The 56896-nt window shown below is 70.2% G+C and carries 51 protein-coding genes, 1 tRNA gene, 1 rRNA gene and 1 pseudogene (1 of these 54 cut by a window edge); 22 read left to right on the top strand and 32 right to left on the bottom strand.

Annotated features, from left to right (window positions below; all coding sequences use genetic code 11):
- The 4 genes from ACFV7R_RS22225 to miaA all read right to left on the bottom strand — a co-directional run.
- Positions 1-204, bottom strand: the 5' end (the start) of a protein-coding gene (locus ACFV7R_RS22225; protein ID WP_385265967.1) for a RelA/SpoT family protein. It extends 1995 nt beyond the left edge of the window; the window shows 204 of its 2199 coding nt (coding positions 1-204); the start codon lies at positions 202-204; its stop codon lies beyond the left edge, outside the window.
- 244 nt (positions 205-448) lie between these two features.
- The gene (gene dapF, locus ACFV7R_RS22220; RefSeq protein ID WP_385265964.1) at positions 449-1318 is read right to left on the bottom strand and encodes a diaminopimelate epimerase; all 870 of its coding nucleotides are present in this window, start codon (positions 1316-1318) and stop codon (positions 449-451) included.
- A 306-nt stretch (positions 1319-1624) separates the two neighbouring features.
- On the bottom strand, positions 1625-2131 hold the full coding sequence (locus ACFV7R_RS22215) for a hypothetical protein (RefSeq protein ID WP_129801169.1): 507 nt from the start codon (positions 2129-2131) through the stop codon (positions 1625-1627).
- A gap of 108 nt (positions 2132-2239) precedes the next feature.
- Complete coding sequence (gene miaA / locus ACFV7R_RS22210) at positions 2240-3178, bottom strand: tRNA (adenosine(37)-N6)-dimethylallyltransferase MiaA (protein WP_385265962.1); 939 nt, start codon at positions 3176-3178, stop codon at positions 2240-2242.
- Positions 3179-3360: 182 nt separating this feature from the next.
- On the opposite strand from miaA, the gene ACFV7R_RS22205 reads away from it, so the two are divergent.
- Both ACFV7R_RS22205 and ACFV7R_RS22200 read left to right on the top strand, forming a co-directional pair.
- Positions 3361-3639: a hypothetical protein gene (locus ACFV7R_RS22205; RefSeq protein ID WP_385265959.1), complete on the top strand. Its 279-nt coding sequence runs from the start codon at positions 3361-3363 to the stop codon at positions 3637-3639.
- A gap of 24 nt (positions 3640-3663) precedes the next feature.
- Positions 3664-3933, top strand: coding sequence for an antitoxin (locus ACFV7R_RS22200; protein WP_129801091.1), 270 nt, complete (start codon positions 3664-3666; stop codon positions 3931-3933).
- A 128-nt stretch (positions 3934-4061) separates the two neighbouring features.
- Here the strand turns inward: ACFV7R_RS22200 and ACFV7R_RS22195 are convergent, their stop codons facing one another.
- On the bottom strand, positions 4062-4790 hold the full coding sequence (locus tag ACFV7R_RS22195; protein WP_385265957.1) for a class III extradiol dioxygenase subunit B-like domain-containing protein: 729 nt from the start codon (positions 4788-4790) through the stop codon (positions 4062-4064).
- Between the two features lie 66 nt (positions 4791-4856).
- A complete protein-coding gene (gene miaB / locus ACFV7R_RS22190) occupies positions 4857-6386 on the bottom strand; it encodes a tRNA (N6-isopentenyl adenosine(37)-C2)-methylthiotransferase MiaB (RefSeq protein WP_385265955.1) in 1530 nt (509 codons plus the stop codon).
- 344 nt (positions 6387-6730) lie between these two features.
- On the opposite strand from miaB, the pseudogene ACFV7R_RS22185 reads away from it, so the two are divergent.
- The 3 genes and pseudogenes from ACFV7R_RS22185 to ACFV7R_RS22175 form a co-directional block, all read left to right on the top strand.
- Positions 6731-7096 (top strand): annotated as a pseudogene (locus tag ACFV7R_RS22185) (alpha/beta fold hydrolase); the annotation flags it as partial.
- 70 nt (positions 7097-7166) lie between these two features.
- Positions 7167-7334 (top strand): hypothetical protein, encoded by a 168-nt coding sequence (locus ACFV7R_RS22180; RefSeq protein ID WP_385266329.1) that lies wholly within the window; start codon positions 7167-7169, stop codon positions 7332-7334.
- Positions 7335-7407: 73 nt separating this feature from the next.
- Entirely contained in the window at positions 7408-8037 is a 630-nt protein-coding gene (locus ACFV7R_RS22175) for a protein-L-isoaspartate O-methyltransferase (protein WP_385265953.1), read from the top strand.
- Positions 8038-8074: 37 nt separating this feature from the next.
- On the opposite strand, the gene ACFV7R_RS22170 is transcribed toward ACFV7R_RS22175, so the two are convergent.
- Both ACFV7R_RS22170 and ACFV7R_RS22165 read right to left on the bottom strand, forming a co-directional pair.
- The gene (locus ACFV7R_RS22170; protein ID WP_129801096.1) at positions 8075-8728 is read right to left on the bottom strand and encodes a response regulator transcription factor; all 654 of its coding nucleotides are present in this window, start codon (positions 8726-8728) and stop codon (positions 8075-8077) included.
- Complete coding sequence (locus tag ACFV7R_RS22165) at positions 8728-9675, bottom strand: sensor histidine kinase (protein WP_385265950.1); 948 nt, start codon at positions 9673-9675, stop codon at positions 8728-8730. The genes ACFV7R_RS22170 and ACFV7R_RS22165 overlap by 1 nt, the downstream gene beginning before the upstream one ends.
- 237 nt (positions 9676-9912) lie before the next feature.
- On the opposite strand from ACFV7R_RS22165, the gene ACFV7R_RS22160 reads away from it, so the two are divergent.
- Positions 9913-10398 (top strand): cation:proton antiporter regulatory subunit, encoded by a 486-nt coding sequence (locus ACFV7R_RS22160; protein ID WP_385265947.1) that lies wholly within the window; start codon positions 9913-9915, stop codon positions 10396-10398.
- A 4-nt stretch (positions 10399-10402) separates the two neighbouring features.
- Positions 10403-11632 carry a cation:proton antiporter gene (locus ACFV7R_RS22155; protein ID WP_385265945.1) on the top strand — a complete coding sequence of 410 codons (1230 nt, stop codon included), beginning with the start codon at positions 10403-10405 and terminating at the stop codon, positions 11630-11632.
- A gap of 41 nt (positions 11633-11673) precedes the next feature.
- Here ACFV7R_RS22155 and ACFV7R_RS22150 read toward each other — a convergent pair whose 3' ends face one another.
- Positions 11674-12078, bottom strand: coding sequence for a MazG nucleotide pyrophosphohydrolase domain-containing protein (locus tag ACFV7R_RS22150; protein ID WP_385265943.1), 405 nt, complete (start codon positions 12076-12078; stop codon positions 11674-11676).
- A gap of 85 nt (positions 12079-12163) precedes the next feature.
- Here ACFV7R_RS22150 and ACFV7R_RS22145 point away from each other — a divergent pair, with 85 nt between their 5' ends.
- Complete coding sequence (locus tag ACFV7R_RS22145; RefSeq protein ID WP_385265940.1) at positions 12164-13162, top strand: TAXI family TRAP transporter solute-binding subunit; 999 nt, start codon at positions 12164-12166, stop codon at positions 13160-13162.
- On the opposite strand, the gene ACFV7R_RS22140 is transcribed toward ACFV7R_RS22145, so the two are convergent.
- Both ACFV7R_RS22140 and ACFV7R_RS22135 read right to left on the bottom strand, forming a co-directional pair.
- Positions 13152-14558 carry a sensor histidine kinase gene (locus ACFV7R_RS22140; RefSeq protein ID WP_385265937.1) on the bottom strand — a complete coding sequence of 469 codons (1407 nt, stop codon included), beginning with the start codon at positions 14556-14558 and terminating at the stop codon, positions 13152-13154. The two genes, ACFV7R_RS22145 and ACFV7R_RS22140, sit on opposite strands and share 11 nt — an antisense overlap.
- A gap of 9 nt (positions 14559-14567) precedes the next feature.
- Complete coding sequence (locus ACFV7R_RS22135; RefSeq protein WP_385265934.1) at positions 14568-15254, bottom strand: response regulator transcription factor; 687 nt, start codon at positions 15252-15254, stop codon at positions 14568-14570.
- A 290-nt stretch (positions 15255-15544) separates the two neighbouring features.
- On the opposite strand from ACFV7R_RS22135, the gene ACFV7R_RS22130 reads away from it, so the two are divergent.
- The 4 genes from ACFV7R_RS22130 to ACFV7R_RS22115 all read left to right on the top strand — a co-directional run bounded on the left by ACFV7R_RS22130 (position 15545) and on the right by ACFV7R_RS22115 (position 18903).
- Positions 15545-16321: an amino acid ABC transporter ATP-binding protein gene (locus ACFV7R_RS22130; RefSeq protein WP_129801104.1), complete on the top strand. Its 777-nt coding sequence runs from the start codon at positions 15545-15547 to the stop codon at positions 16319-16321.
- Between the two features lie 82 nt (positions 16322-16403).
- The gene (locus tag ACFV7R_RS22125; RefSeq protein WP_385265932.1) at positions 16404-17252 is read left to right on the top strand and encodes a glutamate ABC transporter substrate-binding protein; all 849 of its coding nucleotides are present in this window, start codon (positions 16404-16406) and stop codon (positions 17250-17252) included.
- A 77-nt stretch (positions 17253-17329) separates the two neighbouring features.
- Complete coding sequence (locus ACFV7R_RS22120) at positions 17330-17995, top strand: amino acid ABC transporter permease (RefSeq protein WP_385265930.1); 666 nt, start codon at positions 17330-17332, stop codon at positions 17993-17995.
- Complete coding sequence (locus ACFV7R_RS22115) at positions 17992-18903, top strand: amino acid ABC transporter permease (protein ID WP_385265928.1); 912 nt, start codon at positions 17992-17994, stop codon at positions 18901-18903. Before ACFV7R_RS22120 ends, ACFV7R_RS22115 begins: the two co-directional genes overlap by 4 nt.
- 102 nt (positions 18904-19005) lie before the next feature.
- Here the strand turns inward: ACFV7R_RS22115 and ACFV7R_RS22110 are convergent, their stop codons facing one another.
- Positions 19006-19518 carry a hypothetical protein gene (locus tag ACFV7R_RS22110; protein WP_385265925.1) on the bottom strand — a complete coding sequence of 171 codons (513 nt, stop codon included), beginning with the start codon at positions 19516-19518 and terminating at the stop codon, positions 19006-19008.
- A complete protein-coding gene (locus ACFV7R_RS22105; protein ID WP_385265924.1) occupies positions 19515-19877 on the bottom strand; it encodes a hypothetical protein in 363 nt (120 codons plus the stop codon). The genes ACFV7R_RS22110 and ACFV7R_RS22105 overlap by 4 nt, the downstream gene beginning before the upstream one ends.
- A gap of 448 nt (positions 19878-20325) precedes the next feature.
- Here ACFV7R_RS22105 and ACFV7R_RS22100 point away from each other — a divergent pair, with 448 nt between their 5' ends.
- From ACFV7R_RS22100 to ACFV7R_RS22080, 5 genes are all read left to right on the top strand, one after another.
- Complete coding sequence (locus ACFV7R_RS22100) at positions 20326-20958, top strand: DNA-binding response regulator (protein ID WP_385265922.1); 633 nt, start codon at positions 20326-20328, stop codon at positions 20956-20958.
- A gap of 210 nt (positions 20959-21168) precedes the next feature.
- The gene (locus ACFV7R_RS22095; RefSeq protein WP_385265920.1) at positions 21169-22821 is read left to right on the top strand and encodes an FAD-dependent monooxygenase; all 1653 of its coding nucleotides are present in this window, start codon (positions 21169-21171) and stop codon (positions 22819-22821) included.
- 134 nt (positions 22822-22955) lie between these two features.
- Complete coding sequence (locus tag ACFV7R_RS22090; protein ID WP_309506048.1) at positions 22956-23003, top strand: hypothetical protein; 48 nt, start codon at positions 22956-22958, stop codon at positions 23001-23003.
- Positions 23004-23081: 78 nt separating this feature from the next.
- Positions 23082-23627, top strand: coding sequence for a cysteine dioxygenase (locus ACFV7R_RS22085; RefSeq protein ID WP_385265918.1), 546 nt, complete (start codon positions 23082-23084; stop codon positions 23625-23627).
- Positions 23628-23680: 53 nt separating this feature from the next.
- Positions 23681-24082 (top strand): rhodanese-like domain-containing protein, encoded by a 402-nt coding sequence (locus ACFV7R_RS22080; RefSeq protein ID WP_385265916.1) that lies wholly within the window; start codon positions 23681-23683, stop codon positions 24080-24082.
- Positions 24083-24285: 203 nt separating this feature from the next.
- On the opposite strand, the gene recX is transcribed toward ACFV7R_RS22080, so the two are convergent.
- The 4 genes from recX to ACFV7R_RS22060 all read right to left on the bottom strand — a co-directional run bounded on the left by recX (position 24286) and on the right by ACFV7R_RS22060 (position 28055).
- Positions 24286-25080 (bottom strand): recombination regulator RecX, encoded by a 795-nt coding sequence (recX, locus tag ACFV7R_RS22075; protein WP_385265914.1) that lies wholly within the window; start codon positions 25078-25080, stop codon positions 24286-24288.
- 4 nt (positions 25081-25084) lie between these two features.
- Positions 25085-26212 (bottom strand): recombinase RecA, encoded by a 1128-nt coding sequence (recA, locus tag ACFV7R_RS22070; RefSeq protein WP_385265911.1) that lies wholly within the window; start codon positions 26210-26212, stop codon positions 25085-25087.
- 337 nt (positions 26213-26549) lie between these two features.
- Positions 26550-27800 carry an AI-2E family transporter gene (locus tag ACFV7R_RS22065; RefSeq protein WP_385265909.1) on the bottom strand — a complete coding sequence of 417 codons (1251 nt, stop codon included), beginning with the start codon at positions 27798-27800 and terminating at the stop codon, positions 26550-26552.
- A gap of 60 nt (positions 27801-27860) precedes the next feature.
- The gene (locus ACFV7R_RS22060) at positions 27861-28055 is read right to left on the bottom strand and encodes a DUF3046 domain-containing protein (RefSeq protein ID WP_224734156.1); all 195 of its coding nucleotides are present in this window, start codon (positions 28053-28055) and stop codon (positions 27861-27863) included.
- 80 nt (positions 28056-28135) lie between these two features.
- Here ACFV7R_RS22060 and ACFV7R_RS22055 point away from each other — a divergent pair, with 80 nt between their 5' ends.
- Complete coding sequence (locus ACFV7R_RS22055; protein ID WP_385265906.1) at positions 28136-29080, top strand: hypothetical protein; 945 nt, start codon at positions 28136-28138, stop codon at positions 29078-29080.
- Positions 29081-29112: 32 nt separating this feature from the next.
- Here the strand turns inward: ACFV7R_RS22055 and ACFV7R_RS22050 are convergent, their stop codons facing one another.
- Genes ACFV7R_RS22050 through ACFV7R_RS22040 form a run of 3 tightly spaced genes read right to left on the bottom strand, consistent with a single transcriptional unit; the run spans position 29113 to position 31021 of the window.
- Positions 29113-29421 carry an AzlD domain-containing protein gene (locus ACFV7R_RS22050; protein ID WP_385265903.1) on the bottom strand — a complete coding sequence of 103 codons (309 nt, stop codon included), beginning with the start codon at positions 29419-29421 and terminating at the stop codon, positions 29113-29115.
- Positions 29418-30158: an AzlC family ABC transporter permease gene (locus ACFV7R_RS22045; protein WP_385265900.1), complete on the bottom strand. Its 741-nt coding sequence runs from the start codon at positions 30156-30158 to the stop codon at positions 29418-29420. The genes ACFV7R_RS22050 and ACFV7R_RS22045 overlap by 4 nt, the downstream gene beginning before the upstream one ends.
- On the bottom strand, positions 30047-31021 hold the full coding sequence (locus tag ACFV7R_RS22040) for an AraC family transcriptional regulator (RefSeq protein ID WP_385265897.1): 975 nt from the start codon (positions 31019-31021) through the stop codon (positions 30047-30049). Before ACFV7R_RS22040 ends, ACFV7R_RS22045 begins: the two co-directional genes overlap by 112 nt.
- Before the next feature lie 85 nt (positions 31022-31106).
- On the opposite strand from ACFV7R_RS22040, the gene ACFV7R_RS22035 reads away from it, so the two are divergent.
- Genes ACFV7R_RS22035 through ACFV7R_RS22025 form a run of 3 tightly spaced genes read left to right on the top strand, consistent with a single transcriptional unit; the run spans position 31107 to position 37712 of the window.
- Positions 31107-36017: an ATP-dependent helicase gene (locus ACFV7R_RS22035; RefSeq protein ID WP_385265895.1), complete on the top strand. Its 4911-nt coding sequence runs from the start codon at positions 31107-31109 to the stop codon at positions 36015-36017.
- Positions 36018-36074: 57 nt separating this feature from the next.
- Positions 36075-36911: an Fpg/Nei family DNA glycosylase gene (locus ACFV7R_RS22030; RefSeq protein ID WP_385265892.1), complete on the top strand. Its 837-nt coding sequence runs from the start codon at positions 36075-36077 to the stop codon at positions 36909-36911.
- A 36-nt stretch (positions 36912-36947) separates the two neighbouring features.
- A complete protein-coding gene (locus ACFV7R_RS22025; RefSeq protein WP_385265890.1) occupies positions 36948-37712 on the top strand; it encodes an SDR family NAD(P)-dependent oxidoreductase in 765 nt (254 codons plus the stop codon).
- Between the two features lie 415 nt (positions 37713-38127).
- On the opposite strand, the gene ACFV7R_RS22020 is transcribed toward ACFV7R_RS22025, so the two are convergent.
- The 9 genes from ACFV7R_RS22020 to ACFV7R_RS21980 all read right to left on the bottom strand — a co-directional run bounded on the left by ACFV7R_RS22020 (position 38128) and on the right by ACFV7R_RS21980 (position 52616).
- Positions 38128-38598, bottom strand: a complete 471-nt coding sequence (locus ACFV7R_RS22020; protein WP_385265887.1) for a Dps family protein — start codon at positions 38596-38598, stop codon at positions 38128-38130.
- A 223-nt stretch (positions 38599-38821) separates the two neighbouring features.
- Positions 38822-39202, bottom strand: a complete 381-nt coding sequence (locus ACFV7R_RS22015) for a helix-turn-helix domain-containing protein (RefSeq protein WP_129801119.1) — start codon at positions 39200-39202, stop codon at positions 38822-38824.
- 109 nt (positions 39203-39311) lie between these two features.
- The gene (locus tag ACFV7R_RS22010) at positions 39312-39857 is read right to left on the bottom strand and encodes a CinA family protein (protein WP_385265884.1); all 546 of its coding nucleotides are present in this window, start codon (positions 39855-39857) and stop codon (positions 39312-39314) included.
- Positions 39854-40639: a CDP-diacylglycerol--glycerol-3-phosphate 3-phosphatidyltransferase gene (pgsA, locus tag ACFV7R_RS22005; RefSeq protein ID WP_129801121.1), complete on the bottom strand. Its 786-nt coding sequence runs from the start codon at positions 40637-40639 to the stop codon at positions 39854-39856. Before pgsA ends, ACFV7R_RS22010 begins: the two co-directional genes overlap by 4 nt.
- A complete protein-coding gene (gene rimO / locus ACFV7R_RS22000) occupies positions 40636-42132 on the bottom strand; it encodes a 30S ribosomal protein S12 methylthiotransferase RimO (protein WP_385265881.1) in 1497 nt (498 codons plus the stop codon). The genes pgsA and rimO overlap by 4 nt, the downstream gene beginning before the upstream one ends.
- 107 nt (positions 42133-42239) lie before the next feature.
- Positions 42240-43082 (bottom strand): helix-turn-helix domain-containing protein, encoded by an 843-nt coding sequence (locus ACFV7R_RS21995; RefSeq protein ID WP_385265879.1) that lies wholly within the window; start codon positions 43080-43082, stop codon positions 42240-42242.
- 273 nt (positions 43083-43355) lie between these two features.
- A complete protein-coding gene (locus ACFV7R_RS21990) occupies positions 43356-46079 on the bottom strand; it encodes a DNA translocase FtsK (RefSeq protein WP_385265876.1) in 2724 nt (907 codons plus the stop codon).
- Between the two features lie 175 nt (positions 46080-46254).
- A complete protein-coding gene (locus ACFV7R_RS21985) occupies positions 46255-46935 on the bottom strand; it encodes a two-component system response regulator (RefSeq protein ID WP_129801125.1) in 681 nt (226 codons plus the stop codon).
- 239 nt (positions 46936-47174) lie between these two features.
- On the bottom strand, positions 47175-52616 hold the full coding sequence (locus tag ACFV7R_RS21980; protein WP_385265873.1) for a HAMP domain-containing protein: 5442 nt from the start codon (positions 52614-52616) through the stop codon (positions 47175-47177).
- A 405-nt stretch (positions 52617-53021) separates the two neighbouring features.
- Here ACFV7R_RS21980 and ACFV7R_RS21975 point away from each other — a divergent pair, with 405 nt between their 5' ends.
- Positions 53022-55784: a SpoIIE family protein phosphatase gene (locus ACFV7R_RS21975; RefSeq protein ID WP_385265870.1), complete on the top strand. Its 2763-nt coding sequence runs from the start codon at positions 53022-53024 to the stop codon at positions 55782-55784.
- Positions 55785-55855: 71 nt separating this feature from the next.
- On the opposite strand, the gene ACFV7R_RS21970 is transcribed toward ACFV7R_RS21975, so the two are convergent.
- The 3 genes from ACFV7R_RS21970 to rrf all read right to left on the bottom strand — a co-directional run.
- Positions 55856-55931, bottom strand: a tRNA-Thr gene (locus ACFV7R_RS21970).
- A gap of 95 nt (positions 55932-56026) precedes the next feature.
- Positions 56027-56689: a DegT/DnrJ/EryC1/StrS family aminotransferase gene (locus ACFV7R_RS21965; protein ID WP_385266310.1), complete on the bottom strand. Its 663-nt coding sequence runs from the start codon at positions 56687-56689 to the stop codon at positions 56027-56029.
- 114 nt (positions 56690-56803) lie between these two features.
- Positions 56804-56896: ribosomal RNA gene (gene rrf, locus ACFV7R_RS21960) — 5S ribosomal RNA — on the bottom strand; the annotation flags it as partial.

Below are 56896 nucleotides of genomic sequence, written 5' to 3'. Positions count from 1 at the left end.
GTGGGCGCGGTGCGCGTCGACCACGTGGCCGATGGCGTCGGGCAGTCGGTCGCGGGTGGCGGAGCCGAGCAGTGCGGCGCGCCCCAGTCGGCGCAGGTCGATCCGGGGGAGCGACCTGCGGCGCGGCGCCGCGGGCGCCACCGGGCCTGTGCCGGGGCCCGTCACCGCGCCTGGGCTCGCAGGGTTCGTGGCCTCCGCACTCATGGGCACCTCCGGCTGCGTGGACCGGCGAACGGGGTGCCCCATGGCGGACACGGCTCAGGGGTCGGCGTCTTCTCCCCCGTCCGGGCCGGTGCTTGATGCTACCGAGCCCATCACGCGCGATGGACCGCCTCTCGCCCAGCGTGAAACGGATCACCCATTCGAGCGAGGGTTTGGAGGTTTACGGCTGCCGACAACGCGAGTTGGAGCGGGCCTGGCGTCGAACACGCGCTCCAGGGCCGCCCTTTCAGCGGACGGCGCCCGCCAGCCACTCCCCGTCGATCTCGCCCTCGGCGACGATCACCGCGGGGCCGGTCATCTCGATCTCGCCGTCGGGCCGTTCGGTGATCACGAGGCGTCCGCCGAGGACGTCGACGGTGTACGTCGCCGGAGTCCCGGTGACAGCCGGGTCGGCGCCGTCCCGCCGGGCGGTCGCCACCGCGACGGCGCATGCGCCCGTGCCGCAGGAGCGGGTCTCGCCGGCGCCGCGCTCGTGCACGCGCATCGCGACGTGCCGGGGGCCGCGGTCGACGACGAACTCGACGTTCACCCCGTCCGGGTAGGCGGAGGCCGGGCTGAACGGCGGCGGCGCGAACAGGTCGCCGGCCTGGGCGAGCTCCTCGACGAAGGCGACCGCATGCGGGTTGCCCATGTTCACGTTCCGCGCGGGCCAGCTGCGCTCGCCCACGCTCACCGTGACGTCCCCGTCGGGGAGCAGCGCCTTGCCCATGCCGACAGTGATGTCACCGTCCTTGGCGAGGTGCACGGTCTTCACGCCCCCTCGCGTGGCGACGGTGATGTCCCCTTCGGCCACATGCCCGGCATGCTGGAGGTAGCGCGCGAACACACGCACGCCGTTGCCGCACATCTCCGCGATGGATCCGTCGCCGTTGCGGTAGTCCATGAACCACTCGGCCTCGGCCGCCATCTCCCTGGCCTCGGGGTGTGCGGCGGACCGCACGACGTGCAGCAGCCCGTCACCGCCGATGCCCGCACGACGGTCGCACAGGGCGGCGACGGCGGCGGGGGGCAGGTCAAGGGTGTTCTCGGGGTCCGGGACGATCACGAAGTCGTTCTCGGTGCCGTGCCCCTTGAGGAAGGCGATCCGCGTGCTCATTCCTCGATCGTACGGGGTGGGTACGACAGCCGGGGGGCACGGGCGGGCCAAGCGGTCACGGCACGTGGCCCAGGTCACGGGCGGCCCAGACCACGGCGCGCGGCCCACGTCACATCGCGCGGGCCGGGTCTCGCGCGGCCATGTGATCACGGAGCGACCCACGCGGTCACGCGGCAACCGACTGGTCAGCAGCAGCGACCCACGCGGTCACGCGGCGGCCCAGGTGGTCACGGAGCAACTACACGGTCACCGGCGACCCGACTCGTCAGCGGCAGCAACCCACCCGGTCACGCGGCGGCCAGCCGGTCAGCGGAGTCGGGCCACTCGCCAGACGGCCAGCACCACCACGGCGGCGACCACGATCATGTAGGCCAGCACCACTCGCCAGTCCGGGCGCCGGCCCGATCCTCGCTGCGGCAGCCCCGGCCAGGTGTAGCCCACCTTGCGCGCGGCCATCATGCCCCACCCGGCCGCGCAGGAGCAGATCAGCAGCCCCAGCATGGCGATCACGGCCCCGCTGTCGCCGAAGTCGAAGGCCAGCGGGAACGCGAACATCAGGGAGCCGAGCGCGGCCAGGCCCACGATGGGCGCGAGCTGCCACAGGCGCAGCCGGCGCTGGGGGCGCAGTTCGACCTCGACCTCGGGTCCGCCGACGAACATCTCGTCGGGCTCGGGGCCGTCGTCGGTCATGCCGTCCGGTGTCTCGTCGAGCCCGTCGGGGCTCAGACGGCCGTCGGCGTCCCGCTCCGGTTCGCCACGCTCGGTGGTGGCGCGCTCGGGGCCTTGTGCGGTGTCGCGAGGGCCGGCCTCCATCGCCACGCGCCCTCCCAACTTGGACTCCACTTGGTCGATCGAAGCTCGATGATGGCACGGCGTCAGAGGCCCGGATGACGGCCGGAGCGTCCCGATGCCATCACGTGATCAGGCTGTAACCGGTCGTTCGACCAACGCCAGAGCGAGGTGCGGAAGTTCCGTGAGATCCGCCGCAGCCCCACTCAGCCAGTGCACCCGGGGATCCCGTCTGAACCACGAATCCTGACGGCGCGCGAAGCGCTTGGTGGCACGGACGGTCTCGGCCCGCGCCTCGTCCAGCGTGCACTCGCCGGCGAGCGCCGCGAGAACCTGCTGGTAGCCGAGTGCACGCGACGCCGTACGCCCCTCGCGCAACCCCTGCGCCTCAAGTGCGCGCACTTCCTCGACCAGCCCCGCCTCCCACATCCGGTCGACCCGGCGGGCGATGCGCTCGTCCAGCTCGGGACGCGCCACGTCGACGCCGATCTGGACGGTGTCGTACACGGAGTCATGGCCGGGGAGGTTGGCGGTGAAGGGCCTGCCGGTGATCTCGATCACCTCCAGCGCCCGGACGATACGACGGCCGTTGCTCGGCAGGATCGCGCGCGCGGCCTCGGGATCCGCGGCGGCGAGGCGGGCGTGCAGCGCGCCGGAGCCGCGCAGTGCGAGTTCCTCCTCCAGCAGAGCCCTGACCTCGGGGTCGGTGCCGGGGAACTCCAGGTTGTCGACGGCCCCGCGGACGTACAGGCCGGACCCGCCGACCAGGATCGGCCAGCGGCCCTGGTCGAGCAGCGCGTCGATCCGCTCCCGGGCGAGCCGCTGGTACTCCGCAACAGAGGCCGTGACGGTCACGTCCCAGATGTCCAGGAGGTGGTGCGGGATACCGGCCCGCTCCTCGGGCGTCAGCTTGGCGGTGCCGATGTCCATCCCTCGGTAGAGCTGCATGGAGTCGGCGTTGACAACCTCCCCACCGAGTTCCCGGGCCAGGTGGATGCCCAGATCGGACTTTCCGGCCGCGGTCGGTCCGACGACGGCGATGACGCAGGGGGTGGGGGGTGCGCTACTCACTGCACCAGTCTCGCAAACCTCCGGCCCCGCCCTCGAACGAGTTACGTGACGGCGGGAGTCCGGGGTCGTTGCCCGTTGCGAGGTTCTCGCCGCCAGTGCACAGAGGCGGTGACCGGGGCGATGCAACCGGACGCACCGGGCTACGCGGGATTTCGCCCGCACGAGTAACGTATGGAGTTGATATGGGCGTTTTTGCGCGACTTCTCCGAAGGTCGAAGGCCAAGGAGGAGGCGGCGACCGCCGAGGCCCACGCCGACACGCCGTCGGCGGGGTTCGAGGCGGATGAGGCTGGGGAAGCGAAAGGGACGACGGAGGCGGAGGCCGAAGCCGGGGCCGGTACGAAGACGGCCACGGCGACGGACGAGGGCGACGGCACCGGCCCGGAAGCGGTCGGGATCCCCCAGCAGCAGTCGGCCGGGAAGGCGGCCGACAGCGAGGCCGACGAGGGCGCCCACACGTAGAGTTCCCGCGAGGGAAGGTGAACCATGGGACTCTTGGACAATCTGAAGGCCAAGCTCACCCCGGCCAAGGGCAAGGTCTCTGATCTCGCACAGCAGCACGGGGACAAGATCCAGCACGGCATCGACAAGGCCGCGAAGGTCGTCGACGAGCGGACCAAGGGCAAGTACAGCGACAGGATCCACACGGGCACCGACAAGGCCAAGGGCGCCATGGACCGACTCGCGCACAAGGACCGTACCGACACGGGAGAAGGCCCCGCCACACCGCCGGGCCCACCGCCGCCGGTCTCCTGAAAGGCACACGGCACACGACGGGCGGCCGCGGAGCAGAACGCTCCCGGCCGTTCGCCGTTTCCGCACGCCTCCGCCGCGTTTCCGCACGCCCCCCGTTGTTTCCGGACGCCGTTGTTTCCGGACGCCCCCTACGACCAGGCCGCCACCACGTACCCCACCCCGTACGGCGCGTCCTCGTACAGCAGCGCGCCCGCGAGCCCGGTGCCCTCGGCCGCGCCCGCGAGCACCTGCCAGGGCGCCCGGCCCGACGCCTTCAACTGCCGCGCCAGTCCCACGTCCAGCGCCTCGAGGGCCGCGACGTCCGCCGCCCCCAGCGCACGCGCGACCGACGTGTCGAAGGGCTCCGCCCGCTCGTCGAGATAGCCCGGCGCCTTCAGCGAACGGCACGCGCTGGCGTCGCCCATCACCAGCAGGGCCACCCGCTCGGCCTGCGCGGCTGTGTCCCTTCCGATATCGATACACCGCTCGGGCCCGAGCGGTTCCCCCACGCCGAGTCCCTCGATCGGGGCGTCCGACCATCCGGTCCGCTCCAGCAGCCATGCCGCGACCGCGAGCGACGGCGGAAGCTCACGCTGCACCTCCGCGTCGGCGGCCTTCTCCCGGCCCAGCCGTACGTCGAGTCCCACGCCGAAGCCACGGAACGAGCCGCGGGTGCCCTCCGGATACGTCAGGTACGACTCGGCGCCGCCCGCCGGCTCGGGCCCCACGACCACCAGCCGGTCGGGCCGGGCGGCGGCGAGCAGCCCCACGGCGTCCGTGCACGCGGCACGAGCGGCCTCCAGCTCGGGTGCGGCACCTGATGCGATGCCGGGCACGAGGAGCGGCGGGCAGGGGCATACTGCGGCGGCGACAAGCATGATCGGCAGAGTAGCTCCGAAGAGGGTGCCACGCGCGCGTGGGACCTGCTCCGCCGAGGTGCGAGGTCAGTCGCAGCCGCAGCCACTGCCCGAGGCGACCGGCAGCGGGGCGGGCACGCCGACCTTCGGCAGCCCGAGCAGCACACCGGCCGGCTTGGCCGCCTGGGCCGCGTTCCGCTTCTCCCAGGCGTCACCCGCGCGCGTGCGACGCACGTCGAGGACGGGGCCCTCGGCGAGGAGGTGGTGCGGGGCGGCGTAGGTGACCTCGACGGTGACCACGTCGCCGGGGCGTACCTCCTGCTCCGGCTTGGTGAAGTGGACCAGGCGGTTGTCGGGGGCGCGGCCGGAGAGGCGGTGGGTGGCGCCGTCCTTGCGGCCCTCTCCCTCAGCGACCATCAGCTCCAGGGTGCGGCCGACCTGCTTCTTGTTCTCGTCCCAGGAGATCTCCTCCTGGAGGGCGACGAGACGCTCGTAGCGCGCCTGGACGACCTCCTTGGGGATCTGGTTGTCCATCTCGGCGGCCGGAGTGCCGGGGCGCTTGGAGTACTGGAAGGTGAACGCCTGGGCGAAGCGGGCCTCGCGCACCACGTGCAGGGTCTGCTCGAAGTCCTCCTCCGTCTCGCCCGGGAAGCCCACGATGATGTCGGTGGTGATCGCGGCGTGCGGGATGGCGGCGCGGACCTTCTCGATGATCCCCAGGTAGCGCTCCTGGCGGTAGGAGCGGCGCATCGCCTTCAGGACGGTGTCCGAACCCGACTGGAGCGGCATGTGCAGCTGCGGCATCACGTTCGGCGTCTCGGCCATGGCGGCGATGACGTCGTCGGTGAAGTCGCGCGGGTGCGGAGAGGTGAAGCGGACGCGCTCCAGGCCCTCGATCTTCCCGCAGGCCCGCAGCAGCTTGCTGAAGGCTTCCCGGTCGCCGATGTCGGAGCCGTACGCGTTGACGTTCTGGCCGAGCAGCGTGATCTCGGAGACACCCTCGGCGACCAGCGCCTCGACCTCGGCCAGGATGTCGCCGGGGCGGCGGTCCTTCTCCTTGCCGCGCAGCGCGGGGACGATGCAGAAGGTGCAGGTGTTGTTGCACCCGACGGAGATCGACACCCAGGCCGCGTAGGCGCTCTCGCGCCGCGTCGGCAGCGTTGACGGGAAGGCTTCGAGCGACTCGGCGATCTCGACCTGCGCTTCTTCCTGGACGCGCGCGCGTTCCAGCAGGACCGGCAGCTTGCCGATGTTGTGCGTGCCGAAGACGACGTCCACCCAGGGCGCCCTCTTCACGATGGTGTCGCGGTCCTTCTGCGCGAGACAGCCGCCGACCGCGATCTGCATGCCGGGCCGCTTGGCCTTCTTCGGCGCGAGGTGGCCGAGGTTGCCGTACAGCCGGTTGTCGGCGTTCTCGCGTACGGCGCAGGTGTTGAAGACGACGACGTCCGCGTCGCCGTCCGCCCCCTCCGGCGCGCGCACATAGCCGGCGTCCTCCAGCAGACCGGCCAGTCGCTCGGAATCATGGACGTTCATCTGGCACCCGTAGGTGCGGATTTCGTAGCTCTTGGGTGCTTGAACGTCCACTGCGAGGCTCCGGTCGCTGCTGCTGGTCATGCCTCAAGAGTAGGCGGTCCCGGGAGAGCCCCTTCCGCCGCCGTGAACCGACCGTGCGGCGCCGGCTGTGAGACGCCGAACGCGGCGGTCCGCTTCCGTGCACCGACGGCACAACGCCGTGCGCGTACGGGCAATCCGCGCGCACCGTGCCGTCACAGCGTGCGACCTGATCCCGCTCCACAGCCGTCCGGACGCGCGCGGTGACCGGTCTGATCGAGGCCGCCGCGCGCACTGTCACCTCAGCCTGAGCCCGTGCTGCCCATCCCGGGTGAGAACCCCTCCCTGTCGACAGTCGATGGCCTCGAGCAGATCGCGCGCATCAACGCGGGCGACCGCACCCCGTCGTGTTCGTCCATGGTCTGTGGCTGCTGCCCAGCAGTGGGGACCGCTGGGCGGCGGTCTTCGAAGAGGCCGGATACGCGCCCCTGACCCCCGGCCGGCCCGACGACCCCGACACCGTGGCCGAGGCCAACGCGCACCCCGAGGTCTTCGCGGGCAAGAGCGTCGGTCAGGTCGCCGACCACTTCGCGGACCTCATCGGAAAGTTGGAGCGCCCGCCCGTCGTCATCGGCCATTCCTTCGGCGGCCTCATCACCCGGATGATCGCCGGCCTCGGGCTGTCGGCGGCGTCCGTCGCCATCGACCCTGCGCCTTCCGCGGTGTGCTGCCGTTGCCGATCTCGTCGCTGCGCGCCAGCGAGCGCCGTCCTGGTGAAGGTCGACACCCTCGCACCCGAACGCGGGCCCTCTCCTGATCATTTCCGGCGAGAAGGACCACACCGTGCCGTGGGCCGTCGCGAACGCCTCGTACAAGAAGGACGCCCGCAACGAGCACGCGGTGACCGAGATCACCGAAATGCCGGGGCGCGGCCATGCCCTCACCATCGACAACGGCCGGCGTGAGGTCGCCGAGACCGCCCTCGCCTTCGTCAAACGCTTCGTCGGCTGACCGGTCGGGGCGCCTAGCCTGGTGGTGTGGTGACCCGCCCGTGAACTCCGTCCCCAGGGAGCCCGAGGACCTCGTGCGAGCTCTCAGAGCCGCCGGGATCAGGGACGAGCGGCTGCTTGAGGCCGTACGAACGACGCCCCGGGCGGGATTCGTCCCGCCCGGTCAGGTGGCCGCCGCCTACCAGGACGTACCCGTTGCCATCGGGCAGGGACAGGTCACCACGCAGCCGTCGCTGTCCGCCATGATGATCGAGAGCCTTGCTCTGGGCGGGGGCGAACACGTCCTCGAGGTCGGTACCGGTCTGGGCTTCCAGACCGCGCTGCTCGCCCGGCTGGCCGCTGACGTGGTCAGCATCGAGATGCGGCCCGACATCGCCACGCAGGGCCGTGTGAATCTCGCCCGCCAGGGCGTACGGAACGTGGAACTGCGGGTCGGTGACGGTAGCGGCGGCGTGCCGGACCGCGCTCCCTACGACGCAGTCCTCGTGTCGGCCGCGTTCCCGGAGGTGCCCGCGCCGCTGGTCGCGCAGGTGCGGCCGGGCGGCCGCCTGGTCCAGCCGATCGGGCCGGGCGGACACGAGCAGGTGGTGTGCTTCGAGCGCACCGCAGCGGGGCTGGAGCAGTTGCGGGTGCTGAGCGCGGCCTGCTTCGTCCGGCTGCTGGGGCGATACGGCTTCCCGCCGGACGATCCGGCACTGCCGTGAGTGCCGATAAGGACGGTGTCCCGGGCGATTCAAGCGGTCACGGCTCGACGAGCCCGGAGCGGATCGCGTAGCGGGTGAGTTCCAGACGGTCGCGCATGCCGAGTTTGTGCAGGAGATTGGCGCGGTGGCGTTCGACCGTCTTCACGCTGATGAAGAGCAGCTCGCCGATCTCCTTGGACGAGTGGCCCTCGGCGACGAGCTTGAGGATCTCCTCCTCGCGCTCGGTGATGGCGCGCGCCGGCAGACCGTCTCCGCGGTGCAGGCGGTCCAGGTAGGAGCGGACGAGGGCGCGCTCGGCGCCGGGGTAGATGAAGGGTTCGTCGCGCATCGCCGCCCGGCAGGCGTCGACGAGGTCGCGGTCGGCGACGGACTTCAGGACGTAGCCGCAGGCCCCGGCCCGCAGGGCCTCGAAGAAGTACTGCTCGTTGTCGTACATCGTGAGGATCAGGATCCGCAGGGCGGGCAGTCGCTGTGAGAGTTCCCGGGCCGCCTGCAGACCGGTCATGCGGGGCATCGCGACGTCCAGGACGGCCAGGTCCACCTCGCCCGCGCGCGCGAGCGCAACTGCCTCGGCGCCGTCGCCCGCCTCGGCGACGACCGTCAGATCCGGTTCGCCGTCCAGGATGAGGCGCACCCCACGGCGTACGAGCGTGTGGTCGTCGGCGAGCAGGACCCGGATCGGGGACGACATCAGCGACTCCCTGCCGTGAGCGGTATCCGCAGACGTACGTCGGTGCCCTGCTCGGGCGCCGGTTCGAGGGTGAGCACCGCGCCGACCAGCAGCGCACGCTCACGCATCCCGCCGATTCCGGCTCCTTCCGGCCTCGCACCGAGACCGTTGCCGTTGTCGCGCACGAGGAGCTCGACACCGTCCGCGACCGGCTCGAGCCGGAGTTCGGCGCGGTCGGCACCCGAGTGCCGGGCGGTGTTGGTGAGGCCTTCCTGGGCAACCCGGTAGACCACCAGTTCGGTCTCCTGGGGGAGCGGAGGGAGATCGCCGTGGACGTCGTGGCGCACGGTCAGTCCGTGCGCGGTGAACTCGGTCGCGAGCGCGCGCAGGGCGCTGGCCAGGCCGAGTTCCTCGAGGACACCGGGGCGCAGGCGGCGGGCGATACGCCGGATCTCGTCGAGACCGGCGCGGGTGGCCTCCTGCGCGTGGCCCACTTCGTCCCGCAGCTCGTCGGGGGCCCGGTCCGCGAGCCGCTTGAGCTGGAGGAGCACGGCGGTCAGGGTCTGGCCGACCTCGTCGTGGAGTTCACGGGCGATGCGATGGCGTTCGCTCTCCTGGGCGGACAGCGCGCGGGCGGCGCTGGTGGCGCGTTCGGTCTCGAGCCGGTCGAGCATCGTGTTGTACGTCGTGATGAGCGTCGCCGCCTCCGCGGGGCCGGCGACCTCGGGCCGGGTGCCCGGCCGTAGCAGGTCCGCCGTGGCCATGGCGCGGCCCAGGGCGGCCAGCGGGGCCAGCCCGACCCGCAGCACGACCGCGTTGACCGCCAGCAGCGCGGCGAGCCCGCCGACGACGACCAGCGCCTCGCCCGGCAGCACCGGGGTCGACACGGTGACCGGGCCGAGCAGCAGGGCGGCGGCCACGATCAGGCCGGCGGCGTTCAGGGAGAAGATCCGCCAGAACAGCGACACGCCTCTGGTGACTCCTCTCCCGGTCATGACGTTCGGCAGCGCAACGCCGGCCGACCGCTCCCCCGCCTCAGTCGACGGCACAGCCCTGACCAGCCTCTCCGCTCCTCGCCGACCCCGTCCATCCGTGCTGACACCCATGTCACCACCGTACGGGCGGATGACAGCATGGCGGCTCGGCGCAGTGTTCCGGGGCCGGGAAGCCCCAGAGCGCAGGAACGATCAACAAGGGGAAGAAACGTGTCTGCTCCACGCCTGAGGGCGACGCCGCTGCCGGGGATCGGGGTCCAGTACGACCTTCAGACCCGGGAACACCGCCATCTGTCCGTGGTGGCCCACCGCGACGGCACCCGGACGGTGAACGTCTACCGAACCGACGACCCGGACTCCTGCGCCCAGTCGTTGCGGCTCACCGGCGCCGAGGCCGGCGCGCTGATCGACGCACTGCAGCCGTCCCACCACAGCAGCAGCCTGCTCTCCCCGACGGACCTGGGGCTGGTGGCCGAGCGCATCGAGGTGGGCGCGACCTCCCACTGGAACGGGCGGGTCCTGGGCGACACCCGGATGCGGACCGAGACCGGCGCGTCCGTCGTGGCCGTGCTGCGGCGGGCCGAGGCGATCCCGTCCCCGACGCCGGCCTTCCGGCTCGCGGGCGGAGACACCCTGATCGTCATCGGCACCCGCGAGGGCGTCGACGCCGCCGCCGCGATACTCGGGCGGGAGTGAACCGGTGCACTCCGCGATCCTGCTGATCGAGTTCGGTTCCCTCCTGCTCGGCCTCGGTCTGCTCGGCCGGCTGGCCGCCCGGCTGGGCTTCTCCGCCATCCCGCTCTACCTTCTGGCCGGCCTGGCCTTCGGCGAGGGTGGTCTGCTGCCACTCGGCGCGAGCGAGGGGTTCATCGCCACCGGTGCCGAGATCGGCGTCATCCTGCTGCTGTTGATGCTCGGCCTCGAATACACGGCCAGCGATCTCGTCACCAACCTCAAGGCCCACTACCCGGCGGGGCTGGTCGACTTCGCGCTCAACGCCCTGCCGGGTGCCGTGGTCGCGCTGCTGCTGGGCTGGGGTCCGGTGGCCGCCGTTGTGCTGGCGGGCGTCACCTGGATCTCGTCGTCCGGGGTCATCGCCAAGGTGCTCGGCGAGCTGGGCCGGATCGGCAACCGCGAGACACCGGTGATCCTCAGCGTCCTTGTCCTGGAGGACCTGGCGATGGCCGTGTACCTGCCCATCGTCACCGCGGTGGTGGCCGGGGCAGGACTGGCGGCCGGCAGCGTGACGCTGGCGATCGCGCTGGGTGTGGCGGGACTCGTCCTGTTCGCGGCCGTGCGCTACGGCCGGGTGATCTCGCGGTTCGTCTCCAGCGACGATCCGGAGAAGCTGCTGCTCGTCGTGCTGGGTCTGACGATCCTCGTCGCGGGTCTCGCCCAGCAGCTGCAGGTGTCCGCGGCGGTGGGCGCGTTCCTGGTGGGCATCGCGCTGTCCGGGGAGGTCGCGGAGGGCGCCCACACGCTGCTGAGTCCGTTGAGGGACCTGTTCGCCGCGGTCTTCTTCGTCTTCTTCGGGCTGCACACCGACCCGGCGAGCATCCCGCCCGTCCTGCTGCCCGCCCTGGGGCTGGCCGCCGTCACGGCCCTCACGAAGATCGCCACCGGCTACTGGGCCGCCCGGCGGGCCGGGATCTCCGTCAAGGGCCGCTGGCGCACGGGCGGCGCGCTGGTGGCCCGCGGCGAATTCTCGATCGTCATCGCCGGGCTGGCGGTCACCGCCGGCATCGAACCGTCGCTGGGTCCCCTGGCCACGGCGTACGTCCTCATCCTGGTGATCCTCGGTCCGATCACCGCGCGGTACACCGAGCCGCTCGCCATGCGATGGAGCCGCCGCTTCCGGGGCGGCAAGGACATGCCGAGGCCGGTACGGCCGCCGGAGGATGCCAGGGCGGAGGCACCGGTGGGGGACTGAGGGTGGGGACTGAGCCGGTGGGAACTGAGCCGCCCCGCCGCTCACGCGTCGCCGGGCTCCCACCCCTGGCGGCGCAGAGCCCCCGTCACGTCCGGTGCCTCGTAGTGCTCCCCCTTGAGGACCTTGCCGTCGGCGCGGCGGGCGACCTGGCCGTCGGGGCCCAGCTTGGTCATGTTGGAACGGTGGATCTCGGCTATGACCTGGTCCAGGTCGATACCGTGCACGAGCGCCGTGCCGTACGCCACGTAGACGACGTCCGCCAGTTCGTGCGCGAGCCGGTCGAGCGGTCCGGTCACCGACACCTCGGCGACCTCCGCGGCCTCCTCCGCCAGCAGTTCACCGCGGTGCGCTGCCTGCGCCTGCGGGATCTGCGTCGGGGCGGTGCGGACGTCGAGGCCGAAGGCGAGGTGGAATTCACGGACCAGGTCGGCGGGCGAGGAGCTCATACGCCGACTCTAACGGCCGTCTGTGACAACCCCGTGTGATTCCGGCCCTGGTCAGCACGGCGTACGGGCTGGCAGGATCGCGCGCATGTCCAAGGTGTTGTCCCGTATCGGCAGACGCCGCGCCCTGCAGGGCGCGGCCGCCGGCTTCGTCGCCTTCGGGCTGCTGCTGTGGTGGCTGCTGCCGCTGGGCGAGGAGCCGCCGAGCGGGACGATCACCTTCAGCACCGGCACACCGCGCGGGGTCTACCAGCGGTACGGCACCCTGCTGCGCACCGAGCTCGCCAAGGACATGCCGAACCTCGAGGTGCGGCTGATGACCAGCGACGGTTCGCAGGAGAACGTCGCGCGCGTGGCGACCGGCGAGGTCGACTTCACGATCGCCGCGGCGGACGCGGTGGAGACGTACGAGCTCAACAACGGGCCCGGCGCCGACCGGCTGCGCGGGGTCGCCCGCCTGTACGACGACTATGTGCATCTCGTCGTCCCGCGCGGCTCGGACATCCAGTCCGTCGCCGACCTGCGCGGCCGGCGGGTTGCCATAGGGCCTCCCCGCTCAGGTGTGCGACTGATCGCGACCCGGGTGCTCAAGACGGCGGGCATCGACGCGCAGCAGGACATCACGCCGCTGTCCGACGGCATCGACACCGGGCCGAACCGGCTGAAGCGGGACGAGATCGACGCGTTCTTCTGGTCCGGTGGACTGCCGACGGACGGCCTGAAACAGCTCGCGGACACGTTCGACTTCCGGTTCGTCCCGATCGATGCCGACTTCGTGTCCGAGCTGCACCGCCAGGGCCGCGCCACCCACTACTACCGCTCCACCAACATGCCGGAGTCGGCCTACGGCACCGCCCAGAACGGGGCCACCGTGCCGACGATGGCGGTGTCCAACGTGCTGATCACCCGCACGGACATGGATTCCGAGCTCACCGAGTGGCTGACCCGCACGGTGATCAAGAGCCGTGATCGCATCGGCGCCCACGTCCACTCCGCCCAGCTGGTCGACCTGCGCACGGCGATCTACACCGACCCGCTGCCGCTGCACGAGGGTGCCCGGCGCTACTACCGCTCGGTCAAGCCGTAGGTCCGGTCCTCGGCAGGGTCACCGTCACCTTCAGCCCGTGCGGCTCATGATGGCCGTACGCGATGGAGCCGCCGGCCGCCGCGAGCAGGGCGCGTGTGATGGACAGGCCGAGGCCGGAGCCCTTGACGTTCTGGTGGCGGCTGCTGCGCCAGAAGCGGTCGCCGACGCGGGTGAGTTCCTCGTCGGTCAGGCCGGGTCCGCCGTCGGCGACCACGATCGTCGAGGTGTCGCCGTTGGAGGCGACGGTGACCTCGACGCGCTCGTCCTTCGGCGTGAACTTCACCGCGTTGTCGATCACCGCGTCCAGCGCGCTGGACAACGTCACCGGGTCCGCCCAGGCTGTCGTGGGCGGGCAGTCCCCGACCAGCCGGACGCCCCTGGCCTCGGCGGTCGGCGCCCACGCGGCGACGCGCTCGGCGGTCAGCGCGCCGATGTCCGTGAGGCTCAGGTCGGCCTCGGCGTGCTCGGCCAGCGCCAGGTCGAGCAGGTCGTCCAGGACCTGTGCCAGGCGCTTGCCCTCGGTCTGGACCGAGGCGATCTCCTCGTTGCCCTCGGGGAGTTCGAGGGCGAGCAGTTCGATGCGCAGCAGCAGTGCGGACAGCGGGTTGCGCAGTTGGTGCGAGGCGTCGGCGACGAAGGCACGCTGCTGCTCCAGCACGGCCTCGACGTTGTCCGCCATTTCGTTGAACGATCGGGCGAGCCTGCGGAGTTCCGGCGGTCCGCCGGCCGCCGCGACCCGGGACTTCAGGCGTCCCGTGGCGATGTCGTGCGTCGTGGCGTCCAGGACCCGGACGGGTCTGAGCACCCAGCCGGTCAGCCGCAGGGCGGCGCCGACGGCCAGCAGCATCGCGGCCGTCTCGCCCGCGATGATGACCAGCCAGCCGGACAGGATCCGTGAACGCATCTGGCCCGTGGGCGAGTCGGTGACCACGACCGCGACCACGTCGCCGTCCCGGATGACCGGCGACGCGACGACGAGCCGGTGTCGCTGCCAGGGCCACACCTGCTTGGGGTCGTCGCTGCGGCGGCTGAGCAGCGCCTCGTCGAAGGCGTTGCGCACCTCACCCTCCCGGGGGAGGAACCAGTCGGCGGGCGCATGAGCCATGGGGGCGTCATTGGCGTAGAAGACACCGACACGAATGCCGTAGACCTTGTAGTAGCTGTCGAGTTCGCGACTCAGCGTCTCCAGGCGCTCGTCCGGGTCCGTGCGGCGGGATCCACTGGGCGGAGCGGTGACGAACTGGGCGAGGGCCGCGAAGAACGCCGTGTCGTCGATCCGGTCGACGACCACCTTCTGCTGCTGGGCCGCCGCCACGCTGACGGCGAGCGGAATGCCCAGCGCCAGCAGTACGGCCGCCATCAGGACGATGAGCAGCGGCAGGAGACGTGTGTGCACTCTGCCCCGCTACCCGGCCGGGGCGACGAGCCGGTAGCCGACGCCGCGTACGGTCTCGATCAGCGCCGGCATGCGCAGCTTGGCGCGCAGCGAGGCGACGTGCACCTCCAGGGTGCGTCCGGTCCCCTCCCAGCTGGTACGCCACACCTCGCTGATGATCTGTTCCCTGCGGAAGACCACCCCGGGGCGCTGGGCGAGCAGGGCGAGCAGATCGAACTCCTTGCGGGTCAGTTGGACAACCGAACCATCCACGCTGACCTGGCGGGTGGGCAGTTCGATGCGCACAGGGCCCAGGTGCAGGGCGCTCTCGCTGCTGCCCGTGGCCTCTTCGGGGACGCTGCGCCGGCTGACGGCGTGGATCCGGGCGAGCAGCTCCCCCGTGTCGTACGGCTTCACCACGTAGTCGTCGGCGCCCAGGTTGAGGCCGTGGATGCGGGAGCGGACGTCGGAGCGCGCGGTGACCATGATCACCGGGGTGCTGGTGCGTTTGCGGATCTTGCTGCACACCTCGTATCCGTCCTGGTCGGGCAGGCCGAGGTCGAGCAGCACGACACCGAATCCGGGGCCTTCCGGGACGAGCGCCTGGAGGGCCTCCTCCCCACTGCGCGCGTGCGTGACGTCGAAACCGTGCCGCGCCAGGACCGCGGACAGGGCAGCGGCGACATGGTTGTCGTCCTCGACGAGGAGCAGTCTCATCCCGGCCTCCTCCGGTTCATCGGCAGTACGGTCCGTCTGGGTAGAAAACGCGTGCACGCGCGCGCGTGCACCAAGGCAGTGACGCTGATGGGTAAGGACGGCGTCAAGAGGGTTCGGGTTGCGGAGGGCTTCCGTTACCCGGCCGATACGAGCTCCACCCCCAAGTGCTACGACACGTGTCCGACTGCTACCGGATCGTGATACTCAAATTCGCCTCAGATGTAATGACGCAGGTCGCGTAGGGTAGCTACTGTCCTCCGAAACCGCGAGGAGGACGGAGCCTGAGAGCGATGACCGAAGTATCGGTGGCCAAGGAAGATGTGGCCGCGACCGGCGAGCTCGTGGTCCTGAAGAATGTCAACAAGCACTTCGGCGCGTTGCACGTACTCCAGGACATCGATCTGACGATCGCCCGCGGCGAGGTCGTCGTGGTCATCGGGCCCTCCGGGTCCGGGAAGTCCACCCTGTGCCGCACCATCAACCGCCTGGAGACGATCGACTCGGGCGCGATCACCATCGACGGCAAGCCGCTGCCCGCGGAGGGCAAGGAGCTGGCCCGGCTGCGTGCCGACGTCGGGATGGTGTTCCAGTCGTTCAACCTCTTCGCACACAAGACCGTGCTCGAGAACGTGATGCTCGGCCAGATCAAGGTCCGCAGGGCGGACAAGAAGAAGGCCGAGGAGAAGGCGCGCGCCCTGCTCGACCGGGTCGGCGTGGCCTCGCAGGCGGACAAGTACCCCGCCCAGCTCTCCGGAGGCCAGCAGCAGCGTGTCGCGATCGCGCGCGCCCTGGCCATGGACCCGAAGGTCATGCTCTTCGACGAGCCGACCTCGGCCCTCGACCCGGAGATGATCAACGAGGTCCTCGAGGTCATGCAGCAGCTCGCCCGCGACGGCATGACCATGATCGTCGTCACGCACGAGATGGGCTTCGCCCGATCGGCTGCGAACCGTGTGGTGTTCATGGCAGACGGTCGCATCGTCGAAGAGGCTGTGCCGGACCAGTTCTTCAGCAATCCGCGCAGCGACCGCGCCAAGGACTTCCTGTCGAAGATCCTGCACCACTGACCGCGCTCGTCGCGTCCGCGACCAGCTGCGTCACCCGCACCGGACGGCCCGCGTCCACTTCACCACGCAAAGGATGTTCACCATGAAGCTCCGCAAGGTCACCGCCGCGGCGGCCGCCGCGCTTGTCCTGTCCCTGACCGCGACCGCGTGTGGCGGCGACGACGGCGACGGCGACTCGGGTTCGGGTTCGGGCTCGGGCGGTGGCGACAAGGTCACCATCGGCATCAAGTTCGACCAGCCGGGCATCGGCCAGAAGACCCCGGACGGCTACTCGGGCTTCGACGTCGACGTGGCGACCTACGTCGCCAAGGAACTCGGTTACAGCGAGGACCAGATCGAGTGGAAGGAGGCGAAGAGCAGCGACCGCGAGACGATGCTGCAGCGCGGCGACGTCGACTTCATCGTCGCCTCGTACTCGATCACCGACGAGCGCGACGAGTTGGTCGACTTCGCCGGCCCGTACCTGCTGGCCCACCAGGACATCCTGATCCGCGCCGACGACAACTCGATCACGAAGCCGGAAGACCTCAACGACAAGAACCTCTGCTCGGTGGCCGGTTCGACCTCGGCGCAGAACGTCAAGGACAAGCTCGCCCCGGACGCCAACCTCCAGGAGTACGGCGGCTACTCGGAGTGCCTGACCGGCCTGGAGAACAAGGTCGTCGACGCGCTGACCACCGACGACTCCATCCTTGCCGGCTACGCCGCGCAGGAGCAGTTCAAGGGCAAGTTCAAGCTCGCCGGCTTCGAGATGAGCAACGAGAACTACGGAATCGGCGTCAAGGAGGGCAGCGACCTCAAGGACAAGATCAACACCGCCCTGGAGAAGATGGTCGAGGACAAGTCCTGGGACGAGGCCGTGAAGGCCAACTTCGGTCCGGCGAACTACGAGAACGAGCCCGCGCCGAAGATCGGCGACATCGTCAAGTAAGCAGGGCGAAGAGGTAGGCACGCCGCCCTGTGTGGCGGCGTGCCGTGCCCTGCCCATGTGCGGAAGCGCGGGAGACAGTGTTCGACTTTCTTGAAGGCTACGACCTGCTGGAGGCGTTCTGGACGACGGTGCAGCTCACCGTCTACAGCGCCATCGGCTCCCTGATCTGGGGAACTCTGCTGGCCGCCATGCGGGTCAGCCCCGTCCCCCTGATGCGCGGGTTCGGCACCGCCTACGTGAACGTGGTGCGGAACATCCCCTTGACGATCATCATCCTCTTCACATCACTGGGCCTCTACTCGACCCTGGGCATCAGCCTCGGCTCTGACAGGCTCGAAACCATCAACTTCCGGCTCGCCGTACTCGGCTTGATCGCCTACACGGCGGCGTTCGTCTGTGAAGCGCTGCGTTCCGGGATCAACACCGTGCCGGTCGGCCAGGCCGAGGCGGCCCGCGCCATGGGGCTGAACTTCACGCAGGTGCTCACCTTGGTCGTGCTCCCCCAGGCGTTCCGCTCGGTGGTCGGTCCGCTGACGAACGTGCTGATCGCGCTGACCAAGAACACCACGGTCGCGGCGGCGATCGGCGTGGCCGAGGCCGCGCTGCTGATGAAGGAGATGATCGAGAACGAGGCCCAGGTCCTACTCATCTCCGCCATCTTCGCGTTCGGGTTCGTCTGCCTCACCCTCCCGACCGGTCTGATCCTCGGCTGGGTGAGCAAGAAGGTGGCGGTGAAGCGATGAGTTCGGTCCTGTACGACGTCCCCGGGCCCCGGGCCAGGCGGCGGAACGTCCTTCTGTCCGTCGTGTTTGTGATCGCGTTCGCCGCCACGGTGTGGTGGGTGGTCGACAAGCTCAACGAGAAGAACCAGCTCGACTGGGCGAAGTGGGAACCCTTCCTCACCGGCTCCGAGGCGTGGACCACGTACATCTGGCCGGGCCTGGAGAACACTCTCATCGCGGCCGCCCTCGCCATGGTCATCGCCCTGCCGCTCGGAGCGTTCTTCGGCATCGCGCGGCTCTCCGACCACTGGTCGGTGCGGTGGCCCTCCGGCATTGTGGTGGAGTTCTTCCGCGCCATCCCGGTGCTGATCCTGATGCTCTTCGCCAACGCGGCGTACTCCGAGTTCACGGACATCAGCTCGGACGACCGCCCGCTCTATGCGGTGGTCACCGGCCTGGTGCTCTACAACGCCTCGGTGCTCGCGGAGATCGTGCGGGCCGGCATCCTCGCCCTCCCCAAGGGTCAGTCGGAGGCCGCGATGGCCATCGGGCTGCGCAAGGGCCAGACGATGCGGTACGTGCTGCTGCCGCAGTCGGTCACCGCGATGCTGCCCGCCATTGTCAGCCAGCTGGTGGTCATCGTGAAGGACACCGCACTCGGCGGCGCACTGCTCAACTTCTCCGACCTGATGGCGGCGGTCCGCCCCATGAGCTCGTTCTACGGCGCGAACACCATCGCCAGCTTCACGGTCGTGGCCGTCATCTTCATCCTGATCAACTTCGCGCTCACCACCTTCGCGAGCTGGCTGGAGGCCAGGCTCAGGCGCAGCAAGAAGAGCACGGGTGCCGTGGTCGGGGTGGAAATGATCGAGGATCTGGAGACCGTGGGACACGCGCCGCCGGCGCCCGGAAGTGACCTCAAGCAGTAAGTGCGAGCGATCCTCGGACTCCGCACGAGGGGGGTGGCGCAGCGGATGCGCCACCCCCCTCGTGCATGACGATGCGTCAGGCTGCTGTTGATCCAGCGGTACTCAGTTGATGGGTTTGATCGCCACGGCCCTGGTGTCCCCGGATACGGGCAGATACACGGATAGGGTGACGTTGGCATTCATCTTGCCGATGATGCTCACCACGGCCGTCTTGTTGCATCCCTTGACCGTCGTCTCGTCATCCGTGTACCCACCCTCGGGGTGTGCTGCGGCGATGCGTACCCGCCACTCCTTGCAGCCCTTGTAGGAAACATGGATGTAGTGGTTCCGGGTGTTCCGCGTCATCAGGCTGCGGTACTGCTTGTCACTGTATTGCCACTTGTACCCGCCGCCGAGAACGTCAACTTCCCCTTTGCGCGTGCCGAGATAGACGGCGTCGACGTCGTCGGCCGAAGCGGGCGCCGCCGCCGAGAGGGCGCCAGTGACGACTGCCAGGGATGCGCCCAGAACCGCCATTCTGGTGCGCGTCACGCAACGCATGAAGGCCATCGATGACTCCTTGATCATGGTCGAAGTTGTGTTCTCCTGCGCGACGACCACCCGTCGTCCGGTCATGCCGGGTAGTCACCCCACTTCCAAGACCAGCGGTCATCGAATTCAGCGTTGGGGTAATAGACAATCTTGGCGTACGCGGTGAACGACTTGCACTTGTTCTTGGGCGGCAGCGCTTTTGTCTCCGTTTCGACAGGCGCCCTTCCAGAGGTGTTCTTCTCATAAACCTTCTTGCTCGGGTTCGTGCAGTAAATCTGCCCCAGCAGGTTGAACACTTTCGTCCGGCAACCGTCCGACGACTTGAACCACGCCTTCAGGTATGTTCCGTACTGGTCGGAGTCGTACCAGACCTTGAGTTTCGGGTTACCGCAACCGGCAGCCGCAGCCGGGGTAGCGGTTGCCATCGTGGCCGACGAGGCCACGACGACACCTGCGAGCACAAGCGAACCACGCCGAGCCCAGGACCTCAGGAGCCGACTTTCTGAGACTGACAAACGCATCCCTCTTCACCCTCTCAGGGGGCCATGTTCGTTTCGAGCGAATCCGGATCGCCGCACGGGTGAGCCGTGTGCTCATTACACCGGAGCCAGCTCACCGTCCGGCATCCCCTCTCCGGGGGATCTCATCGATGCGATCGAGCATCCACGACATACGCCCCAAAGCAGCTAAAGCCGCCATTTACAGCAAACGTGATCATCGTTTACGCGACAGTCGCCAACGCACATCAAGACAGGCCTAAATAACCGACACCAGGAATGAAGAGCTTGACGCGGCACCATCCCCGCACCAAAGATAAGCCAATTAGGCCATCTGACCAGTGGCCAACCATCAAGGTTCCGCACATCACAAGAGAACACCGGGGGCCGCGGAATGCGAATCGAGATAATCGACGACGGGAATTTCTTCTGTGCGACTCTCCACGCAATACTGAAGTCGCAGCCATCTCTAAATTTCGTCACAGCGGGCGACGCAAAGCCCGAAATCATCGTAAGTAGCCATATTTGGAGGCGCAACTCCGCTGAAGACCTTCAGCTCGTCCGGAGAATGGCTCCCGGAATTCCGATCCTGGTCGTGACCGACCAAATTCCACAAACCGGAGTTCGACCAATACTGGCGATGGGGGCGGCGGGTATACTCCTGCAGGAGAGCGTTGCACGACACATTTCATGGGCCATCCCGGCGATCTCAAACGGATACCGCGTACTCTCACCCGAGATCTCCGAGTCGATGATCAGCGAATACCTCGGCCCCTCATCCAGGACATCGCAGGAGCGGTCTGCCCGGGAAAGAATTCTCCGTTTGAGCCAGAGAGAGCAGGAGGTTCTGGAGCTCGTCAGTCGCGGAATGTCCAACCGGGAAATCGCGGCCGAGCTCTTCATCAGTCCCGAGACAGTGAAGGACCATGTCCGATCGATCCGGGCAAAACTGGACGTCGCCAATCGTGTGCACGCCGCTCGCGTGGCGTGGCTCGCGCGGGACGCGAAGACCCGGACCGTAGCGTAGGCGCCGCAAGAACCGCTTGACAGCGACGATCCCTGGAGGCCCCGCACACGGGTGAACGACCCAGAGGCGACGGCGTGATCACCAAGGTCTCCGTCACTTGACGCAAGCACCGGCAATAGGTTGCATACGTTCTGTGATCGTGCACCCTGCTCCAACCTCCTGTTCACACACGTCCATCCAGGCACCACTGGGAACGGGGAGCGGCGCGCCGTGGACCCGGTGATCATCGTCGGAGCGGGGCCCGTCGGGCTCACGCTCGCCCTGGCGCTCGCACGTCAGGAAGTGCCGTCCGTCGTCCTGGGCGAGGGGCCGGGCAAGGACGAACCGCGGCTCGCCCGGACCGTCGTACTGCGCGAGGACACCGCCGCCCTCATGGAACGGCTGACCGGGGTGCCGCTCGACGAGGTCGGGATGCGCTGGGCCGGATGGCGGTCGATGCGGCGCAAGCAGGTGATGCGTGAGGTCACGTTCGGCACCGCGGGAGATGAGGGCCAGGACGGTGCGGAGGCCGCGGAGACCGCACCTCCCGTCGAGTTCGCCCCGCTGCACATCGCCCAGCACGTCCTGACCAACGCCCTGCGCGCGGCCCTCGCGCACGAACGGCTCGTCAAGGTCGCCGTGGACAGCCGCCTCGACACCATCGAGCAGGAGCCCTCCGGTGTCAGCGCGCACACTCGAGGTCCCAAGGGCACGTGGTGGCGCGGCAGTTATCTGGTCGGCTGCGACGGTCCCCGCTCGACCGTACGCAAGCTCCAGGACATCCGCTTCCCCGGCCGCACCGCGGTGGAGCGGTACGCCGTCGCCGCCCTGCGGGCGGAACTTCCGTGGCCCGGTCGGGCGTTGCTCCATCGGATGCCGCCGTGGCGGACATCGGGACCTTCGGGCGGGGAGATCACCGCGCGCCCGCTCCCGGACGGCGTCTGGCGGCTGGACTGGCTGCTGCCGCCCGGCAAGGACCTGGTCACGCCCGAGCTGCTGGTGGCCCGCGTCCGGGAGACCCTCGCGGGCTGGACCGACGGCTCCACACCGTCGTACGAACTCCTGGACACCGGAGTCCACACGGTCCACCACCGGCTGGCCCGCCGCTGGCGGGTCGGCCGGGTGTTCATCGCCGGGGACGCCGCCCACCTGCTGGGCGCGCTGGGCACGCACGGTCTGGACGAGGGGCTCCGGGACGCCGACAACCTCGCCTGGAAGCTGGCACTGGCCTGGCACCACGGGCCGCACGAGGCCCTGCTGGACAGCTATCAGACCGAGCGCCGCGCGGTGGTCGCTGCCCGGCTGCGCAACGCCGACCAGGTGCTCCCGCTCCTCCGCGGCAGCGGGAGCCTGCGTTCGTACGTCCCCGGCACCGCCCGCGGCCATGACGCACTGCTCACCGACGGACACCTGGGGCGCGGTCCGCTGGGCGCCCCGGGCACCTACGCCGACTCCCCGCTCACCCCCCGCTACCTCGAGGACCAGGCACCCGTCCACACAGCCCCCGGAGCACCCGTCACGGACGTACGGGTCACCGCCGAGGACGGTTCCTTCGTACGACTGCGCGACCGGCTCGGCCGCGGCGCGCTGCTCGTCGTCCTGATCGCCCCGGGCACCGGGGTGTGGGAGCGCAAGCACTGGGTGACCGCGGGAATCATGCCCCGGCTCGCTGCCGCGGTCACCGCGCTGCCGCATCCCGCCGAACTGCTCGTCGCCGAGAGCTATCCGGGCGCCGCCGCCCACACCGTGCTCCTGGTCCGGCCCGACGGGCACCTCGTCACGGCCCTGAACGGGGTGCGCCCGGCCGACCTGTACGCGGCGGCCGAAGCCACGCTCGGCGGCCCGGCGAAGGCGCCGGAAGAGGCGACGGCGGGTACTCGTTGACGCCCTCACCTGGGTAGGGCCTCGTCTTCACCGTCGCTGCGTCCGCACAGTGCCGGTGAGTTGACCGGCCCGCACCGGCATGGTGTACTCCGGTCGTGACCGACACCTGTGTACGCCTGTGGCGGAGGGTCCACATGGACCTCGTCCGCTATGCGGGCTGTGTGTGTCGCCCGTCCTGCTGATCTCGCCTCTCTCTTCCCGCGCGCGCCGCTGACGTCTCGCTGCGCGCGCTCACGCGAACGCTCATCAGGACGGTGTACGTGTCTGTCTCCCCCTCTTCTTCCCTTCCCAGCTCCGGCTCCCGGTCCGCCAAGACCCCAACGCAGGCGGACCTTCTCGACTTCGTCCGGCGTACGGCCGTCGATGCCGCGCTGATCGACTCGCTTCCGCTCGACCCGCAGGGCCGCACCTGGGTGCGCCTGGAGGGGCCCGGCGGCAGCGAGGCCTGGCTGATCGGCTGGCCGCCGGGCACGGGCACCGGCTGGCACGACCACGCCGACTCGGTGGGCGCCTTCCTCACCGCCCGCGGAGAGCTGCGGGAGAACTCGCTCGCCGCCCGACTGCCCACCGACGGCTGGAGGACCCTCGAACTCACGGACGGCGTCGACCGGGAGCGCCTGTTGCCGGCCGGCCGGGGGCGCTCGTTCGGCCGCCACCATGTCCACGAGGTGCTCAACGAGTCCCTCGACCGGCACGCGGTCTCCGTGCACGCCTACTACCCGCCCCTGCCACGCATCCGCCGCTACAGCCGTACGGGGCATGTGCTGCGACTGGAGCAGGTCGAGCGCCCGGAGGACTGGCAGTGAGCGGGGTGGGCGAACGAGGAGGGCTTCGTCATCGAGAGGTCGGAGCGCCGGCGATGAGCGGTGAGCGCGAACCGGCGGTCGGCATCGACGAGTTGCTGGAGCGGGTGCGGGAGGGGTACGAGCGGGTCGAGCCGCAGGACGCGTACGACGCCGCCCTCGCAGGTGAGGCGCTTCTCGTGGACATCCGGTACGCGGCCCTGCGGGAGCGGGACGGGCTGATCCCCGGCGCCCTCGTCGTCGAGCGCAACGAACTGGAGTGGCGACTCGACCCCCATGGCAGCCACCGCCTCCCCGAGGCCACGAGTCACGACCTACGCGTCGTCGTGATCTGCAACGAGGGCTACGCCTCGAGCCTGGCGGCCGATTCCCTGCACCGGCTGGGGCTGCACCGGGCGACCGACCTGGTGGGCGGGTTCCAGGCGTGGCGGGCGGCGGGGCTTCCGGTGACGTCGTAGACAGAGCGCGGCGTGGGCACCACGGCTCGGCGGGAGTGAGTGGGGCAGGGCCCTGGACGCGATCGGCGCCCCCGCGCGTCTACCGTGCCACAGTGCCCCGCCCCGCCCCCTTGCACAGCTGCTCCCGCACCGAGGCTGTGGGCTGTGCAACCGTGGTTCGCAGTTCCGGGGATTCTGGATGTCACCGGTGCGCGGCACATGCGTCAGACCCCCTCGTCGCCGAGGAACTCCGTGTCCTCGCCCTCCTCCTCCAGCGCCTGCCGGACCACCCGCAGGGCCATGCCCTCGGGGTAGCCCTTGCGTGCGAGCATGCTCGCAAGGCGGCGGAGTCGTTTGTCGCGGTCGAGGCCGCGGGTGGAACGCAGCTTGCGGGCAACCAGCTCACGCGCGGTCGACTCTTCCTGCTCGGAGTCGAGTTGGGCGACGGCCTCGTCGATCAGCGTGGGGTCGACCCCCTTGGTCCGCAGCTCCTGGGCGAGCGCCCGGCGGGCCAGTCCCCTGCCGTGATGCCGGGACTCCACCCAGGCGTCCGCGAACGCGCTGTCGTTGATCAGCCCGACCTCCTCCAACCGTGACAGCACCTCCTCGGCAACCTCGTCCGGGATCTCCCGCTTGCGCAGAGCGTCCGCAAGTTGCTTCCGCGTCCGCGGGGTCCCGGTGAGCAGGCGCAGACAGATCGCCCGCGCCCGCTCAGCCGGGTCCCCTGAGGACTCCCCCTTCTCGGCCCTCGACGAGGAGAAGGCGTCCCCGTCCTCGGCGGACGGCTCTGCGAAGCCGCGCCGGCGGCGTCCACGCCCACGTCGTGAACCGCCCTCGCCGTGCCCTGTGCGGTCGCCACGAAGCCGACCACTGCCGCTCACGCCCTCAGCGGGGTGCAAGCCTCCCTCCGACTCATCGTCACCGTGCCCGGCAAAGCCTCCGTCGCCCGCGCTCACCGGCTCCGGTCTGTGTGGGGGGCCGGAGTAGGCGTGCTCCGGCCAGTCGGTTCGCCGTGTCACGGGGTCAGCTCTTGGTGGCCGCGGCCTTGGTCTTGGCCGTCTTCGCCGCCGCCGGTGCCGGTACCGCCTTGGCCGCGTCGTCCGCGGGGGTGGCAACCGCGGCGTCCGCGCCCGGTTCGGCAGCGGGCTCCTCGGGCCGTACGCCGACGCCCAGCTTCTCCTTGATCTTCTTCTCGATCTCGTTGGCCAGGTCGGGGTTGTCCTTCAGGAAGTTGCGGGCGTTCTCCTTGCCCTGGCCGAGCTGGTCGCCCTCGTACGTGTACCAGGCGCCGGCCTTGCGGACGAAGCCGTGCTCCACGCCCATGTCGATCAGGCCGCCCTCGCGGCTGATGCCGTGGCCGTAGAGGATGTCGAACTCGGCCTGCTTGAAGGGGGGCGCGACCTTGTTCTTGACGACCTTGCAGCGGGTGCGGTTGCCGACCGCCTCCGTGCCGTCCTTCAGGGTCTCGATGCGCCGGATGTCGATGCGCACCGAGGCGTAGAACTTCAGCGCCCGGCCACCGGTCGTGGTCTCCGGGGAGCCGAACATCACACCGATCTTCTCGCGGAGCTGGTTGATGAAGATCGCGGTGGTCTTGGACTGGTTGAGCGCGCTGGTGATCTTCCGCAGGGCCTGGCTCATCAGACGGGCCTGCAGACCCACGTGGCTGTCGCCCATCTCGCCCTCGATCTCGGCGCGCGGGACGAGCGCGGCGACGGAGTCGATGACGATGAGGTCGAGCGCGCCGGAGCGGACCAGCATGTCCACGATCTCCAGCGCCTGCTCGCCGTTGTCCGGCTGGGACAGGATCAGGTTGTCGATGTCGACGCCGAGCTTCTTCGCGTACTCGGGGTCGAGGGCGTGCTCCGCGTCCACGAAGGCGACCTGGCCGCCGGCCTTCTGGGCGTTCGCCACCGCGTGCAGGGTCAGGGTCGTCTTACCGGAGGACTCCGGTCCGTAGATCTCCACGACACGGCCGCGGGGCAGGCCGCCCACGCCGAGGGCCACGTCGAGGGCGGTCGACCCGGTCGGGATGACCTCGATGGGTTCCTTCGACCGCTCGCCCATGCGCATGACTGCGCCCTTGCCGAATTGTCGTTCAATCTGTGCGAGCGCGGCGTCGAGGGCCTTCTCGCGGTCGGTGCCTGCCATGGGTTCCACCCGGTTTGCTTGAGTCGATCGCTTCACGTCAAAGACGCTAACGCCTGCCACTGACAATGCGCCCCGACGTAGGTCCGGCCTGTGGATAACTCGGGCACTTCCCCCTCAAATCCCTGCGGAAATCCCCGTCCAGAGCCTCGCCGGAGCCTCCATGAGAATGGATGTTCGATTTTCGTGTCAAGCGCACCACGCGGCGCTTCCGAGACTACGTCGGCGCACCGACAACGGCCCCGGCTCCGGCGCCGACAGCCCGCTCCCGCCCTGCCTCCCCGGGCGGTCAGCTGCTACGTGGCCGCCGTCATCGGGCCGCGGTGCGGGCCGTCCTCACCTACTGACGCTCCGCCGTCGAGCTCTGCCCCGTCTCCCGCAGCTGCTCCCACAGGCGTCGCGCGCGCGTGAGCGCCCCGGGCCGCCCCGGCTCCCGTCTGTGGTTCCCGTCCACGCGCGGGTCGTCCGTGACGTCGTACCGCCTCACATACGCCCCGAGGAACGCCTGGAGCGTGGCGACCGCCGGGATGGCGATCAGCGCGCCGACCGCGCCGAGGAGAGCGGTGCCCGCGATGACCGAGCCGAAGGCGACCGCGGGGTGGATGTCGACGGTCTTGGCGGTCAGCTTGGGCTGCAGCATGTAGTTCTCGAACTGCTGGTAGATCAAGACGAAGACCAGTACCCACAGCGCGTACCAGGGGTCGACCGTGAAGGCGATCAGCATGGGCAGGGCACCCGCGAGATACGTGCCGATGGTGGGGATGAACTGCGACACGAGCCCCACCCAGACAGCCAGCACGGGCGCGTAGGGCACGCCCAGGCTCTCCAGCAGGATGTAGTGCGCGATCCCCGAGATGAGTGCCATCAGGCCGCGCGAGTAGATATAGCCACCGGTCTTGTTGACGGCGATCTCCCAGGCCCGCAGGACCTCGGCCTGCCGTGCGGGCGGCAGTACGGAGCAGATCGCACGGCGCAGTCTCGGTCCGTCGGCGGCGAAGTAGAACGCGAACAGGGTGATCGTCAGCAGCTGGAAGAGCCCCCCGAGGACCTGCGTGGACACGTCCAGGACGCCGGTGGCGCTGTTCTGCACGTAGTTGCGCAGCCAGTCGGAGCGGAGCAGGCCCTCCTGGACGTCCACCCGCTTCAGGTCGGTGTTGAAGTGCGCGTTGATCCAGTTGATGACGGAGTCGAGGTAGCCCGGGAATCCCTCGACCATCGTGATGATCTGGCCGGCGAGCATGGAGCCGAGCAGTGTGACGAAGCCCGCGGACGCGATGATCACGGCGAGGAAGACGATGCCGGTGGCGGCCCCTCGGCGCATGCCGCGCGAGGCCATCCAGCTCACCGCGGGTTCTATCGCGAGGGCCATGAAGAACGCGATCAGGATGTTGATCAGCAGGCCGGTGAGCTGGTGAAAGGCCCAGCTGCCCAGCTGGAACACGGCGATGAGCGCGAGCGCCAGCACCATGGCGCGTGGCAGCCAACGCGGCATGCGTGCGCCCGACGCGCGACCGCGGGGCCGGGCGGGCGGCGCGGTGCCGGAGGGGGATGCTTGCTGGGCTGCCTGCCCGGTCTCATCTATGGGTGCCACGGGGCAAGTCTCGCCCACACCGGTGACGATCGGGTGCGGTCCTGCGATCTTCGTGACCGGTCAGCGCCTTTCCTGTGGCACGTTCATGACCGAGCAGACCACCCGCCACACGTCCTTGGCCTCCCAGCCGGCGTCGAGCGCCTGGTGCACGGTGCGCCCGCCGAGCTCCGACATCACGTGATCGCGCGCGAAGGTCTCGGCGTAGCCCGTACCGAAGTGCTCCGCCATCCGCTCCCAGAAGACCGTCAACCTCATGACACCAGTATCCCGCCCCTGAGGGTGGGCCCGAGCCGGGACCGCTTGCCGAGAACGCTTTCCGCCCTACGGTCTGACCCATGGCCGAAACCGGAGCTTCCCCACTCCCCCCTACGCCCCCGGCGCACTCCCCGCTCTTCCGCGCCGAGCACTTCGTCTGGCTCACCGCGCGCGTGCTGGAACAGCGCCTGTTCGCCCACCTCTTCCTGCACGGCGGCGCCGACCCGGTGGAGACCGCGCTGGACGCCTACCGCAACCAGGACGGCGGATACGGCCACGCCCTGGAACCCGATCTGCGCGGCCCGGTCAGCCAGCCGCTGCACACCTCCCACGCCCTGCGCGTCCTGGACTCCCTCGGGCGCTGCGGCGGGCAGCGGGTGGAGCGTGTGTGCCGGTACCTGACCTCCGTGTCCACGCCGGACGGCGCGCTGCCGGCGATCCGTCCCAGCCAGCGGGGCTATCCGACCGCCCCCTTCGTGCCGGTCGTCGACGACCCGCCGAGCGAACTGCTCGCCACCGGCCCGGTGGTGGGCCTGCTGCACCGTAACGAGGTCTGGCACGCCTGGTTGTTCCGGGCCACGGACTTCTGCTGGCAGACGGTCGAGTCCCTGGAGCGGTCCCACCCCTACGAGATCGAGGCCGCCGTGGCCTTCCTGGACTCGGCACCCGACCGCCCGCGCGCGGAGGCGGCCGCCGACCGCCTGGGCCGCCTGGTGCGCGAGCACCGCCTCGCGGTCCTGGACCCGGAGAAGCCCGACGCCTACCCCGTGGCCCCCGGCTACGCCCCCGGGGAGCACCACTTCCCGCACGACTACGCAAAAACTCCGCAGTCCCTCGCGCGCGCGTGGTTCACCGACGACGAGATGAACCGCTCCCTGGACTTCCTCGCAAGCGAACAGCAGGAGGACGGCGGCTGGCCGATCCGATGGCGTCAGTGGGCACCCGCCCCGGCGCTGGAGGTGCGCCCCCTGGTGACGATCGAGGCACTGCGCACGCTCAGGGCGTACGGCCGGCCCATTGGCTGACCGCGGATGTCTCGCCGCCCCACCGGCCCGTCTCACCCACCCATCGCCCGTACCCCCGCCGTCACCACGACCGCCGCCGCGACGACGAGCAGGAACGGGGCGCGCAGGAACAGCGCCAGCGCCGCCGCGGCAAGCCCCGCCACGCGCGCGTCCAGCATGAGCGCACGCCCGTCGGCGAAGGTCTGCTGGGCCGTGAGGGCGGCGAGGAGGGCGACGGGGAGGAGGGCTGCGAGCCGTTTGACGAGGGGCCGCTCGAGCACACCGGCCGGGACGAGGAGTCCGGCGAGCTTGACGGCGTAGCAGCCGACGGCGGTGACACCGATAGCGATCCAGACGTTCAACGCAATCCCTTTCGTGCCTCTCGGCGTCCTTCCATGAAGAGCACGGCCGGCGCCGCGAGAGCGGCCGCCAGCACCGGCACGCCCGCGGGCAGTACCGGCAGCAGCCCCAGCCCCAGGACCACGGCGAGTCCGGCGACGGCTCGCTCGGTCCCGGTCCTCAGCATCGGCGCCAGCAGCGCCAGAAAGACCGCGGGCCCGGCCGCGTCCAGCCCCCAGGTGGCCGTGTCGCCGAGGGCCTCGGCCCCCAGCGCACCCAGCAGCGTGGTCAGGTTCCACAGCACGTACAGGCTGAGCCCGGTCACGACGAACCCGATCCGGATGCTGCGCCGCGTGGGCTGTGCCAGGGCGACCGCCGTCGTCTCGTCGATCACCCACTGAGCGGCGAACGGGCGCACCGCGCGCGGGAGGGCCAGCAACTGCGACAGCCGCAGCCCGTAGAAGGCGTTGCGCACGCCCAGGAAGAAGGCGCCCGCAGCCGCCGTGAGCGGGTTCCCGCCCGCGGCGAGCGCCCCCACCAGCGCGAACTGGGAGGCGCCGGTGAACACCAGCAGGCTGAGCGCACACGTCTGCAACAGGCTGAGCCCGCTGCCCGCCGAGGTCACCCCGAAGGCGAACCCCGACAGTCCTACGGCGACTCCGACCCCGAGGGCGTCCCGTACGACGGCGGCGTCCGGCCTTCCTCCGCGGTCGGCCCGTATGTCTGTGTGCGTGTCTGCGCGAGCTGTTCGTTCTGCCACACGTCGGACGGTAGGTGCAGCCGTCGCGCAGCGTCTTGTACGTTCTTGCGCTCCCGCTGGTACGCCCCCGGAGGCACGCCCACGATCCTGCTGAAGTGCCGGTTCAGGTGCGGCTGGTCGGTGAACCCGACCGCGACGGCGGCTTCGGCGGGCGCCGTCCCCGCGTCCAGCAACCGGCGCGCCCGGCGCACGCGGGCATCGGTCAGCCAGGCGTGCGGCGGCATGCCGTACACCTCCCGGAACGCCCGCAGCAACGCGAACGGGCTGGTGCCGAGGTTCCCGGCGAGCGTCTCCAGGGTCGGCGGCTCGGCCATCCGCTCCTCCAGCACCTCACGCGCGCGTGCCGCGATCCGCGCTCCCGCCGTGCGCACCTGGCGTTGCGGCAGTGCTCCGCCGTTCAACCGCAGCAGCCGCGTCACGGCGACCCGCAGCAGCGTGTCTGCCGCCAGCGCGTTGCCCTCGTCGGCGGCGCGCAGTACCTGATGCACGAGGCTCACGGCGTACGGATCGTCGAGCACGGGCCGGACGAACCCCGGGGTACCGCGTATCGCGGTCGTCTCCGCGGCGATGTCCGCCACCACCTCCGGCGACGGATACACGGCCCCGTACCGCCATCCCTCGGGTACCCCGGCCCGCCCCGTGTGCGGGGTGTCCGGATTGACCAGGGCCAGCGCCCCGGCACCCGCGTACTGATCGCCCCCGCCGTGGTGGAAGACCTCCACGCCGTCGGCGATGGCGGCGATCACGAAGTTTTCGTGCGTGTGCCGCACGAACGTCTTCCGGATGTAGCGGGCCCGCAGCAGATCGACACCGGGCAGTTCCGCGTACTGCCAGTGCCGCGCCCGCTCGCCGGTACCCGCCATGACTCCATTCTCCGGCACCGCCTGGCCCGAAGCAGCAAACGCGCAGGTCAGCCGTATTGTCAGTGGCCGGGTGCAGGATGGACCCATGGCGAGCTCCAGGCACCGAGCCCTCGACGGCTTCTCCCCCGCGACCCGCGGCTGGTTCACGGGGGCCTTTTCCGCGCCCACCGCGGCCCAGGCGGGCGCGTGGCAGGCCATCGGTGAGGGATCGGACGTACTGGTGGTCGCCCCCACGGGTTCCGGCAAGACGCTGGCCGCCTTCCTCGCAGCCCTGGACCAGCTCACCTCGACCCCCCACCCGGCCGACCCCAGGAAGCGCTGCCGCGTCCTCTACGTCTCCCCGCTCAAGGCCCTCGCCGTGGACGTGGAGCGCAACCTGCGCAGCCCCCTGACCGGCATCCGCCAGGAGTCCGTACGCCTCGGCCTGCCGGAGCCGGACGTGAAGGTCGGCATCCGCTCCGGCGACACCCCGGCCGCCGAGCGCCGCGCCCTGTCCACCCGCCCACCGGACATCCTGATCACCACCCCCGAGTCCCTGTTCCTGATGCTGACGTCGGCCACGCGCGACGCGCTGTCCGGCGTCGAAACGGTGATCCTCGACGAAGTGCACGCCGTCGCCGGCACCAAGCGCGGCGCGCACCTCGCTCTCTCCCTGGAGCGCCTGGACGAGCTCTTGCCGAAGCCGGCCCGCCGTATCGGCCTCTCCGCAACGGTCCGCCCGGTCGACGAGGTCGCCCGCTTCCTCTCCCCCCGCCGCAAGGTGGAGATCGTTCAGCCGGAGTCCGGCAAGGAGTTCGACCTCTCGGTCGTGGTCCCCGTCGAGGACCTGGGCGAACTGGGCGGCTCCCCGGTGGCCGACGGTTCCGAGGGAGCCGAGCGCCCGTCCATCTGGCCGCATGTCGAGGAGCGCATCACCGACCTCGTCCAGGCCCACCGCTCCACCATCGTCTTCGCCAACTCCCGCCGTCTCGCGGAGCGCCTGTGCAACCGGCTCAACGAGATCGCGTACGAGCGGGCCACCGGCGAGCCCCTGGACGAACACCACGCCCCCGCCGCGCTCATGGGCGGCTCGGGTGCCGCCCAGGGCGCCCCGCCCGTCATCGCCCGCGCACACCACGGCTCGGTGTCGAAGGAGCAGCGGGCCCTTGTCGAGGAGGACCTCAAGGCGGGCCGTCTCCCCGCCGTGGTCGCCACCTCCAGCCTCGAACTCGGCATCGACATGGGCGCGGTGGACCTCGTGGTCCAGGTCGAGTCTCCGCCGTCCGTGGCCTCCGGCCTCCAGCGCGTAGGCCGCGCGGGCCACCAGGTCGGCGCGGTCTCCACCGGCGTGGTCTTCCCCAAGTACCGCGGCGACCTGGTGCAGGCGGCCGTGGTCACCGAGCGGATGCGCACCGGCTCGATCGAGTCCTTGAAGGTCCCGGCCAACCCCCTGGACGTCCTGGCCCAGCAGCTCGTCGCCATGACGGCGATGGACACCTGGCAGGTCGACGACCTGCTCGCCATGGTCCGCCGGGCCGCCCCCTTCGCGTCGCTCCCGGAGTCGGCGTTCACCGGGGTTCTCGACATGCTCGCCGGGCGCTACCCGTCGGACGCGTTCGCGGAACTGCGCCCGCGTGTGGTGTGGGACCGCATCGCCGGCACGATCACCGGCCGCCCCGGAGCGCAGCGCCTCGCCGTCACCTCGGGGGGCACCATTCCCGACCGTGGCCTGTTCGGGGTCTTCCTCGCCGGTGCCGATCCCAAGAAGGGCGGCGGCCGGGTCGGCGAGCTCGACGAGGAGATGGTCTACGAGTCCCGGGTCGGGGACGTCTTCACGCTCGGCACCAGCTCCTGGCGCATCGAGGACATCACCCGCGACCGGGTCCTGGTCTCCCCCGCTCCCGGCGTCCCGGGGCGGCTCCCGTTCTGGAAGGGCGACCAGCTGGGCCGCCCGCTCGAACTGGGCCGTGCGGTGGGCGCGTTCCTGCGCGAGGTCGGCTCACTCACCAAGGAGGACGCCCGGCTGCGCCTGCTCGCCGCCGGCCTGGACGCCTGGGCGGCGGACAACGTCCTGTCCTACCTGGACGAACAGCGCGAGGCCTGCGGCCACGTCCCCGATGACCGCACCATCGTCGTCGAACGCTTCCGCGACGAGCTCGGCGACTGGCGGGTCGTCGTGCACTCCCCCTTCGGCGCCCAGGTGCACGCCCCCTGGGCGCTCGCCCTCGGCGCCAAGCTCTCCGAGCGGTACGGCATGGACGCGCAGGTCATGCACGCCGACGACGGCATCGTGCTGCGCCTGCCGGACGCCGACCTCATGGGCCTGGACCTGCTCGACCGGGAACCGATGAAGGTGGGCACGGAATACGACGCCGAGCAGGCGCCGGTCGGCGCGGCGGACGTGGTCTTCGACAAGGGCGAGGTCGACCAGATCGTCACCGACCAGGTGGGCGGCTCGGCTCTGTTCGCGGCACGTTTCCGCGAGTGCGCCGCCCGCGCGCTGCTGCTGCCGCGCCGCAACCCGGGCAAGCGCACGCCCCTGTGGCAGCAGCGCCAGCGCGCCTCCCAACTGCTTCAGGTGGCCGGTGAGTTCGGCTCGTTCCCGATCCTCCTGGAGGCCGTGCGCGAATGCCTCCAGGACGTCTTCGACGTCCCCGGGCTCGTCGAGCTGATGGGCGATCTCGAGTCCCGCAAGGTCCGCCTGGTCGAGGTCACCACTCCGGAACCGTCCCCCTTCGCACGCTCCCTCCTCTTCGGGTACGTCGCCCAGTTCCTGTACGAGGGGGACTCGCCGCTCGCCGAGCGCCGGGCCGCTGCCCTGTCGCTCGACTCGCGTCTGCTCGCCGAGCTGCTCGGCCAGGCGGAGCTGCGTGAACTGCTGGACGCGGAAGTGCTGACCGAGCTGGAGCAGGAGCTGCAGTGGCTCACCGAGGACAGGCGCGTCAAGGACACCGAGGGCGTCGCCGATGTGCTGCGGCTGCTCGGCCCGCTCACGGACGCCGAGCTGGCCGAGCGGGGCGCCGAACCGCAGTGGGCGAAGGAGCTGGCGGGCGCCCGCCGGGCGATCCGGGTCCGTATCGCCGGGGCGGACCACTGGGCGGCGATCGAGGACGCCGGCCGTCTGCGCGACGCACTGGGCACGGCACTGCCGGTCGGAGTCCCGGAAGCCTTCACCGAACCGGTGAAGGACCCCCTCGGCGACCTCCTCGCGCGCTACGCCCGCACCCACGGCCCGTTCACGTCCACGACGGCCGCGGCCCGCTTCGGCCTGGGCGTGGCCGTCACCGAGGGCGCCCTGCAGCGGCTGGCGGCGTCGGGGCGGGTCGTACAGGGAGAGTTCCACCCGGCCGGCATCGGCCAGGAGTGGTGCGACGCAGCCGTACTGCGTCGGCTGCGTCGCCGTTCCCTGGCCGCCCTGCGGCACGAGCTGGAGCCGGTCCCGCCGGCCGCGCTCGCGCAGTTCCTGCCGCAGTGGCAGCACATCGGCAGGGGCCATGCGCTGCGCGGCATCGACGGACTGGTGCGCGCCATCGAGCAGTTGCAGGGCGCATCGGTGCCCGCCTCCGCCCTGGAGAAGCTCGTCCTGCCGTCCCGCGTCGCGAACTACACCCCCGCGATGCTCGACGAACTCACGGCCGCCGGCGAGGTGGTGTGGGCCGGAGCCGGTGCGCTCCCCGGCAAGGACGGCTGGGTGTCCCTGTACCTGGCGGACGCGGCCCCGCTCCTCCTGCCGCCCCCGCACCCGCTGGAGCTGACGGCCCTTCACCAGTCCGTTCTGGACGCCCTCTCCGGCGGCTACGGTCTGTTCTTCCGCCAGATCGCCGACCAGGTCCGTGCCACCACCCATCCCGAGGCCACTGACCCCCAACTGGCCGACGCCGTCTGGGACCTGGCCTGGTCCGGCCGGCTGACCAACGACACCCTCGCGCCCCTGCGCTCCCTGCTCGGCTCCGGCCGCACCGCGGGTTCCACGGCACACCGCGCCAAACGCACGGTCCCGCGGGGCCGCTACGGCTCCCTGACCGCTGCCGCCCGACCCGCCTCCCGCAGCGGCCCGCCGACCGTCGCCGGCCGCTGGTCCCTGCTCCCGGCCCACGAACCCGACCTCACCGTGCGCGCCCACGCCCTGGCCCGCACACTCCTCGACCGGCATGGCGTCGTGACCCGGGGGGCGGTCGCCGCGGAGGGCGTCGAGGGCGGGTTCTCGGCGACGTACCGCATTCTGTCCGTCTTCGAGGAGAGCGGTCAGGCACGGCGCGGCTACGTCGTCGAGGGGCTCGGGGCCGCACAGTTCGCGATGGACGGCGCCGTGGACCGCCTGCGGGCCGTGGCCAATGCCCGCGACCGGGGCGACGGGCTGCCCGACCCGCAGTTCGGGACCGGCGCCCCCGAGGGCGTCACCGACGGCTACTTCACCGCCGCCGACGCCCTCGGCCCGTTCGACGACCATGCCTACCAGGCCGACCCGGCGTACGACCCCCTGGACGCCGACTCCCCGCTCCCCCATCCCTCACCGGGCGACTATGTCTCACCCCGGGACCTGCCCACATCCGGCGCCCCCTCCTGGCAGAACGGCAGCCGCGCAACCCCCGGCTCCCCCGCCCGCGGCAACCGCCCCTCCGCCGCCTCCCGTGCCGTCGTCCTCGCCGCCGCCGACCCGGCGAACGCCTACGGCGCCGCTCTCCCCTGGCCGGAGCCCCCGACGGGCGCCGGGCACAAGCCGGGCCGCAAGGCGGGCTCCCTCGTCGTCCTCGTCGACGGCGAGCCGGCCCTGTACATGGAACGCGGCGGCAAGACCCTGCTGGCCTGGCCCGCCGCCCCGGACCTCACACCCACCGACGACCCACGTCTCGGCGCGGCCGCCGAGGCCCTCGCCGCAGCCGCCCGCGCCGGCTCCCTCGGCACGGTCACGGTGGAACGCATCAACGGCACCCCCGCTCTGACGTCCCCGACAGGCACCCTGCTGGAAACAGCAGGCTTCGTCGCAACACCGAGAGGCCTACGCCTACGGGCGTGAACCACGTCCCACAACGCGACCCGGCACACACCCCTCTCCCCGTGCCACCCTGAACCCATGCCCGAAGGAGACACGGTCTGGCAGGCCGCGAGGCGGTTGCACGGCGCCCTCGCGGGCAGGGTGCTGACCCGCTCCGACCTGCGCGTGCCGAAATACGCGACGGCCGACCTCACCGGCCGTACCGTGCTGGACGTCACCCCGCGCGGCAAGCACATCCTGGCCCGTATCGAGGGCGGCCTGACCCTGCACTCGCACCTGCGGATGGACGGCTCCTGGAAGGTGTACGCGAGCGGCCGGCGCTGGACCGGCGGCCCGGCACACCAGATCCGCGCGATCCTGGGCACCGCCGACCACACGGCCGTCGGCTACCGCCTCCCCGTCCTCGAACTCCTCCGTACCGCCGACGAAGACCGCGCCGTCGGCCATCTCGGCCCCGATCTGCTGGGCCCCGACTGGGCCCCGGACCGTGCACTGGCCAACCTCCTCGCGGACCCCGCCCGCCCCCTGGGCGAAGCCCTCCTGGACCAGCGCAACCTCGCCGGCATCGGGAACGTGTACAAGAGCGAGCTCTGCTTCCTGATCGGCGCCACCCCGTGGCTCCCGATCGGCGACCTCCCCGCCGACCGCACGGCCAAGCTCCCGGCCCTCGCCAGGAAACTCCTGGAGGCCAACCGCGACCGCCCGGTCCGCACCACGACGGGCCGCCGCGGCCAGGACCTGTTCGTCTACGGCCGTGCATCCCGCCCCTGCCTGCGCTGCCACACGCCAGTCCGCGTCGCCGACCAGGGCGACGGCTCCCGCGAGCGCCCCACCTACTGGTGCCCGACCTGCCAGACGGGCCCGGCCCCGGCGCCCGGCATCCCGCGTACGAGACGGAACCCGGCACCGTACTGATTGACGATCCGTCAGAAATGCTCGTACCGTCCCAGCATGGCCGTGAAGGCGTACGACCTCACCGGACGCACCGCATTCGTCACCGGCGCCGCCGGCGGCATCGGCCGCGCCTCGGCGCTCCTGCTTGCCCGGGCCGGCGCCACCGTGCACTGCGCCGACCGCGACGCGCAGGGCCTGCACGAGACGGCGACCCGGATCAAGGACCACGGCGGCACCGCCCGCACCCACCACCTCGACGTCACCGACCGCACCCAGGTCAGAGAGGCCGTCGAGTCCTGCGAGCGGCTGGACGTGCTGGCCGCGATCGCCGGGATCATGCACAGCAGCCCGGTCCTGGAGACCCGGGACGAGGACCTCGACCGGGTGCTGAACGTCAACTTCAAGGGTGTGCTGTACGCCTGCCAGGAGTCGGCCCGTCTGATGCTCGACCGGAACATCAGGGGCAGCATCATCACGATGGCGTCCGGCGCCGTCGACACCGGCGGCCCCGGCCTGCTGTGCTACGGCGCGGCCAAGGCGGCCGTCGTACAGCTGACGAAGACGCTGGCGACGGAGCTGGGCCGGTCCGGCATCCGTGTGAACGCGATCGCGCCGGGCTGGATCCGCACTCCCATGACCGACCGCCACGACGACGCGGCCCAGGCGCGCACCGAGGCGGTGATGGCGCGGATGTCGCCGCTGGGCCGGGTCGGCGAACCGGAGGACGTCGCCCACGCGGTCCTCCACCTGGCCTCCGACGCATCGGCCTTCACCACGGGCCAGATCCTGCGTCCGAACGGGGGTGTGGCGATGCCCTGGTAGCGCTGGCCCGCAAGGCGTTCCGCCACCGCGCCACCCCGAGCGCCCCCGCCGCCCGCGCCCTGGGCGCGCAGTGCACCGGCAACAGGCTCACCCCCCACCCCCCGGCCGCGACCACTCCCTCCAGCGCCCCCGCGTCCGGCGCCACCGCAAGCCGCAGCACGGCCCACCACCACGCCGCCCCGAGCCCCAGAACGGCCCCCCAGCGCACTGTCCACGCCGCCATGGCCGTCACCTCGCTCGGACTGGACGGGCTGAGCTGCGGGCAGTCGTGCCTCCCCCAGCGCCTCAAGGGCCTGGGGGGACCCCCATGGGCGGCACGGGCGGGCGATGGGGGTGCCCCCGCGCGAGCTCGTTCGAGCGTGGGGGAGACACCCCGCACCGCCGGGCTCCGACGCCGGGACAGTCGCAACCCCGGTCAACCGTTCTCGGCCTGGAACATCCAGTAGTGCTTCTCGAGATCCGCCGTGATCCCGATGAAGATGTCCTGCGACACCGGATCCGCCTCCGCGGTCGCGGCCACCCGCTCCCGCATCCGTCCGATCAGCTCCCCGAGGGCCTCGACGAGCACCGCCACGGCGTCCCCGTCCTGGATCCAGCCGCCGTTCACCGCCCCGATGCCGCTGCCGACGGCCACCGTCGAAGCGCGCCCGTCGGGCGAGACGCCCAGGGCAGAGGCGCGTTCGGCAACGGTGTCGGAGTGGGTTCGCGCGGTGTCGACCACTTCGTCGAGCTGAAGGTGCACCGACCGGAAGCGCGGCCCCACGACGTTCCAGTGGATCTGCTTGGCCACCAGGGCGAGGTCCACGAGATCGACGAGTGCGCCCTGCAGCGCCTCGGAGACGGTCATCAGATGCGCATCGGACAGGGGGCTCTTGACGACGTACATCGCACCTCCGTTGGCTCGCCCGGCATGTCCCTCCACGATGAACGCGGCACCCGGGACCGGCAAACGCACCCGAACGGGAATCAAAGCGAACCCGAGGCAAGACCCCGCACATGCGAAAACCCCGACAGCACTTCCCAGGGGATCTCCCCGGGAAGCCCCGGCCGGGGCATCACACGATTCCTGTGGCGTGAGCGTCAGCCCACGCGTCCAACGCGCGCGTACGTCACGCCGCGACCACGTCGACCGTCTCGGAGGGCGCCTTGATGGTCACCCGTTCCGGCGGCACACCGGTCACCGACACGGAACCCAGCATCGGACGAACCGCCGTGGGCACGGGCTCGCTGGGTGTGGCCGCAGCAGACTGGGCCAGCTCGGCGAGGGCGAGCTCGTCGCTCACTTCCCGCATGAGCTCGGACATCCGTACGTCCAGCGCGTCGCAGATGGCGGAGAGCAGTTCGGAGGAAGCCTCCTTCTGCCCCCGCTCCACCTCGGAGAGATAGCCGAGTGAGACTCGGGCGGACGAGGAGACTTCGCGCAGAGTACGGCCCTGGCGCTGGCGCTGCCGACGCAGCACGTCACCCAGCAGGCGACGGAGCAGAATCATCGGTGGCTCCCTCCTCGGACCGCGTAGCCGCATCCTTCACGCCCCACCGTACCGCCTTGCGCTGCGGCCGTGCGGGGAGCGATGTCGTGTTCACTCAGGGCTGCAAACATCAAAACCCCCCGTTCCGTTCCGTATCCTGTGCCCGCTCATTCCCGGTCTGTTCGCCCGCAAGCTCCCTCAGAAGCAGTGCGAGTACGCTCCGTACACTCTCCATACGAATTTCCGCACGGTCGCCGTTCAACCTCAGGGGCTCCACTTTTCCGCCACCGGCGGAACCGGAACCCGGTCCGAAGGGCCCGTCCAGGGCCACGAAAACCGTCCCGACGGGCTGGCCGTCCTGTGATTCCGGACCGGCGACACCGGTGGTCGCGATGCCCCAGTCGGCACCCAGCGCCTTCCGGACACCGGTCGCCATCTGGAGTGCGACCTGCGGATCCACCGCTCCACACTGAGCCAGCAGAGTGGCGTCGACGCCCAGCAGATCGTGCTTGAGCGCAGTCGTGTACGCCGTCACCGAGCCCCGGAACGCCTTGGACGCCCCCGGAACCGCCGTCAGCTCCGCCGACACCAGGCCGCCCGTCAGCGACTCGGCGACGGCGACCGTCTCGCCTCTCACCGTGAGTAGTCGCACCACTTCCGCGGCCGGGGAACTCACGTTTCCGTCTCCTCCAACGCAGCCTTGCGCTCGGCCATTCCCTGCCTGCGCAGCACAATGGCCTGTCTCACATAGTCGAGCCCGGTCACCACGGTCAGGACGACCGCCGCAGCCATCACCCAGAACCTCAGGGTGGCCAGCCACCCCGTCAGTGCCAGCACGTACATCCCCACGGCCACGCCCTGCGTGAGCGTCTTCAGCTTGCCGCCGCGGCTGGCCGGGATGACGCCGTACCGAATGACCCAGAAACGCAGCAGTGTGATCCCGAGTTCCCGCCCGAGGATCACGATCGTCACCCACCACGGCAGATCGCCCAGCGCCGACAGACAGATCAGCGCCGCGCCCATGATCGCCTTGTCGGCGATGGGGTCGGCGATCTTCCCGAAGTCGGTGACGAGGTTGTAGGTGCGCGCCAGATGACCGTCGAACAGGTCGGTGATCATGGCGATGGCGAAGGCCGCCCAGGCGAGCGAACGCCACGCCGGGTCGTAGCCGCCGTCGGCCAGCATCAGCGCGACGAAACCCGGCACCAGGACCAGCCGGAGCATGGTCAGGAGGTTGGCGATGTTCCAGACGCTGGCCTGGTCGACGGCCGCGGCGGCGATCTTCCCGCCGCGTGCAGGCTTCCCCCCGTCCTGCGCGCCGGAAGCGCCCGACCCGGTGGAACCCGCGGCCGCCCCCTTCCCCTTCGAGGCCCCGCGCGCGGCGGTCCCTCTCGAGGAGGCCGCGGCACCGTTCGCCTTGGCGGAGCCACCTGCGGCGGACGCTGGTACTCCGGTCATCTGCCCGCCTCCTCACTGCCCGGGAGACCGCCTGCGTGACCGCCGACGAACACGCCCGGCAACGGCTCGGCCACCAGGTCGACACCTTCCGTACCGACCACCTTCGCCTCGACCATACGACCGATGCGCAGGCCCTCGCCGCTCGTCAGCAGCACCTGGCCGTCCGTCTCGGGCGCCTGGTGCGCCGCACGGCCGTATGTGCCGTCCTCGGTGTCCACCGACTCCACGAGCACGCGCACGGTCTGACCGACGCGCTCCTCGGCCCGCTGCGAGACGAGTTCCTCGGCCAGTCGCGAGATGTGGGCGAGGCGCTCGGCGACGACGTCCTGGTCGAGCTTGTTGTCGTACGTGGCCGCCTCCGTGCCCTCCTCGTCGGAGTAGCCGAAGACGCCGATGGCGTCCAGCCGTGCGCCGTTCAGGAACCGCTCCAGCTCGGCCAGGTCGGCCTCGCTCTCGCCGGGGAAGCCCACGATGAAGTTGGAGCGCACGCCGGCCTCGGGCGCCTTGCTGCGGATGGTGTCGAGCAGCTCGAGGAACCGGTCGGTGTCACCGAAGCGGCGCATCGCGCGCAGCACGTCGGGCGCGGAGTGCTGGAAGGACAGGTCGAAGTACGGCGCGACCTTCGGTGTCGAGGTCAGGACGTCGATCAGCCCGGGGCGCATCTCGGCCGGCTGGAGGTAGCTCACGCGCACCCGCTCGATGCCGTCGACCTCAGCCAGCTCCGGCAGCAGCGACTCCAGCAGGCGGATGTCGCCCAGGTCCTTGCCGTACGAGGTGTTGTTCTCGGAGACCAGCATGATCTCCTTGACGCCCTGCTCGGCCAGCCACCGCGTCTCGTTCAGCACGTCGCTCGGGCGGCGCGAGATGAAGGAGCCGCGGAAGGACGGGATGGCACAGAAGGAACAGCGCCGGTCGCAACCCGAGGCCAGCTTCACGGAGGCGACGGGAGCGCCGTCCAGCCGGCGCCGCAGTGGCGCGCGCGGCCCGGAGGCCGGCGCGACACCCTCGGGAAGGTCCGCCGGAGCGTGCCCCGGCAGCGCTACGGATGCCGCCGACTCCTGCCGCTCCGCCGGGCTGATCGGCAGCAGCTTGCGCCGGTCACGCGGGGTGTGCGCGGCGTGGATGCCACCGTTCAGGATCGTCTGCAGCCGGTCGGAGATGTCCGCGTAGTCGTCGAAGCCCAGCACGCCGTCGGCCTCGGGGAGCGCCTCGGCGAGCTCCTTGCCGTACCGCTCGGCCATGCAGCCCACCGCCACGACGGCCTGGGTTCTTCCGTGCCCCTTGAGGTCGTTGGCCTCCAGCAGGGCGTCGACGGAGTCCTTCTTGGCGGCGTCGACGAAGCCGCAGGTGTTGACGACGGCGACGTCGGCGTCCCCGGCTTCCTCGACGAGCTCCCAGCCGTCCGCCTCCAAGCGGCCTGCGAGCTCCTCCGAGTCCACCTCGTTACGGGCGCAGCCAAGGGTGACGAGTGCGACGGTACGGCGTTCAGGCATGGGCTCAAGACTACTTCGTCCCGCTGACACCCCCTGTCGACCACCCCACGACGACGGGGTTGGCCGATCATGGCCAACCCCGTAGCGACGACACGCCTCTCAGACGCCTATCCGACCTGCGGGTCGCCCTTCGTGTAGGTGAGCCGCTCCACGGAGCCCGGCTGGAAGTCGCTCTCGATCTTCTTGCCGTTCACATAGAGCTGGATCGCGCCGGCGTCGCCGAGCACGAGGTTGATCTTGGAGCTGTCCTGGAAGGTCTTGGACTCGCCCTGCTTGAGGAGTCCGTCGAAGAGCAGCCGGCCGTTGTGGTCCTTGGCGGAGATCCAGCTGCGGCCGTCGACGGCGCTCACCTGGACGGTGACCTTGTCCTGGGGCGCGGCCGCGATGGCACTCTCCGTCGGGTCGGGCTTCGGTTCGGCCGGCTTGCTGTTGCCGCCCGAGGGCGAGGCCGTCTTGGTCGACGAGGGCTTGGAACCCTCGGCGACCGGCGTCTCGGAGCCGGTACCGGTGTCGCCGCCCTTGACCACGGTGAACCCGACGAAGCCGATCACGACCACGATCGCGGCGACCATGGCCGCGGTCCAGTTGGGCCCCCGCCGCTCCGGGCGGATGCGCTCGGCCTCGAAGAGGGGTGCCGCCGGTGTCGGCGCCGGCCGCCCGCCGCGCTGGGCGTCGTACTGGGCGAGGAGTGGGGCCGGGTCCAGGTGGACGAACCTGGCCAGGGTCCTGATGTGCCCGCGGGCGTAGACGTCGCCGCCGCAGGGCGCGAAGTCGTCCGACTCGATGGCGTGCACGATGGCGATGCGGACTCGGGTGGCGGTACTGACGTCGTCGACGGTCAGCCCGGCGGCCATGCGCGCCTGCTGCAGGACGCGGCCGATGGACGGGCGGGCTTCCTCGGATACGTCTTCGAACGGACGCTCGTCTTCAGGGGAGTTGCCGATGGACACGGGGGCGCCTTTCGAGCGTGTAGCCACCTGTGCTGGAGGTTCAGTCTAGGGGGGGTACGAAAGGGTGGGGCAACCGGGCGACGGGACTTTGTACGCCATCCGAATGGCCGGACATCCTGAATGGCGGGTCGAGTGTTGACTGATGGTGGGGCAGGTGCTTTGCGGTTCCCTCAACTTGACGTGCGCCGGAGGGAAACGGTTGCTCAATGATCGCTTACGGGTGAGTCACGATCGAACAACACACCGCACGACGGCCGTAGGACACCCGTCTCCCTACGCTTCAGACTCCCCACGGATCAACGCGAGCACGCCATCCAGGTCATCGGGTTTCACAAGAACATCACGTGCCTTGGAGCCCTCGCTCGGCCCGACGATGTTCCGCGACTCCATGAGGTCCATCAGCCGCCCGGCTTTGGCGAAGCCCACGCGCAGCTTGCGCTGGAGCATGGAGGTCGAGCCGAACTGCGTGGAGACCACCAGCTCGGCCGCCTGGCACAGCAGGTCCAGGTCGTCGCCGATGTCCTCGTCGATCTCCTTCTTCTGCTTGCTGCCGACGGTGACGTCGTCCCGGAAGACCGGCGTCATCTGGTCCTTGCAGTGCTGGACGACGGCCGCGACCTCCTCCTCGGTCACGAACGCGCCCTGCATACGCACCGGCTTGTTCGCGCCCATCGGCAGGAACAGTCCGTCGCCCTTGCCGATCAGCTTCTCGGCGCCCGGCTGGTCGAGGATGACCCGCGAGTCCGCCAGTGAGGAGGTGGCGAACGCCAGCCGCGACGGCACGTTCGCCTTGATCAGACCGGTGACCACATCCACCGACGGCCGCTGCGTGGCGAGCACCAGGTGGATGCCGGCCGCGCGCGCGAGCTGCGTGATGCGCACGATGGCGTCCTCCACGTCGCGCGGCGCCACCATCATCAGGTCGGCGAGCTCGTCGACGATCACCAGGAGGTACGGGTACGGCTGGAGTTCCCGCTCACTGCCCTCCGGCGCCGCCACCTTGCCGTTCCGTACGGCCTCGTTGAAGTCGTCGATGTGCCGGTAGCCGTACGCCGCCAGGTCGTCGTACCGCAGGTCCATTTCCCGTACGACCCACTGGAGCGCCTCGGCGGCCCGCTTGGGGTTGGTGATGATCGGCGTGATCAGGTGCGGGATGCCCTCGTACGCGGTGAGCTCGACGCGCTTGGGGTCGACGAGGACCATGCGGACGTCCTCGGGGGTCGCGCGGACCATGACTGACGTAATCAGGCAGTTGATGCACGAGGATTTACCGGAACCGGTGGCTCCGGCGACCAGGACGTGCGGCATCTTCGCAAGGTTGGCCATCACGTAGCCGCCCTCGACGTCCTTGCCCAGCGCGACCAGCATCGGATGGTCGTCCTCGGCGGCCGCCGCCAGCCGCAGCACGTCGCCGAGATTGACCATCTCGCGGTCGGTGTTCGGGATCTCGATGCCGACCGCGGACTTGCCGGGGATCGGGCTGATGATCCGCACGTCGGGGCTGGCGACGGCGTACGCGATGTTCTTGGTGAGCGCGGTGATCCGCTCGACCTTCACGGCGGGGCCGAGTTCGACCTCGTACCGCGTGACCGTCGGCCCGCGCGTGAAGCCGGTGACGGCGGCGTCGACCTTGAACTCGGTGAAGACGTTGGTGAGCGAGGCCACCACGGCGTCGTTGGCGGCGCTGCGCGCCTTTCCGGGGCCCCCGCGCGTGAGGAGGTCGAGGGACGGCAGGGAGTACGTGATGTCGCCGGACAGCTGGAGCTGCTCGGCGCGCGGCGGGAGGTCGCGGGTCTCGTGGGGCGGCGCCTTGGTGAGGTCGGGGACCTCGCCCTTCAGCTTCTCCTGCTGGGGGCGCGCGGCCGGGACCGGCGTCGGAGTCGGTGTGGTCTCCGCGCGGTCGCCGACGCTCACACCCTGGGTGAGGTCGGCGACGACCGGCGAGGGCGGCATGCCGTGCAGCACGGCACCGTCGAGCGCGGCAGCGGCGGCCGCGGCGACGTCCACGGCGTCCATCTGCCGGTCCGTCTCGGGCTGCGGCACGGCGGAGCGCCTCGGACGGCCGCGACGCCGGGAGAGCGCCTCCTGCTCGGCGCCGTCGGGGTCGTACGACTGCGGGGCCGGCCCGCGCCTGCGGGGGCGGGCCGGCAGCGCCTCGCGCCACTGGTCGTCGTACCGCTCGTCGTCGTCGGTGAACTCCTCGTCCGCCGGGTCGCGGACGAGGCCGAGCTTCGTGCCGAGCAGCCGCAGCCGCTGCGGGACGGCGTTGACCGGGGTGGCCGTGACGACCAGCAGACCGAAGACCGTCAGGAGCACGAGCAGCGGTACCGCGAGCATCTCGCTCATGGTGTACGTCAGCGGAGTCGCCGCGCCCCAGCCGATGAGGCCGCCGGCGTCCCGTATGGCCTGCATGCCGTCGCTGCGGGCGGGCGAGCCGCAGGCGATGTGGACCTGGCCGAGCACGCCGATGACGAGCGCGGACAGGCCGATGACGATGCGGCCGTTGGCCTCGGGCTGCTCGGGGTGCCGGATGAAGCGCACCGCGATGACCGCGAGGAGGACCGGCACGAGCAGGTCCAGCCGGCCGAAGGCGCCGGTGACGAGTATCTCGACGAGGTCGCCGACCGGGCCACGCAGGTTGGACCAGGTGCCCGCGGCGACGATCAGCGCCAGGCCGAGGAGCAGCAGGGCGATGCCGTCCTTGCGGTGGGCCGGGTCGAGGTTCTTGGCGCCCTGTCCGATGCCGCGGAAGACGGCGCCGACGGCATGCGCGACGCCGAGCCAGATCGCGCGGACGAGCCGGTAGACGCCTCCGGTCGGACTGGGTGCCGGCTTGGGGGCGGGCTTCTTCGCCGCAGCCTTCTTGGCGGGAGCCTTCTTTGCGGGGGCCTTCTTCGCGGCGGCCTTCTTCGCGGCGGCCTTCTTCGCCGGAGCCTTCGCGGAACCGGCAGCCTTCTTCGCGGGCTGCTTCTTGGCTGCGGAGGGACGTGAGGCCATAGGTGTGAGATTACCGGTGGAGACGACAGCGGACACGCGTGCCCACTGCTTCACCCGTTCGTGTCGCCCTTGCAGAGGCGTGAAACTGACGCGAGTTCACGTAGGAGTGACGCACTGATGAACGCCGCGCCGTCGGCCGCGGCGCGGGCACCAGGCAACTGGCCCCGCGCAGATGTCAGTTCTGCGACGGCACCGACGCCGCGCCGCCCGCGCCCGGCTCCAGCGCGTCCAACGCCCGCCGCAATCCCGTGAGCTTGCGCTCCAGATGGGCCGCCGTCGCCACCGCCGCCGCGTCCGCCGAATCGTCGTCGAGTTGCTTGGACAGCGCCTCGGCCTGCTCCTCCACGGCGGCGAGCCGCGCCGACAGCTCCGCGAGCAGACCGGCCGGCTCCTTGCCGCCGCCGACCGCGCTCTTGCCGCCGCCCTCCAACTGCAGCCGCAGCAGCGCCGCCTGCTCCCGCAGCTGGCAGTTCTTCATGTACAGCTCGACGAACACCGAGACCTTCGCCCGCAGCACCCACGGGTCGAAGGGCTTGGAGATGTAGTCGACCGCGCCCGCCGCGTAGCCACGGAACGTGTGGTGCGGACCGTGGTTGATCGCGGTGAGGAAGATGATCGGGATGTCCCGCGTCCGCTCGCGCCGCTTGATGTGGGCGGCGGTTTCGAAACCGTCCATTCCCGGCATCTGGACGTCCAGCAGAATGACCGCGAAGTCGTCCGTGAGCAGTGCTTTGAGCGCTTCCTCCCCGGACGATGCCCGCACCAGCGTCTGATCGAGCGCAGAGAGGATCGCCTCCAGCGCCAGCAGATTCTCCGGCCGGTCATCGACCAGGAGGATCTTGGCCTTCTGCACCATGGCCCGCCCTCCTCGCCCCGGCAGTGCACCGGGCGCCGCCCCGTGGGACGACTCCGTTACGCCGCCCATCCTCGTGCCGGTCATCGTAGCCTTACCCCGCCTGTCGCCACACCCTGTCACCGCGATGTCACTGTGCACGCAGCAGAAACGCAGGGGGAGACCAGAAGGTTCCCCGAATCCCGTACTTGTACACGACTACCAACACCCTGAGTCAGCAACTCCAGGTGAACATCCACCGTTCATTCCCCCTGCATCCACTGCTCCATCACCGCGAGCAGATGATCGGGGTCGACCGGCTTCGTGACGTAGTCGGAGGCGCCCGACTCGATCGCCTTCTCCCGGTCGCCCTTCATCGCCTTGGCCGTCAGCGCGATGATCGGCAGCCCTGCGAACTGCGGCATCCGACGGATCGCCGTGGTCGTCGCATACCCGTCCATCTCCGGCATCATGATGTCCATCAGGACAACCGTTACGTCGTCGTGCTGCTCCAGGACCTCGATACCCTCGCGGCCGTTCTCGGCGTACAGCACCGACAGCCCGTGCTGCTCCAGGACGCTGGTGAGGGCGAAGACGTTGCGGATGTCGTCGTCGACGATCAGCACCTTCTCGCCGCCGAACCGGATCCCGCCGCGCGACTGTGCGTCCGCGTCCTCCGCGCCGGCCGACCACTGCGCCTGCGGCAGGGCCCGCTGTTCGGCGACGGGCGTGGTCCTGCGGCGCCGCCGGAAGAGGGCGGCCGCACCGTTCTGCGTCTCCCGGTACGACTTCACCTCGGCCGGCGTCTCCACGACCGCCTCGGACAACTCCGGCCAGCCCTCGCCGAGCTCGCCGGCCCCCGCGGGGAGCGCGGGCTGCTGGTAGCCGTGCGGCGGCAGCTCGCTCGGGTGCAGGGGCAGATACAGCGTGAACGTCGAACCGCGGCCCGGCTCGCTCTGCGCGTGGATCTCACCGCCGAGCAGCTGAGCGATCTCCCGCGAGATCGACAGCCCGAGCCCGGTACCGCCGTACTTGCGGCTGGTCGTGCCGTCCGCCTGCTTGAACGCCTCGAAGATCACCCGCATCTTGCTCGCCGCAATACCGATGCCGGTGTCGGTCACCGAGAACGCGATCAGCTCCGCGTCCGGATCGGTCAGTGAACCGGCCTCCAGCAGCTGCTCCCGGATCTTCTGCGGCACGTCGTCGCGCGCGGGACGGATCACGAGCTCGACCGAGCCGGAGTCGGTGAACTTCACCGCGTTGGACAGCAGGTTGCGCAGCACCTGCAGCAGCCGCTGCTCGTCGGTGTGCAGCGTGGCGGGCAGCTCGGGCGACACCCGTACGGACAGGTCCAGGCCCTTCTCCGCGGTCAGCGGCCGGAACGTGGCCTCCACGTAGTCGACGAGCTGGACGAGCGCGATCCGCGTCGGGGAGACGTCCATCTTGCCCGCCTCGACCTTCGACAGGTCGAGGATGTCGTTGATCAGCTGAAGCAGGTCGGAGCCCGCCCCGTGGATCGTCTCGGCGAACTCGACCTGCTTCGGGGTGAGGTTGCCGTCCGCGTTGTCGGCGAGCAGCTTGGCCAGGATCAGCAGCGAGTTCAGGGGCGTACGCAGCTCGTGCGACATGTTGGCGAGGAACTCGCTCTTGTAGCGCATGGAGACCGCGAGTTGCTCGGCGCGCTCCTCCAGGACCTGCCGCGCCTCCTCGATCTCGGTGTTCTTCACCTCGATGTCGCGGTTCTGCCGGGCGAGCAGCTCGGCCTTCTCCTCCAGCTCGGCGTTGGACGCCTGGAGGGCCTTCTGCCGGTTCTCCAACTCGGCGGACCGCTCACGCAGTTGCTCGGTCAGCTCCTGCGACTGCTTCAGCAGCACCTCCGTCTTGGTGTTGACGGAGATCGTGTTGACGCTGGTCGCGATCATCTCGGCGATCTGGTTGAGGAAGTCCTTCTGGATCTGCGTGAACGGTGTGAACGACGCCAGTTCGATGACGCCGAGCACCTTGCCCTCGAACAGCACCGGCAGCACGATCACCTGCGCGGGCGGCGCCTCGCCGAGCCCGGAGGAGATCTTCAGATAGCCACTGGGGGCGTTCTCGACAAGGATCGTGCGCTTCTCCTCCGCGGCCGTGCCGACCAGCGCCTCCCCCGGCCGGAACGACGTCGGCATGGATCCCATCGAGTAGCCGTACGAGCCCAGCATGCGCAGTTCGAACTGGTCGTCCTTGCCGGCACCGTCGCCGAGCGGCATCGCGACGAAGAACGCGCCGTGCTGCGCGGAGACCACCGGCGTCAGCTCGCTCATGATCAGTGAGGCCACGTCCTCCAGATCACGGCGGCCCTGCATCAGCGCGGAGATACGGGCGAGGTTGCCCTTGAGCCAGTCCTGCTCCTTGTTGGCGATCGTGGTGTCGCGCAGGTTGGCGATCATCTTGTTGATGTAGTCCTGAAGTTCCTGGATCTCGCCGGAGGCGTCCACGTCGATCTTCAGGTTCAGGTCGCCACGGGTCACCGCGGTCGCCACGCGCGCGATGGCACGCACCTGCCGGGTCAGGTTCCCGGCCATCTCGTTCACGGACTCGGTGAGGTCACGCCAGGTGCCGTCGACATCACGCACGCGTGCCTGGCCGCCCAGCTGGCCCTCCGTACCCACCTCACGGGCGACGCGGGTGACCTCCTCGGCGAACGAGGACAGCTGGTCGACCATCGTGTTGATGGTCGTCTTCAGCTCGAGGATCTCACCGCGCGCGTCGATGTCGATCTTCTTCGTGAGGTCACCCTTGGCGATGGCCGTGGTGACCATGGCGATGTTGCGCACCTGCCCGGTCAGGTTGGACGCCATCTGGTTCACGGACTCGGTGAGGTCCTTCCAGGTGCCCGCCACGCCCGGCACGTGCGCCTGCCCGCCCAGGATGCCGTCCGTACCCACCTCGCGGGCCACCTTGGTGACCTGGTCGGCGAACGAGCTCAGGGTCTTCACCATGGTGTTGAAGGTGTCGGCGAGCTGAGCGACCTCACCGCGCGCCTCGATCGTCACCGTCCGCGTCAGGTCACCGTTGGCGACGGCCGCCGCGACCTGGGAGATGTTCCTCACCTGAACGGTGAGGTTCTTGGCCATCAGGTTGACGTTGTCGCTGAGGTCCTTCCAGATGCCCGTGACACCCGGCACATGAGCCTGGCCGCCCAGGATGCCCTCGGTGCCCACCTCGCGGGCCACCCGGGTCACCTGGTCGGCGAAGGACGACAGCTGGTCGACCATCGTGTTGACGGTGGTGACGAGCTCGAGGATCTCGCCCTTGGCGTCGACGGTGATCTTCTTCGACAGGTCACCCTTGGCGACCGCGGTCGTGACGTCGGCGATGCTGCGCACCTGCACGGTGAGGTTGTTCGCCATGAAGTTCACGGACTGGGTGAGGTCCTTCCAGGTGCCGGACACGCCCTGCACCTCGGCCTGACCGCCCAGCTTCCCCTCGGTGCCCACCTCGCGGGCGACGCGGGTGACCTCCTCGGCGAAGGACGACAGCTGGTCCACCATCGTGTTGAGGGTGTTCTTCAACTCCAGAATCTCGCCACGCGCGTCCACGGTGATCTTCTGCGACAGATCACCCCGCGCCACCGCCGTTGCGACCTGCGCGATCTGCCGCATCTGAGCGGTCAGATTGCCGGCCATGCCGTTCACGGAGTCCGTCAGGTCCCGCCACACACCGGCCACGCCGGGCACCTGCGCCTGACCGCCGAGCCGGCCCTCCGTACCCACCTCGCGGGCCACCCGGGTCACCTGGTCGGCGAAGGACGACAGCTGGTCCACCATCGTGTTGACGGTGTTCTTCAGCTCCAGGATCTCCCCGCGCACATCCATGGTGATCTTCTGCGACAGGTCGCCACGCGCCACCGCAGTCGTCACCTGGGCGATCTGTCGCACCTGGGCGGTCAGGTTGCCGGTGATGGAGTTGACGGCGTCGGTGAGCTCCTTCCACGTACCGGAGACGCCCTCCACGCGCGCCTGCCCGCCGAGCCGCCCCTCGGTGCCCACCTCCCGGGCCATGGTCGTGACCTGGTCGGCGAACGACGACAGCTGGTCCACCATCGTGTTCACGGTGTTCTTCAGCTGCAGCATCTCGCCGGAGACGTCCACGGTGACCTTCTGGGACAGATCACCGTTGGCCACCGCCGTCGTCACCTGGGCGATGTTCCTCACCTGTCCGGTGAGATTCCGGAACGCCGTGTTGACGGAGTCCGTCAGGTCCTTCCACGTCCCCGCCGCGCCCGGCACCTGCGCCTGACCGCCCAGCTCACCCTCGTCACCGATCTCCCGCGCCACCCGCGTGACCTCGGAACCGAAGGCCGACAGCTGGTCCACCATCCCGTTGACGGTGTTCTTCAGCTCCAGCATCTCGCCGGCCACGTCCACGGTGACCTTCTGCGACAGATCACCGTTGGCCACCGCCGTCGTCACCGCGGCGATGTCCCGCACCTGGGTCGTCAGGTTCCGGAACACCGTGTTGACGGAGTCCGTCAGGTCCTTCCACGTCCCCGCCGCACCCGGCACGTTCGCCTGCCCGCCGAGCCGTCCCTCTGCACCGACCTCGTTGGCCACGCGCGTGACCTCGTCGGCGAAGATCCGCAGCGTCTCGGTCATCTGGTTGATCGTCTCGGCGAGCTGCGCGACCTCACCCCGCGCCTGCACCGTCACCTTGCGCGACAGATCACCGCTGGCGACCGCGGTCGTCACCTCCGCGATACCGCGCACCTGCGCGGTGAGGTTCCCGGCCATCGTGTTGACGGAGTCGGTGAGCTCCTTCCACACACCGGCCACGCCGGGCACCTGCGCCTGACCGCCCAGCTCGCCCTCGGTCCCCACCTCTCGGGCGACCCGGGTCACCTCGGAGGAGAACGCGGAGAGCTGGTCCACCATCGTGTTGACGGTTTCCTTCAGCTCCAGCATCTCGCCGGCCACGTGAACCGTGACCTTCCGGGACAGATCGCCCTTGGCGACCGCCGTCGTCACCAGCGCGATGTCCCGCACCTGAGCGGTCAGCCGGTACGCCATCGTGTTGACGGACTCCGTCAGGTCCTTCCACGAACCCGACATCCCGCGCACCTGGGCCTGCCCGCCCAGCTTTCCCTCGGTGCCCACCTCACTGGCCACCCGTGTGACCTCGTCGGTGAACGTCGACAGCTGGTCGACCAGGTTGTTGACCGTCCGCCCGACCTTGAGGAACTCCCCGCGCAGCGGGTGCCCGCTCCCGTCGGGCGCCTGCGTCCGCAACTCCATCCGGGGCAGCAGATCACCGTCCGCCACCGCGGACAGCACCCGGCTGACCTCGGACACCGGCCATACGAGATCGTCGACCAGGGCGTTCGAGGCGTCGATGGCGGCCGCCCAGGACCCCTCGCAGGCGCCCGTCTCCAGCCGCTCCGTGAGCTTGCCCTCACGTCCCACCACGCGGCGTACGCGCGACAGCTCACCCGTCAGGTGCAGATTGCGGTCGGCCACCTCGTTGAACACGGCCGCGATCTCCGCCATCACGCCGTCCCCGGACACCGTGAGCCGCTTGCGGAAGTTTCCGTCCCGCATCGACACAAGCGCCGCGAGCAGCCGGTTCAGGGCAGCCGTGTCCACCTCGGTGGTCCCGTTCCGGTTGCTCGGGGACTGTCCGCCCTTTGCACGCGGCTTAGTGCCCCGCGTCGCTGCGCCAGACTCCACTGTGTCCCTCCCGCAGGGATCGACCGTTACTGCTGTGCTCGGGTACTGCTGCTCGGCGTACCGGTTACTACTGCGTATCCCGGCCCGGCGCTACCGGGCCGCCATCACCACCAGGGGGTACCGGCCGCACCCAGGGCTGCTGCCCGCCATACGCGGAACACACTCTCGGCCTGCCAGGACCTCCACCAGAAGCCTGCCCAGTGTTTCACCCCTGCCGAACCAGGCCATAACAGTTCGGCAGCTTCGCACATCGTCCGCACACCCTCCGGACGGAAACACTGCAGACCGGCACACGCATGGATGGCGAAGGTAAGTAACCTTGCATGCGGCTGTCCAGCCGCGCCGGTCCGTCCGGCCTGGGCGGTGGCACGAGAACGAGCGGGCATCGGAGGGGCGGCCGCACACATGACCACCGGACTGATTCCCGGGGGACAGCCCCCGGACCCCCGGCCGACGAGCGGCCTGCCGTCACAAACGCGACGGGAGCCGGTCGACCACGGGGCCCAGCACGTAGAAAGCAGGTCGAGGAGTTCTGTGATCACCGCGCGCGCGGCCGCCAGCTTCGAGCCCGTCGGGCGCTCGGTCGCCTCCGCCCGCTCCTTCGTCCGCGACACACTCCAGGGCTGGGGCTACGCCGACATCGTGGACGACGCGGTGGTCCTCACCAGCGAGCTGGTCACCAACGCCGTCGTGCACGCCGGTACGACCGCGGACGTCCTGTGTCTGCGCACCGACGGCGGCGTACGCATCGAGGTCGCCGACCACTACCCCGAACGCGAAGTCCCGCTCCAGGGCTCGGCCGTCAACATGGGCAGCCCCGACCGCGAGGGCGGCCGCGGCCTCCAGCTGTGCGCGGCCCTGGCCAGCCGCTGGGGCGTCGAGTACACCCCGACGCACAAACAGGTCTGGTTCCAACTCGACCTCCCCGAGCGCGCGGTGGGCACCCGCACCGCCGGCCCGTCCCTCCCGGCCGACCTGCTCCCGCTGGCCGACGGCCGCGTCCGTGTGGCGGTCATCCAGATCGACCGGAACGGCTCCATCTCGGCCTGGAACGACGACGCCGAGGAGCTGTTCGGCTACCAGGCGGAACAGGTCACCGGAAAACCCCTCACCGACCTCGCGGCCTGGCCGCACACGCCCGGCACCAGCACGGGCATCGTGGAGGCCCTCCAACTCTCCCGTTGGGAAGGCAGTTACGGCATCCGCAACGCGAACGGGCGAGTGATTCCCGTCTACGCCTCCCACCTCCGCGTCCGCGACACGGCCGGCGAGCCCTCCACGGTCTGCCTCCTCGTACGGGACCACGAACGCGCCGTCCTGCAGACGCCGATGCGCCTGCCGGCATCCGACACGAACACCTCCTCGGAGGGCCAGAACACCGACCCCTTCGAGGTGTTCATCGGCTCCCCCGCCCCGGACGACCTCGACGGCCTCCTCCAGCGCACGGTGGAACGCGCCCGCGACATGCTCGACGGCGACTCCGCGTTCCTGCTCCTCGCCACCGACGACGAAACGGAGTTGGAGGTCCGCGCCTCCACAGGCCTGCCCTCCGCCCGCCAGCGCTTCGCCCGCGTCCCCGTCGAGGCGGGCCCCGGCCGCTACGGCTCCGCCCGCATGCCGGCCGTCCATGACGACCTCACGGCGGTCTCCGGTGCGGTACCGCTGCTGAACGGCACCGGCATGCGCTCGGTGGTCACGGTCCCGCTGAAGGTCGAGGGCCGCCTCACCGGCTCCCTCGGCGTCGCCGCGGAGGCGCCCGGCAGATACTCCAACGAGGAGGCCCTGCGCCTCCAGTTCGCCGCCGACCGTATCGCCCTGGCCGTCGAATCCGCCCGTCTGGGTGAACTCGAACGCCTGCGCCGCGGCTCCCTCAGCTTCCTCGTCGAGGCCTCCGACCTCCTGGCCGGCACCCTGGACCGCGACCAGACACTGGCCCTCATGGCCCAGATGACGGTCCCGACGCTGGCCACCTGGTGCGCCGTCTACACGATCGCCGACCAGGCCTCGGAGCCGTATCTGTCGTACGTCCTGCATGAGGACGAGGAACTCATCGACGGCATCAAGTCCCTCCTGTCGAAGATCGCCCCGCCCGACCCGGTCCCCACCCCGGGCGCCCGCGTCTGGTCGGCCCCGGCGGAAGCCGCCCACCAGGCGGCGCTGCGCACGTCCATGCGCAGCCTGGGCCTCGGTGAACCAGCCACGGTCAGCGGGGGAATCGGTCCGACCCTGGCAACGGCCGCGGCCGTGGGCGGCGAGACGGTCGTCCTCCCCCTGGTGGCCCGCAACCGCGTCATCGGCATGTTGACACTGGGCAAGCCGACCAACGAACACTTCCGCCAGGAGATCCTGGAACTGGCCGAGGACCTGTCCCGCAGAGCCGCCCTGGCCCTGGACAACGCCCGTCTCTACTCGGAGCGCGTGGCCATCAGCCAGTCCCTCCAGCGCAGCCTCCTGCCGCCCGAGCTCCCCGAGATCGGTGGCGTGGAGGTCGAGGTCATCTACCGCGCGGCCGGCGAGGGCAACGAGGTCGGCGGCGACTTCTACGACCTGTTCCCCATCCGCGACGGTGCCTACGGCTTCGCCATCGGCGACGTCTGCGGTACGGGCCCCAACGCGGCGGCGGTCACGGGCCTGGCCCGCCATGCGCTGAGGTTGCTGGCCCGCGAGGGCCTCAGCGGCCCGGCGGTCCTGCAACGCCTCAACTCCGCGATCCTCGACGAGGGCGCCCGCAGCCGCTTCCTGACGCTCCTGTACGGCGAGATGCGCCCGCAGGAGGACGGCAGCGCGGAGCTGAAGGTGGTGTGCGCCGGACACCCGCTGCCGCTCCGCCTGCGCCAGGACGGCACGGTCGAGACCGCGGCCGAGCCCCAACCGCTCCTCGGCGTCCTGGAGGACCTGGACCTCTACGAGCAGACCGTCATTCTCGACCCCGGCGACGTCCTGCTCTGCGTCACGGACGGCGTCACCGAACGACGCGAGGGCACCCGCATGCTGGGCGACGACGGCCTCGCCGACGTCCTCACCACCTGCACCGGCCTCACGGCGGGCGCGGTGGCGGCCCGCGTCATGCGCGCCGTGGAACGCTTCGCCACGGACGCCCCCTCCGACGACATGGCGATCCTGGCCATGCGCGTGCCGGGCCTCCACAACGGCCTGAACGGCGCCTGACCGAACAGCGCCTGAAACAACGCCCGAACAACCAAAAGGCCCCCGCCCGAAAGGGCGGAGGCCTTTTGTAGTGGAGCCCCCAAACGGAATCGAACCGTTGACCTTCTCCTTACCATGGAGACGCTCTGCCGACTGAGCTATAGGGGCCGGTCACCTTGCCGAGGTTTCCCTCGCGGCAACGGAATAGATCATACCCCGAACAGGCCTGTGCTCCCAACCACGACCGCCCGGGACAAGACCGGTCAGAGGGCCGGCTGCAACAGGCCACCCAGGGCATTGCACGCGGACACGATCCGCTGCATGTCCCGCTTCGTCAAAGCCCCTTCCACAGGCAGCGCAAGCGTTTCTGCCGCCGCCCGCTCGGTCTCCGGCAAGGACACGCACTGCCGGAAGCCGGGCAGCCGGTGCACCGGAGTTTTCACCGGAACCCGGCACTCAACGCCCCTGGCCCGCACGGCCCGCGCGAAGGCGTCCCGGTCCGGCCGCCCGTTCCCGGGCACCCGCACGACGTACTGCTGATAGGTGTGCCCGACACCGCCATCAGGGGTGTACACACCCTTCAACTTGGCATCGAGATAAGCGGCCCTCTGCCGTCGCTGAGCCACCTCGTCGTACGGCGACTCGGACTCCCCCTGCTCCAGAACCAGAATCCCGTGCCGCTGCCCAACACGGTGCAGCCGCGTCACATCCGCCGGCCGACCGAAGCGGTGTACGGCAACGACCCCCGCGGTACGCGGAGTTACGGCCGCTTCGACAGCCGACGGGTCCAGGCAGTACGACACCGGATCGATGTCCGCGAACACCGGGAGCGCACCGGCCAGAGCCACGGCTTCCGAGACCTCGACGTTCCCGAAGGCCGGCACGATGACCTCGTCACCGACTCCGATGCCGGCGGCCCTGAGCATTGCAGCAGTACCCATGCTGCGGATCGTGGTTGCGCAACGTGAACTTCAAGTGACACAGAACAAAAAAGGGTTGGACCCGGAACGGAAGTTCCGGGTCCAACCCACTCAAGATTTGTTCGGCGGTGTCCTACTCTCCCACAGGGTCCCCCCTGCAGTACCATCGGCGCTGTAAGGCTTAGCTTCCGGGTTCGGAATGTAACCGGGCGT

Source organism: Streptomyces sp. NPDC059866 (assembly GCF_042731325.1).
Classification (GTDB): domain Bacteria; phylum Actinomycetota; class Actinomycetes; order Streptomycetales; family Streptomycetaceae; genus Streptomyces; species Streptomyces flavusporus.
The sequence above is the reverse complement of the archived record's forward strand: the minus strand, read 5'-3'. Positions and strand labels throughout refer to the sequence as shown.

Excerpts from the sequence above, each read along its gene's own strand:
- ACFV7R_RS21985 (WP_129801125.1), bottom strand. The coding sequence starts at position 46,935 with ATGGTGCAGAAGGCCAAGATCCTCCTGGTCGATGACCGGCCGGAGAAT.
- ACFV7R_RS22195 (WP_385265957.1), bottom strand. The coding sequence starts at position 4,790 with ATGCTTGTCGCCGCCGCAGTATGCCCCTGCCCGCCGCTCCTCGTGCCC.
- ACFV7R_RS21990 (WP_385265876.1), bottom strand. The coding sequence starts at position 46,079 with ATGGCCTCACGTCCCTCCGCAGCCAAGAAGCAGCCCGCGAAGAAGGCT.
- dapF (WP_385265964.1), bottom strand. The coding sequence starts at position 1,318 with ATGAGCACGCGGATCGCCTTCCTCAAGGGGCACGGCACCGAGAACGAC.
- ACFV7R_RS22040 (WP_385265897.1), bottom strand. The coding sequence starts at position 31,021 with ATGGCGGGTACCGGCGAGCGGGCGCGGCACTGGCAGTACGCGGAACTG.
- ACFV7R_RS22025 (WP_385265890.1), top strand. The coding sequence starts at position 36,948 with ATGGCCGTGAAGGCGTACGACCTCACCGGACGCACCGCATTCGTCACC.
- rimO (WP_385265881.1), bottom strand. The coding sequence starts at position 42,132 with ATGCCTGAACGCCGTACCGTCGCACTCGTCACCCTTGGCTGCGCCCGT.
- recA (WP_385265911.1), bottom strand. The coding sequence starts at position 26,212 with ATGGCAGGCACCGACCGCGAGAAGGCCCTCGACGCCGCGCTCGCACAG.
- ACFV7R_RS22170 (WP_129801096.1), bottom strand. The coding sequence starts at position 8,728 with ATGTCGTCCCCGATCCGGGTCCTGCTCGCCGACGACCACACGCTCGTA.
- ACFV7R_RS22015 (WP_129801119.1), bottom strand. The coding sequence starts at position 39,202 with ATGATTCTGCTCCGTCGCCTGCTGGGTGACGTGCTGCGTCGGCAGCGC.
- ACFV7R_RS22055 (WP_385265906.1), top strand. The coding sequence starts at position 28,136 with ATGGCCGAAACCGGAGCTTCCCCACTCCCCCCTACGCCCCCGGCGCAC.
- ACFV7R_RS22130 (WP_129801104.1), top strand. The coding sequence starts at position 15,545 with ATGACCGAAGTATCGGTGGCCAAGGAAGATGTGGCCGCGACCGGCGAG.
- ACFV7R_RS22035 (WP_385265895.1), top strand. The coding sequence starts at position 31,107 with ATGGCGAGCTCCAGGCACCGAGCCCTCGACGGCTTCTCCCCCGCGACC.
- ACFV7R_RS21975 (WP_385265870.1), top strand. The coding sequence starts at position 53,022 with ATGACCACCGGACTGATTCCCGGGGGACAGCCCCCGGACCCCCGGCCG.
- ACFV7R_RS22150 (WP_385265943.1), bottom strand. The coding sequence starts at position 12,078 with ATGAGCTCCTCGCCCGCCGACCTGGTCCGTGAATTCCACCTCGCCTTC.
- ACFV7R_RS22100 (WP_385265922.1), top strand. The coding sequence starts at position 20,326 with ATGCGAATCGAGATAATCGACGACGGGAATTTCTTCTGTGCGACTCTC.
- ACFV7R_RS22060 (WP_224734156.1), bottom strand. The coding sequence starts at position 28,055 with ATGAGGTTGACGGTCTTCTGGGAGCGGATGGCGGAGCACTTCGGTACG.
- ACFV7R_RS22205 (WP_385265959.1), top strand. The coding sequence starts at position 3,361 with ATGGGCGTTTTTGCGCGACTTCTCCGAAGGTCGAAGGCCAAGGAGGAG.
- ACFV7R_RS22215 (WP_129801169.1), bottom strand. The coding sequence starts at position 2,131 with ATGGAGGCCGGCCCTCGCGACACCGCACAAGGCCCCGAGCGCGCCACC.
- ACFV7R_RS22135 (WP_385265934.1), bottom strand. The coding sequence starts at position 15,254 with ATGAGACTGCTCCTCGTCGAGGACGACAACCATGTCGCCGCTGCCCTG.
- ACFV7R_RS22080 (WP_385265916.1), top strand. The coding sequence starts at position 23,681 with ATGAGCGGTGAGCGCGAACCGGCGGTCGGCATCGACGAGTTGCTGGAG.
- ACFV7R_RS22030 (WP_385265892.1), top strand. The coding sequence starts at position 36,075 with ATGCCCGAAGGAGACACGGTCTGGCAGGCCGCGAGGCGGTTGCACGGC.
- ACFV7R_RS22110 (WP_385265925.1), bottom strand. The coding sequence starts at position 19,518 with ATGACCGGACGACGGGTGGTCGTCGCGCAGGAGAACACAACTTCGACC.
- ACFV7R_RS22145 (WP_385265940.1), top strand. The coding sequence starts at position 12,164 with ATGTCCAAGGTGTTGTCCCGTATCGGCAGACGCCGCGCCCTGCAGGGC.
- ACFV7R_RS22125 (WP_385265932.1), top strand. The coding sequence starts at position 16,404 with ATGAAGCTCCGCAAGGTCACCGCCGCGGCGGCCGCCGCGCTTGTCCTG.
- miaB (WP_385265955.1), bottom strand. The coding sequence starts at position 6,386 with ATGACCAGCAGCAGCGACCGGAGCCTCGCAGTGGACGTTCAAGCACCC.
- ACFV7R_RS22020 (WP_385265887.1), bottom strand. The coding sequence starts at position 38,598 with ATGTACGTCGTCAAGAGCCCCCTGTCCGATGCGCATCTGATGACCGTC.
- ACFV7R_RS22115 (WP_385265928.1), top strand. The coding sequence starts at position 17,992 with ATGAGTTCGGTCCTGTACGACGTCCCCGGGCCCCGGGCCAGGCGGCGG.
- ACFV7R_RS22200 (WP_129801091.1), top strand. The coding sequence starts at position 3,664 with ATGGGACTCTTGGACAATCTGAAGGCCAAGCTCACCCCGGCCAAGGGC.
- ACFV7R_RS21965 (WP_385266310.1), bottom strand. The coding sequence starts at position 56,689 with ATGCTCAGGGCCGCCGGCATCGGAGTCGGTGACGAGGTCATCGTGCCG.
- pgsA (WP_129801121.1), bottom strand. The coding sequence starts at position 40,639 with ATGACCGGAGTACCAGCGTCCGCCGCAGGTGGCTCCGCCAAGGCGAAC.